This window comes from Streptomyces sp. NPDC005070, from assembly GCF_053600395.1.
In genome coordinates, this window is sequence record NZ_JBSFZS010000058.1 from 1 (window position 1) to 52,386 (window position 52,386).

At 72.1% G+C, this 52,386-nt stretch carries 42 protein-coding genes; 25 read left to right on the forward strand and 17 right to left on the reverse strand.

Annotated features, from left to right (window positions below; genetic code table 11):
* Positions 1 to 158: 158 nt before the first annotated feature.
* Positions 159 to 650 (reverse strand): NUDIX domain-containing protein, encoded by a 492-nt coding sequence (locus ACWEBX_RS20715; RefSeq protein WP_451886295.1) that lies wholly within the window; start codon positions 648 to 650, stop codon positions 159 to 161.
* A 25-nt stretch (positions 651 to 675) separates the two neighbouring features.
* The gene (locus ACWEBX_RS20720) at positions 676 to 1,743 is read right to left on the reverse strand and encodes an ADP-ribosylglycohydrolase family protein (RefSeq protein ID WP_451886296.1); all 1,068 of its coding nucleotides are present in this window, start codon (positions 1,741 to 1,743) and stop codon (positions 676 to 678) included.
* A gap of 134 nt (positions 1,744 to 1,877) precedes the next feature.
* Here ACWEBX_RS20720 and ACWEBX_RS20725 point away from each other — a divergent pair, with 134 nt between their 5' ends.
* Positions 1,878 to 3,029 carry a glycerate kinase gene (locus tag ACWEBX_RS20725; RefSeq protein WP_451886297.1) on the forward strand — a complete coding sequence of 384 codons (1,152 nt, stop codon included), beginning with the start codon at positions 1,878 to 1,880 and terminating at the stop codon, positions 3,027 to 3,029.
* A gap of 185 nt (positions 3,030 to 3,214) precedes the next feature.
* On the opposite strand, the gene ACWEBX_RS20730 is transcribed toward ACWEBX_RS20725, so the two are convergent.
* Positions 3,215 to 4,438 carry a PucR family transcriptional regulator gene (locus tag ACWEBX_RS20730; protein ID WP_451886298.1) on the reverse strand — a complete coding sequence of 408 codons (1,224 nt, stop codon included), beginning with the start codon at positions 4,436 to 4,438 and terminating at the stop codon, positions 3,215 to 3,217.
* 180 nt (positions 4,439 to 4,618) lie between these two features.
* Here ACWEBX_RS20730 and ACWEBX_RS20735 point away from each other — a divergent pair, with 180 nt between their 5' ends.
* The 5 genes from ACWEBX_RS20735 to ACWEBX_RS20755 all read left to right on the forward strand — a co-directional run bounded on the left by ACWEBX_RS20735 (position 4,619) and on the right by ACWEBX_RS20755 (position 9,595).
* On the forward strand, positions 4,619 to 5,425 hold the full coding sequence (locus tag ACWEBX_RS20735; RefSeq protein WP_451886299.1) for an ABC transporter ATP-binding protein: 807 nt from the start codon (positions 4,619 to 4,621) through the stop codon (positions 5,423 to 5,425).
* 112 nt (positions 5,426 to 5,537) lie between these two features.
* A complete protein-coding gene (locus ACWEBX_RS20740; protein WP_451886330.1) occupies positions 5,538 to 6,323 on the forward strand; it encodes an ABC transporter ATP-binding protein in 786 nt (261 codons plus the stop codon).
* Positions 6,320 to 7,210 (forward strand): branched-chain amino acid ABC transporter permease, encoded by an 891-nt coding sequence (locus tag ACWEBX_RS20745; protein ID WP_451886300.1) that lies wholly within the window; start codon positions 6,320 to 6,322, stop codon positions 7,208 to 7,210. The genes ACWEBX_RS20740 and ACWEBX_RS20745 overlap by 4 nt, the downstream gene beginning before the upstream one ends.
* Positions 7,203 to 8,336, forward strand: coding sequence for a branched-chain amino acid ABC transporter permease (locus ACWEBX_RS20750; RefSeq protein WP_451886301.1), 1,134 nt, complete (start codon positions 7,203 to 7,205; stop codon positions 8,334 to 8,336). The genes ACWEBX_RS20745 and ACWEBX_RS20750 overlap by 8 nt, the downstream gene beginning before the upstream one ends.
* Positions 8,333 to 9,595 carry an ABC transporter substrate-binding protein gene (locus ACWEBX_RS20755; RefSeq protein ID WP_451886302.1) on the forward strand — a complete coding sequence of 421 codons (1,263 nt, stop codon included), beginning with the start codon at positions 8,333 to 8,335 and terminating at the stop codon, positions 9,593 to 9,595. Before ACWEBX_RS20750 ends, ACWEBX_RS20755 begins: the two co-directional genes overlap by 4 nt.
* 137 nt (positions 9,596 to 9,732) lie before the next feature.
* Here ACWEBX_RS20755 and pssA read toward each other — a convergent pair whose 3' ends face one another.
* The 9 genes from pssA to ACWEBX_RS20800 form a co-directional block, all read right to left on the reverse strand.
* Positions 9,733 to 10,551, reverse strand: coding sequence for a CDP-diacylglycerol--serine O-phosphatidyltransferase (pssA, locus tag ACWEBX_RS20760; protein WP_328458001.1), 819 nt, complete (start codon positions 10,549 to 10,551; stop codon positions 9,733 to 9,735).
* Positions 10,552 to 10,573: 22 nt separating this feature from the next.
* Positions 10,574 to 11,221: a phosphatidylserine decarboxylase gene (locus ACWEBX_RS20765; RefSeq protein WP_328552592.1), complete on the reverse strand. Its 648-nt coding sequence runs from the start codon at positions 11,219 to 11,221 to the stop codon at positions 10,574 to 10,576.
* 170 nt (positions 11,222 to 11,391) lie between these two features.
* Positions 11,392 to 12,597, reverse strand: coding sequence for an acyl-CoA dehydrogenase family protein (locus ACWEBX_RS20770; protein WP_451886303.1), 1,206 nt, complete (start codon positions 12,595 to 12,597; stop codon positions 11,392 to 11,394).
* A 2-nt stretch (positions 12,598 to 12,599) separates the two neighbouring features.
* The gene (locus ACWEBX_RS20775; RefSeq protein ID WP_339132409.1) at positions 12,600 to 13,127 is read right to left on the reverse strand and encodes a MaoC family dehydratase; all 528 of its coding nucleotides are present in this window, start codon (positions 13,125 to 13,127) and stop codon (positions 12,600 to 12,602) included.
* Between the two features lie 5 nt (positions 13,128 to 13,132).
* Positions 13,133 to 14,098 carry an HpcH/HpaI aldolase/citrate lyase family protein gene (locus tag ACWEBX_RS20780; protein WP_326784643.1) on the reverse strand — a complete coding sequence of 322 codons (966 nt, stop codon included), beginning with the start codon at positions 14,096 to 14,098 and terminating at the stop codon, positions 13,133 to 13,135.
* Positions 14,095 to 16,143, reverse strand: a complete 2,049-nt coding sequence (locus tag ACWEBX_RS20785; protein ID WP_451886304.1) for a protein meaA — start codon at positions 16,141 to 16,143, stop codon at positions 14,095 to 14,097. The genes ACWEBX_RS20780 and ACWEBX_RS20785 overlap by 4 nt, the downstream gene beginning before the upstream one ends.
* Before the next feature lie 8 nt (positions 16,144 to 16,151).
* Entirely contained in the window at positions 16,152 to 17,489 is a 1,338-nt protein-coding gene (ccrA, locus tag ACWEBX_RS20790; RefSeq protein ID WP_451886305.1) for a crotonyl-CoA carboxylase/reductase, read from the reverse strand.
* A 431-nt stretch (positions 17,490 to 17,920) separates the two neighbouring features.
* Positions 17,921 to 18,733 (reverse strand): TetR family transcriptional regulator, encoded by an 813-nt coding sequence (locus ACWEBX_RS20795; protein WP_451886306.1) that lies wholly within the window; start codon positions 18,731 to 18,733, stop codon positions 17,921 to 17,923.
* Positions 18,734 to 18,869: 136 nt separating this feature from the next.
* Positions 18,870 to 20,675, reverse strand: a complete 1,806-nt coding sequence (locus tag ACWEBX_RS20800; RefSeq protein ID WP_451886307.1) for a 3-hydroxyacyl-CoA dehydrogenase family protein — start codon at positions 20,673 to 20,675, stop codon at positions 18,870 to 18,872.
* 371 nt (positions 20,676 to 21,046) lie between these two features.
* On the opposite strand from ACWEBX_RS20800, the gene ACWEBX_RS20805 reads away from it, so the two are divergent.
* Positions 21,047 to 21,631, forward strand: coding sequence for an adenylosuccinate lyase (locus ACWEBX_RS20805; protein WP_451886308.1), 585 nt, complete (start codon positions 21,047 to 21,049; stop codon positions 21,629 to 21,631).
* Between the two features lie 45 nt (positions 21,632 to 21,676).
* Here the strand turns inward: ACWEBX_RS20805 and ACWEBX_RS20810 are convergent, their stop codons facing one another.
* From ACWEBX_RS20810 to ACWEBX_RS20820, 3 genes are all read right to left on the reverse strand, one after another.
* Positions 21,677 to 22,279 carry an N-acetyltransferase family protein gene (locus ACWEBX_RS20810; RefSeq protein WP_451886309.1) on the reverse strand — a complete coding sequence of 201 codons (603 nt, stop codon included), beginning with the start codon at positions 22,277 to 22,279 and terminating at the stop codon, positions 21,677 to 21,679.
* A gap of 60 nt (positions 22,280 to 22,339) precedes the next feature.
* Entirely contained in the window at positions 22,340 to 23,923 is a 1,584-nt protein-coding gene (locus ACWEBX_RS20815; RefSeq protein WP_451886310.1) for an alpha/beta hydrolase, read from the reverse strand.
* Positions 23,924 to 24,141: 218 nt separating this feature from the next.
* Positions 24,142 to 25,191, reverse strand: a complete 1,050-nt coding sequence (locus ACWEBX_RS20820; protein WP_451886311.1) for an Rv2578c family radical SAM protein — start codon at positions 25,189 to 25,191, stop codon at positions 24,142 to 24,144.
* Between the two features lie 192 nt (positions 25,192 to 25,383).
* On the opposite strand from ACWEBX_RS20820, the gene ACWEBX_RS20825 reads away from it, so the two are divergent.
* The 12 genes from ACWEBX_RS20825 to ACWEBX_RS20880 all read left to right on the forward strand — a co-directional run bounded on the left by ACWEBX_RS20825 (position 25,384) and on the right by ACWEBX_RS20880 (position 43,074).
* Positions 25,384 to 25,827 (forward strand): SRPBCC family protein, encoded by a 444-nt coding sequence (locus tag ACWEBX_RS20825; protein ID WP_451886312.1) that lies wholly within the window; start codon positions 25,384 to 25,386, stop codon positions 25,825 to 25,827.
* A gap of 227 nt (positions 25,828 to 26,054) precedes the next feature.
* Positions 26,055 to 28,445, forward strand: a complete 2,391-nt coding sequence (locus ACWEBX_RS20830; RefSeq protein WP_451886313.1) for an MFS transporter — start codon at positions 26,055 to 26,057, stop codon at positions 28,443 to 28,445.
* Positions 28,446 to 28,623: 178 nt separating this feature from the next.
* On the forward strand, positions 28,624 to 31,080 hold the full coding sequence (locus ACWEBX_RS20835; RefSeq protein ID WP_451886314.1) for a SpoIIE family protein phosphatase: 2,457 nt from the start codon (positions 28,624 to 28,626) through the stop codon (positions 31,078 to 31,080).
* Positions 31,081 to 31,251: 171 nt separating this feature from the next.
* The gene (locus ACWEBX_RS20840; protein WP_451886315.1) at positions 31,252 to 31,977 is read left to right on the forward strand and encodes a class I SAM-dependent methyltransferase; all 726 of its coding nucleotides are present in this window, start codon (positions 31,252 to 31,254) and stop codon (positions 31,975 to 31,977) included.
* Between the two features lie 74 nt (positions 31,978 to 32,051).
* Positions 32,052 to 32,885, forward strand: coding sequence for a M55 family metallopeptidase (locus ACWEBX_RS20845; protein WP_451886316.1), 834 nt, complete (start codon positions 32,052 to 32,054; stop codon positions 32,883 to 32,885).
* A complete protein-coding gene (locus tag ACWEBX_RS20850) occupies positions 32,878 to 34,182 on the forward strand; it encodes a M20/M25/M40 family metallo-hydrolase (protein WP_451886317.1) in 1,305 nt (434 codons plus the stop codon). Before ACWEBX_RS20845 ends, ACWEBX_RS20850 begins: the two co-directional genes overlap by 8 nt.
* Before the next feature lie 9 nt (positions 34,183 to 34,191).
* Positions 34,192 to 36,165, forward strand: coding sequence for an LpqB family beta-propeller domain-containing protein (locus tag ACWEBX_RS20855; RefSeq protein ID WP_451886318.1), 1,974 nt, complete (start codon positions 34,192 to 34,194; stop codon positions 36,163 to 36,165).
* A 120-nt stretch (positions 36,166 to 36,285) separates the two neighbouring features.
* Positions 36,286 to 37,212, forward strand: coding sequence for a S66 peptidase family protein (locus ACWEBX_RS20860; protein ID WP_451886331.1), 927 nt, complete (start codon positions 36,286 to 36,288; stop codon positions 37,210 to 37,212).
* A gap of 45 nt (positions 37,213 to 37,257) precedes the next feature.
* The gene (locus ACWEBX_RS20865) at positions 37,258 to 37,806 is read left to right on the forward strand and encodes a GNAT family N-acetyltransferase (RefSeq protein ID WP_451886319.1); all 549 of its coding nucleotides are present in this window, start codon (positions 37,258 to 37,260) and stop codon (positions 37,804 to 37,806) included.
* Between the two features lie 77 nt (positions 37,807 to 37,883).
* The gene (locus tag ACWEBX_RS20870; RefSeq protein WP_451886320.1) at positions 37,884 to 39,860 is read left to right on the forward strand and encodes a DUF5107 domain-containing protein; all 1,977 of its coding nucleotides are present in this window, start codon (positions 37,884 to 37,886) and stop codon (positions 39,858 to 39,860) included.
* 432 nt (positions 39,861 to 40,292) lie between these two features.
* A complete protein-coding gene (locus tag ACWEBX_RS20875) occupies positions 40,293 to 42,278 on the forward strand; it encodes a transketolase (RefSeq protein WP_451886321.1) in 1,986 nt (661 codons plus the stop codon).
* Between the two features lie 67 nt (positions 42,279 to 42,345).
* Positions 42,346 to 43,074, forward strand: coding sequence for a GvpL/GvpF family gas vesicle protein (locus ACWEBX_RS20880; RefSeq protein WP_451886322.1), 729 nt, complete (start codon positions 42,346 to 42,348; stop codon positions 43,072 to 43,074).
* Between the two features lie 111 nt (positions 43,075 to 43,185).
* On the opposite strand, the gene ACWEBX_RS20885 is transcribed toward ACWEBX_RS20880, so the two are convergent.
* Together ACWEBX_RS20885 and ACWEBX_RS20890 are read right to left on the reverse strand one after the other, a co-directional pair.
* Positions 43,186 to 44,019 carry a class I SAM-dependent methyltransferase gene (locus ACWEBX_RS20885; protein WP_451886323.1) on the reverse strand — a complete coding sequence of 278 codons (834 nt, stop codon included), beginning with the start codon at positions 44,017 to 44,019 and terminating at the stop codon, positions 43,186 to 43,188.
* A 134-nt stretch (positions 44,020 to 44,153) separates the two neighbouring features.
* Positions 44,154 to 45,659 (reverse strand): phosphatase PAP2 family protein, encoded by a 1,506-nt coding sequence (locus tag ACWEBX_RS20890; RefSeq protein WP_451886324.1) that lies wholly within the window; start codon positions 45,657 to 45,659, stop codon positions 44,154 to 44,156.
* 105 nt (positions 45,660 to 45,764) lie between these two features.
* Between ACWEBX_RS20890 and ACWEBX_RS20895 the strand changes: the two genes are divergently transcribed.
* The 6 genes from ACWEBX_RS20895 (at position 45,765) to ACWEBX_RS20920 (ending at position 52,232) form a co-directional block, all read left to right on the forward strand.
* Positions 45,765 to 47,384, forward strand: coding sequence for an ABC-F family ATP-binding cassette domain-containing protein (locus ACWEBX_RS20895; RefSeq protein ID WP_451886325.1), 1,620 nt, complete (start codon positions 45,765 to 45,767; stop codon positions 47,382 to 47,384).
* Between the two features lie 258 nt (positions 47,385 to 47,642).
* A complete protein-coding gene (locus ACWEBX_RS20900) occupies positions 47,643 to 47,885 on the forward strand; it encodes a DUF6158 family protein (protein WP_384783740.1) in 243 nt (80 codons plus the stop codon).
* Positions 47,882 to 48,460: a TIGR03086 family metal-binding protein gene (locus ACWEBX_RS20905; protein WP_451886326.1), complete on the forward strand. Its 579-nt coding sequence runs from the start codon at positions 47,882 to 47,884 to the stop codon at positions 48,458 to 48,460. The genes ACWEBX_RS20900 and ACWEBX_RS20905 overlap by 4 nt, the downstream gene beginning before the upstream one ends.
* Positions 48,461 to 48,688: 228 nt before the next feature.
* The gene (locus ACWEBX_RS20910) at positions 48,689 to 49,483 is read left to right on the forward strand and encodes an RNA polymerase sigma factor SigF (RefSeq protein ID WP_451886327.1); all 795 of its coding nucleotides are present in this window, start codon (positions 48,689 to 48,691) and stop codon (positions 49,481 to 49,483) included.
* A gap of 317 nt (positions 49,484 to 49,800) precedes the next feature.
* Complete coding sequence (locus ACWEBX_RS20915; RefSeq protein ID WP_451886328.1) at positions 49,801 to 50,895, forward strand: hypothetical protein; 1,095 nt, start codon at positions 49,801 to 49,803, stop codon at positions 50,893 to 50,895.
* Between the two features lie 89 nt (positions 50,896 to 50,984).
* Positions 50,985 to 52,232, forward strand: a complete 1,248-nt coding sequence (locus ACWEBX_RS20920; protein WP_451886329.1) for an aminotransferase class I/II-fold pyridoxal phosphate-dependent enzyme — start codon at positions 50,985 to 50,987, stop codon at positions 52,230 to 52,232.
* Positions 52,233 to 52,386 lie beyond the last annotated feature (154 nt).

Sequence of the window (52,386 nt, forward strand, 5' to 3'; positions counted from 1 at the left end):
GCGGCCGGGGGCCCGGCCCCCGGCCGCCGGGGTGTGCGAGGCCCTCCCGGCGTCTCCGGGCAACTCCGGGCGGTTCGCCCGGTGACCGTGGTCGGCCCGCTGTCTCGGCGGTCCGTCCGGTCGCCGTCGTCGGAACACGGTGGTTGTCGCGGTGGTGGTCAGCCCACCCGGTGGCCGTTCTCCAGCTCCGCCGTGCCCGAGCCCTCCGCCAGGACGTCGAGTGCGGTGAGGACGCGACGGCCCGTGGCGCCCGACAGATGGCTCATGACGTCCTCGCGCGGCACCAGCCGCCAGGACAGCAGTTCCTCCTCCTGCAGCCGGATCGACTTGAGCTCCCGGTCGTCCAGCACCCCGCCGTCGTACAGATAGGCCACCAGCGGCGGGCGCTCCGGCCCCAGGATCCAGTCGACCGCCAGCAGCCGTCCGAGCTCCACGTCGAGCCCGATCTCCTCGGCCGTCTCGCGGCGCGCCCCCTGCCGCGGGCTCTCGCCGTCGTCCGACTCCACGGTCCCGCCCGGAAGCGTCCAGCCGTCGCGGTAGTTCGGTTCGACGAGCAGCACCCGCCCTTCGGCGTCGCGGAAGAGGGCGGCGGCCCCGACGAGGACACGGGGCAGGCCGGCGATATAGGCGGCGTAGTCCGAAGTGCTCACCCCGGAAGCGTAACGAGAAGCCCGCTCAGGCCTCGACCAGCGCGACCGTGCGTGACGCGAGCTCGCTGATCCGTACCCCGTCGAAGCCGAACACCGCGCTGCGGACGGTGTCCTCCAGCGGGTCCTTCCACTGCGGCGGAATCGCCCGCGCACCGCACAGGACGCCCGCGACGGAACCCGCGGTCGCACCGTTCGAGTCGGTGTCCAGGCCGCCGCGGACGGTCAGCGTGATGGTGCGGGTGAAGTCGCCGTCGCCGTACAGCAGCCCGGCGGTCAGCACGGCCGCGTTCGGGACCGTGTGGATCCAGCCCATCCCCGCGGTCTCCTCGGACACGGCGGTGAGCGTGTCCTCCCAGGACATCCGCGTCTCGTGGAGCGCGAGCACCCGGCGTACGGTGCGGGACAGACGGCTGCTCGCGGGGATCACGGTGAGCGCCGTCTCCAGCGCGTCCCGGACGGAGGGGGCGGTGAAGGCCGCGGAGATCAGCGCGGCCGCCCACATCGCGCCGTACACGCCGTTGCCGGTGTGGGACAGGACGGCGTCACGCCGGGCCAGGGAGGCCGCGCGCGGCGGCATCCCCGGGGACGTCCAGCCGTAGACGTCGGCGCGGATCAGCGCGCCGATCCACTCCTGGTACGGATTCTCGTACGTGGCTGTCACCGGCGGCTTCAGACCCCGGGCGAGGTTGCGGTAGGCCACGCGCTCCGCCGTGAACGTCTGGAGATACGGCAGCCGCATCAGCCACAGGTCACCCACCTGCTCGGTGCTGAACGAGAAGCCGTACGTCTCCAGCAGGTCGAGTCCGAGGATCGCGTAGTCCACGTCGTCGTCGCGGCAACTGCCGTGGATGCGGCCGCGCACGCACGCGCGCCACTCGGGCCGCAGCTCGAACTCGCCCCCGTCGCCGTCGTCGGCGGGTCCGGGGAGATAGTCGGTCAGGGGCAGGGCCGCGGCCTGCCGCAGATAACGGTCGATCCGGTCCCGCGTCCAGTGGTCGCCCTGCTCGACCGGCTTGCCGAGCATGTTGCCCGCGATCCGGCCGAGCCAGCCCCCGAGGACGCGGTCGGCGAGGTCGGTGCCCACAGGGGTCATGGCTCCGGTCTACCCAATTCCGGGCGGTCCCGCAGGCTGGGCAGGGGCATGACGGCGAGGGTCCGCTCCGGTTATGGTCGCAGCGGCGCGACTGCCTTGACGTGTGCAAGGCCCGGAAGCAAGGGGAATGCAAGGTGGCGGACGCTGCTGTGGATCGGACCCCGCGTGTGCTCATCGCGGCGGACAAGTTCAAGGGATCGCTGACGGCCGTACAGGTCGCGGAGCGGGTGACGGCCGGACTGCGCAGGGTCGCGCCGCACGCCCGGGTCGAGTCGCTGCCCGTGGCCGACGGCGGCGACGGCACCGTCGACGCCGCGGTCGCGGCCGGATTCGAGCGCCACGAGGTGCGCGTCGCCGGACCGCTGGGCGACGAGGTGACCGCCGCGTTCGCGCTGCGCGGGACGACCGCGGTCGTGGAGATGGCCGAGGCGAGCGGGCTCCAGCGGCTGCCCAAGGGCGTCTTCGCGCCGCTCTCGTCCTCGACCTACGGCACGGGCGAACTGCTGCGCGCCGCGCTCGACGCGGGTGCCGACACCGTCGTCTTCGGCGTGGGCGGCAGCGCGACGACGGACGGCGGGGCGGGCATGCTCTCCGCGCTCGGCGCGCGGTTCCTCGACGCGGAGGGCGAGCCGGTGGCTCCCGGCGGGGCCGCGCTGGCCGACGTGCTGAGCGCCGATCTGTCCGGCCTCGACGACCGGCTCGCCGGCGTCGACCTCGTCCTCGCCAGCGACGTGGACAACCCGCTGACCGGCCCGAAGGGCGCGCCCGCCGTCTACGGCCCCCAGAAGGGCGCCGGTCCCGACGACGTGGCGGTGCTCGACACCGCCCTCGCCCACTTCGCCGGGGTCCTGGAGAAGGAGATCGGACCGAAGGCCGCCGGGTACGCGACCGCGCCCGGCGCCGGTGCCGCGGGAGGGGTCGGCTACGGGGCCCTGGTCCTCGGCGCCCGTTTCCGGCCCGGCATCGAGGTGATGCTCGACGTGCTCGGCTTCGCGCCCGCGCTGGAGCGCGCCACGCTGGTGATCACCGGTGAGGGCTCGCTGGACGAACAGACCCTGCACGGCAAGGCGCCGGCCGGGGTCGCGGCGGCCGCCCGGGCGGCGGGCAAGGAGGTCGTCGCGGTCTGCGGCCGCCTCGCGCTCCCGCCCGAGGCGCTCGGCAGGGCGGGCATCCGGCGGGCTTACCCCCTGACCGAGGCCGAGCCCGACATCGCGCGGTGCCTCGCCGACGCCGGACCGATCCTGGAGCGGGTGGCGGAGAACATCGGGCGGGACTTCCTGCTCTGAGGGCCACCGGCCGGAGTCACCGGTTCCTCGGTCCCGGCCCCACCGGCTCCTCGGACCCGACCCCGGCCACCGGCCGGTCGGCCCCGAGGCCCGTCGGCCCCGCGGGGCCGGTGGCCGGGGCGAGCGGTCCTGGGACCCGGCCGCTCGCCTGCGGGGCAGCTCGCCCCGCGCAGACCGCTCCCGGCTCACCGTCCCGGCCCCGCCCCCGCAGTCGTGCCCGCGAGCCGGTAGGCGTCCAAGGCCAGCGTCATCTCGATCAGGTCGCGGGGGCGGGCCAGTGAGCGCGAGGTGAGCTGCTCCAGCCGGCGCAGGCGGTTGAAGACGGTGTTGCGGTGGCAGTACAGCCGTCCCGCCGCGCGTCCCGCGGACCCCTCGCAGGCCAGCCACATGTCCAGCGTCTCGATCAGCACGGCCCGGTCCGCGGGTTCGAGCTCCAGCAGCGTGCCGAACACGTCCGACACCAGCCGGCCGGCCAGCTCCGGCTGGCTCACGACGAGCGCCGTCGGCATCCGCTGATCGAGACGTACGACACCGGTCGCGTCCGGCGGACAGGTGCGCAGCGCCAGTTCGGCCCACCGCCGGGCCCGCCCCAGCTCGCCCAGACCCGACACCACGGGAGAGATGCCGCCCGGGCCGGACCGCCGCCCGTCCAGCAGCCGGGCCACCCCGTCGAGGCCCTGTCCGGAGTCCAGCGCCACCACCGCGATCTCGCAGTCGGCCCGCATCCGCCAGATGAACCGCAGTCCCGCGCCCACCACCGGCCGGACGCAGACGTCGCGTCCGTCGTGGCGTTCCGTCCGCAGCACGACGACGGCGTACGGTCCGTGCTCGGGCAGATCGAGACCGGCCGCCGCCCGGGCCGCGAGCCCCGGGGCCTGATGACCCTCCAGCAACGCGTCGAGCAGGGCCTGCAACTGCTCGTCCGTGCGCCGCCGCAGCTCCCGTTCCGTGGCGAGGTAGGACTCCGAGGCGGTGGCGGCCTGCGCGTCCACCGCCGACCACACCATCGTGGCGCACCGCATGAGCACCGCGAGCCGCTCGGGCTCACGGCTCGCCGCGCTCTCCATCAGCGCGTCCCACACCAGATAGCCCGCGGCACGGTAGGCGTGCACGAGGAGTTCGAGCGGCAGCCCCTGCTGGGCCCGTCTGCGGCCCGCCTCCTCGGCGTGCTCCAGATCGCGGCGCGGTGAGTCCCGCGGCGCGGAGATCGCCTTGATACCGATGCGCATCGCGGTCTCCGCCTCCCGCCACTGCTGGTCGTACGGCAGCACCTGTCCGTAGACGGGGGAGTACTCGGTGAGCTGCCTGATGTGCTCGTCGACGAGCTCGGGCAGCCGTTCCAGCAGAGCCGTGCACGACTCCGCGAGCAGTTTCCAGTCATGACCGGTCCGCGGTCTGCGCCCTCCCATGGCCGGAGGATGCCACCGGGACCCGGGGTCGCACAGGCCCCTGACACGCGGTGTTGTGCGCGTGCACAACGGGCGGGCGCCACCGGTGGGCTCCCGCCGCGTTTCGGCCGCAGCCCGTGGACGGGGGTGCCCGCCGGTGCTGAGGTGAGCGCCACACCGAGCGAGGACAAGGGAGATGCCATGGGCGGTTCCGCTCTGCACGTGCGGGATCTGTCGGTCGGATACGGCCCCGTACGCGCACTGCGTCATGTGTCGCTTGAGGTGCCCGAGGCGGCCGTGGTGACGGTCCTCGGCGGCAACGGCGCGGGCAAGTCGACGCTGCTGCGGGCGGTGTGCCGGACCCTCTCCTTCCACGGGGGCGCGGTCACCGGCGGCACGGTCACGCTGGGCGGACGCCCGCTCGACCGGCTGCCGCCGGACCGGGTGGTGGCCGCCGGTGTGTCCCAAGTCCCCGAAGGGCGAAGGGTGTTCAGCCGCATGACGGTCGCGGACAATCTGCGCGCCGGAGCCCTCGGCGGCACCGGCGGCCGCGTCGGCAGAGCGCGCGCCCTGCGACGGGTGCACGAACTGTTCCCCGTCCTCGCCGACCGCGCCGGTCAGCGGGCGGGACTGCTGTCCGGCGGGGAGCAGCAGATGCTCGCGGTCGGCCGTGCGCTCATGGGCGCCCCGAAGGTGCTGCTGCTCGACGAACCCTCCCTCGGGCTCGCCCCGTTGATGGCCGCCCGGATCGCCGACACCGTGCGGGAGATCAACGAGCAGGGCACCTCCGTCCTGCTCGTGGAACAGAACGCCGCCCTCGCCCTGCGGCTCGCCTCGACCGCCCATGTGCTGGAGGTCGGCGAGGTCACCCTGTCCGGTCCCGCGGACGAACTCGCCGCCTCCGACGAGGTGCGCCGCCGCTACCTCGGCGTGGTCGACGAGGAGGCCGCGGCCGATGGCGCGGCCCCGTCCGACGGTCTTCCGTCCCTGTCCCGCTGGAAGGGGTGAACGCACCATGGAGGAAAGCGCCATGGAAGAACGCGACGACGCGTCGGCCCCCACGTCCGGCCCCGCATCCGCGTCCGCCCGCACGGCCGCTCCGGTGCCCGGGCCCGACGGCATCCCGTCGCTCGTCGTCCGGGACGTGACCGTCCGCTTCGCCGGGCTGACCGCGCTCGACGCGGTGGGCTTCACCGTGCGACCGGGCACCGTGCACGCCCTCATCGGACCGAACGGCGCCGGGAAGTCCACCTGCTTCAACGTGCTGTCCGGTGTCTGCCGGCCCGCCGCCGGAAGCGTCCGTCTCGGGGAGCACGAGCTCACCGGCCTGCCGCCCCACGAGATCGCCGCGCTCGGCGTGGCCCGGATCTTCCAGAACCTCGCCCTGCCCCCGCACGCCACCGTCGAGGACTGTCTGCTGCTCGGCCGGCACCGGCTGACCCGCGCCGGATTCCTCGCCGCCGGTCTGCGGCTGCCCTCGGCGGCCCGCGAGGACCGGCGCCACCGCGAACGCGTCCGTGAGATCGCCGCGTTCGTGGGCCTGGAGCGACAGCTCGGCCGGCCCGCCGGTTCGCTCCCGTACGGACAGCAGAAGCTCGCCGAACTCGCCCGGGCCCTGTGCATGGAACCCCGGGTCCTGCTCCTGGACGAACCCGTCGCCGGGATGACCGCCGACGAGCGGCGCCGTACCGCCGCGGTCGTCGCGGGGGTCCGCGACAGCCTCGGCATCTCGATCGTGCTCGTGGAACACGACATGGGGGTGGTGATGCGGCTCGCGGACGCGGTGACCGTACTCGACTTCGGGCGCCGGATCGCCGACGGCGCCCCCGCGGACGTACAGAACGACCCGGCGGTGGTGCGGGCCTACCTGGGCGAGCGCGCCGAGCCAGAGGAGACCGCGTCATGAGCACCTTCGTCGAACTCCTGCTCAACGGCCTGTCCATGGGCTCCGTCTACGCCCTCATCGCCCTCGGCTTCGTCGTCATCTTCCGGGCCACCGAGGTCGTCAACTTCGCGCACGCCTCCCTGCTGCTGGCGGGCGGCTACGTCACCGCGACCCTCCACGACGACATCGGCTTCTGGCCCGCCCTGCTCGCCGGGGTCGCGGGCGCCGCGGTCGTCGGCGCCGCCGTCGAGTTCCTGGTCATGCGCCGCTACCGGGGCTCCGACCAGAGCGTCCTCGCGATCGTCACCATCGGCGTCGACATCCTGCTCACCACCGAACTCGCCCGCCGGATCGGCACGGACGTCCTGGCGCTCGGCGACCCCTGGGGCGACGCCGTCCTCACCGTCGGCCCCGTCTCCGTCGCCCACACCCGGATCGCGGCCTTCGTCACCGCGTCCCTGCTCATCACGGCCTTCCTGCTGGCCTTCCGGTACACGTCCTGGGGCGTGGCCACGCGCGCCGCGGCCGAGAGCCCGGAGACCGCGGCCCTGATGGGCGTCCGGCTCGGCCGGGTGTCGCTGGGAGCCTGGGCGGTCGCCGGCGGCCTCGCGGCCGTCGCCGCGCTGTTCCTGACCGTCTTCCCGACACCCGGGCTGGAACGGGCCACCTCGCTCGCCGCGCTCAAGGCCTTCCCCGCGGCGATCCTCGGCGGCCTCGACTCGACGACCGGCGCGCTGGTCGGCGGACTCCTCGTCGGCGTCACCGAGTCCCTCGCCACCGGCTACCAGAGCGACCTCACCTTCCTCGGGCGCGGCCTCGGCGACCTCGCGCCCTACCTGGTGATGGTCGTGATCCTGCTCATCCGGCCCGCCGGGCTGTTCGGCACGAAGGAGCTCGCCCGTGTCTGAGGTCCTCACCCACGACGAGGCGGGCAGCGCACCCCGCCCCGCCCGCCGGCGCACGGTCCGGCTGCCCGCGGCCCGGACCGCCGGCGGGGCCGCGGGCGCCGTCCTGCTGCTCGCGCTGCCCTTCTACGTCGACCGCTTCTGGCTGCAGGCCGGACTGTTCGCGATGGCCGCCGCGATCGGCGCCATCGGCCTGAACCTCCTGACCGGCGCGACCGGGCAGCTCTCCATGGGCCACGCGTTCTTCCTCGCGGTCGGCGCGTACGGCTACTGCGTGTTCGCCGCCGACGGGGGCGACGGGCTGACGGGGCTCGGCCTGCCCGCCTGGCTCGCCGCCGTCCTCGCGGTGGCCGTCTCCGGGATCGCCGGAGGCCTGTTCAGCCCGATCGCGGGACGGCTGCGCGGCGCCTACCTCGGCATCGCCACACTCGCCCTGATCTTCATCGGGCAGCACGTCCTGTTCAACGCCAGGGATCTGACAGGCGGCTTCAACGGCCGCGACGTACCGCCGCTCAGCCTCTTCGGCCTCACCTTCGACGACCGCGAGCTGGTCGTCGCGCACGTGCCCTTCGGCTCGGCCGAGAAACTCTGGTACGTGGGGCTGCTGCTGCTCCTCGGTTGCGGCCTGTTCGCCCGCGGGGTGCTGCGCGGCAGGCCCGGCCGGGCGATGAACGCGATCCGCGACCACCGGATCGCCGCCGGGGTGCTCGGCGTGCCCGTCGCCCGCTACCGCGCCGGTGTCTTCGTCCTGTCCTCGATGTACGCGGGCCTGGCCGGGGTGCTGCTCGCCCTGGTCTTCCAGCGCACGGTGCCCGACTACTTCGGGATCACCCTCTCGCTCGACTTCCTCGCCATGATCGTCATCGGCGGGCTCGGCTCGGTGGGGGGAGCGGTGGCGGGGGCCGCGTTCGTCTCGCTGCTGCCCCAGGTGCTGACCCGCTACAGCGACACCCTTCCCCTGGTCTCCGACCCGGGCACGGGCGGGATCGCGCCGGGCGAGGCTGCCCGGTACCTGTACGGCGCCGCCGTCGTGGCGGTGGTGCTCTTTCTTCCGGGCGGCCTGGTCAGAGTGGCCGCCCGGCTTCGCGTCACACCCCGTCCCGGGGCCACTGAAGGGGAGGAACGATGAGAACGACACACACCGCGAGGGTGGCCGCCGGGGCGCTGGCCGCCCTGCTCGTGCTGGCGGGATGCAGCTCCAAGGCCAAGAACGGCGACGACGGCGAGGGGGCGGCCGGCGGAGTGAAGACCGGCGAGGGGATCTCCGGGAAGACGATCAGCCTCGGCGTGCTCACCGACATGAGCGGTGTCTATGCGACGCTCGGCAAGAGCGTCACCCAGGCCCAGCAGCTCTATGTGAAGCAGACCAACGCCGCCGGCGGCGTCTGCGGCTACAAGCTGGCGCTGACGGTCCGCGACCACGGCTACGACCCGCAGAAGGCCGTCTCCGGCTACACGGAGCTGGCGCCGAAGGTGCTGGGCTTCACCCAGTTCATCGGCTCGCCGTTCGTCGCGGCCGTCAAGCAGCGCATCGACGGCCAGGACAAGGCACTGGTCCTGCCGCAGGCCTGGTCGGCCACCTTGCTGGGCAGCCCCTACATCCGGCCCATCGGCTCCACGTACGACATCGAGACGATCAACGCGATCGACTTCCTGATGAAGGAGAAGGGGCTGAAGAAGGGCGACAGCATCGGCCATGTCTACTTCGAGGGCGACTACGGCGAGAACGCCCTGACCGGCTCCCGCTACATGGCGAAGCAGGCGGGGCTCAAGGTCGTCGAGCAGAAGATCAAGCCGACGGACAACGACATGACCGGCCAGGTCGTCGCGCTGAAGAAGGCCGGGGTCAAGGCCGTCGTGATCAGCGCGGGCCCGCGGCAGGCGGCCTCGCTCGTCGGGGTCGCGGCGGCCGTCAAGTTCGACGTGCCGGTGATCGGCAACAACTCGGCGTTCGCCCCGCAGCTCCTGGCCACCGCGGCGGCCCCGGCCCTGGAGGCGAACTACTACGTCGCGAGCCCGTCGCTGCCGGTCGGCGCGGACACCCCGAAGGCGAAGAAGCTGGTCGCGGACTACAAGGCCGCCTATCCGAAGGACTCCCTGGACAACGGCGTGGTGGCGGGCTGGACGGCCGCGTCGGCGTTCGGCGAGGCGCTGAAGAAGGCCTGCGCGGCCAAGGACCTGACCCGCGAGGGCGTCGACAAGGCCCTGCTGACGATCAAGGCGTTCGACCCCGGCTTCGGCATCTCCCAGGACTTCACCGACCCGAAGTCGGCCTCGTCGAAGGAGAGCGTCATCCTCCAGCCCGACAAGAACGCCGTGGGCGGGATGAAGGTCGTCCGCGAGGCCGAGGCCTCGTCCGTCGCACAGGGCTACACACCCGGCGCCTGACCCCGGCGCACGCCCGGCGCATGACCCCGTGCGCCCCAGCGCGGGGGTGCACGGGGCGGGAGACCCCTCCCCGGCAGAAGCACAGCAGAAGGGCCCCGAACCGTGTGGTTCGGGGCCCTTCCGTGTCGTACGGGGTGTTACGGGAGCTGTGCGGCTCGCGCCTCACGGCGGTTGCCCCGGAAGTTGTTCACCCGGCGGGCCGTGGCGAACAGCGGGATCACCGCGCCCATGACGAGCTGCAGCGCGCAGCCGGTCTGGAGCAGGAGCTGGCCGCCGGGGGCGTCGAACGCCCAGGCCGCCAGGAGCGCCATCGAGAGCACGATCCACGAGAGCATCGCCACCGCGAGGCGGCCGCGCGGCTTCGGGTACTCGACCCGGCTGACCATCAGCCAGGCGGTGCCCATGATCGCCATGAGCGTGGCGACGAAGGGCAGCTCCAGCAGGATGATCGAGACCACGGTCAGCGCGCCGAACGGGCTCGGCATGCCCTGGAACGTGCCGTCCTTCACCGTGACGCAGGAGAATCTCGCGAGCCTCAGCACCACGGCCAGGAGCACCACGATCGCCCCGACCGCCGCCACCTTCTGGTAGGCGTCGTCCGCGACCATGCCGTAGACCAGCACGAAGTACGCCGGCGCGAGGCCGAAGCTGATCAGGTCGGACAGGTTGTCCAGCTCGGCGCCCATGGGGGAGGAGCGCAGCTTGCGGGCCACCAGGCCGTCGAACAGGTCGAAGACCGCGGCGCAGAGCATGAGGATCACGGCCGTCGCGGCGGAGTGACGGGCCATGCCCGACTCGTCGCTGCCCGTGAGGTGCGGGATCAGAATGCCGGTGGTGGTGTAGTACACCGCCATGAAGCCGCAGGTGGCGTTGCCGAGCGTCAGCGTGTCCGCTATCGACAGGCGGAGCGAGAGAGGCATCTCCTCGTCGTCGTCCACCTCATCGGCCTCCGGCACCCAGCCGGCCTGTGTCTCGGGATCAATCACGGTCAATTCGAGTCACCCCAGCCACGGTCTTCTGACCGACCTCCACGTCGACCTCGACACCCTCGGGGAGGTAGATGTCCACGCGCGAGCCGAAGCGGATCAGGCCGATCCGATCGCCCTGCTCGACCTTCGTCCCCTGCGGGATGTAGGGGACGATGCGGCGGGCGACGGCGCCGGCGATCTGGATCATCTCGATGTCACCGAGCTCGGTGTCGAAGTGCCAGACGACGCGCTCGTTGTTCTCGCTCTCCTTGTTGAACGCCGGAACGAACCCACCGGGGATGTGCTCGACCGACGTCACCGTGCCGGAGAGAGGCGCGCGGTTGACGTGGACGTTGAGCGGGCTCATGAAGATCGCGACGCGGGTGCGTCCGTCCTTCCACGGCATGATGCTCTGCACCACACCGTCGGCGGGCGAGATGACACGGCCCTGCGTGATCTCGCGCTCGGGGTCGCGGAAGAACCACAGCATCCCGGCCGCGAGGGCGGTGACGGGTACGGCCACGGCCTTGGCCGCGCCGGAACGGCGCGAACGGGCCAGGCTGAGTGCTGCGGTGGCAACGGTCGGGAGAAGCCACGGCGATGCTCCGCGCGCGAGGCGGACCCGGCCGCGAGGTGCAGAGGTTTGGCTGTGGGGCATGGATGACCTTCGTAGCGGATGATGCCGCGCTCGATCGGGGGACGGCGGCTTTCACGCGATCGTACCGGTCGCAGACCGCAACTGGGCAAGCCAAGATGCGGAGTCGACGGCTGAAGAGAGCTGACGGGGTGTGATCTTCTTCGCGATGAAAACACCCCGAACCCGGACATCTAGCCCTGGAGTCGATACTCTTCGAGCAGCCGGCGCCCGATGATCATTTTCTGGATTTCGGCGGTACCTTCGCCGATCAGCAGCATCGGCGCCTCACGGTAGAGGCGCTCGATCTCGTACTCCTTGGAGAAGCCGTAGCCGCCGTGGATCCGGAAAGCATCTTCCACGACCTCTTTGCAGTACTCGGAGGCGAGGTACTTCGCCATCCCTGCTTCGAGGTCGTTTCGTTCCCCGGAGTCCTTTTTGCGAGCTGCGTTCACCATCATTGCATGGGCGGCCTCGACCTTGGTAGCCATCTCGGCCAGCTTGAACTGGATCGCCTGGTGCTGAGCGATCGCCTTGCCGAAAGTGTGACGTTGCTGGGCATATGAGACACCGAGCTCAAATGCACGCTGTGCGACGCCGCAGCCACGAGCCGCGACATTGACGCGGCCGACCTCGACGCCGTCCATCATTTGGTAAAACCCTCGGCCGGTGGTGCCGCCGAGGACCCGATTGGCCGGAATGCGCAGTCCGTCCATGATGAGTTCGGTGGTGTCGACCCCCTTGTAACCCATCTTGTCGATCTTCCCGGGGATGGTGAGACCCGGGCGGACCTCTCCGAAGCCGGGCTCCTTCTCCACGAGGAAGGTCGTCATCGACTTGTGGGGCGCCGTGCCCTCGGGGTGTCCTTCGTCACTCCGGACGAGAACGGCCACAAGATTCGAGGATCCGCCGTTCGTCAGCCACATCTTCTGGCCGTTCAGGACGTACTCCTCGCCGTCCTTCACCGCCTTCGATGTGATCGCCGACACATCCGAGCCGAGCGCCGGCTCCGACATCGAGAAGGCGCCGCGCGTCTCGCCGAGCGCCATGCGGGGCAGGAAGTAGTCCTTCTGCTCCTGCGTCCCGTGCTGCTTGAGCATGTACGCCACGATGAAGTGGGTGTTGATGATGCCGGAGACCGACATCCAGCCGCGGGCGATCTCCTCCACGCACAGCGCATAGGTGAGGAGCGACTCGCCCAGGCCCCCGTACTCCTCGGGGATCATCAGACCGAACAGACCCAGCTCCTTGAGTCCGTCGACGATCTGCTGGGGGTACTCGTCGCGGTGCTCCAGCTCGGTGGCGACCGGGATGATCTCCTTGTCCACGAAATCGCGGACCGTGGAGAGGATCTCCTGCTGGACATCGGTCAGACCGGCGGTCTGGGCGAGTCGCGCCATGACTACTTCTCCGTCTTCTTCTCCGCCGGGGCGGAGAGTTCGGGCCGGCCGGGCTGCTCGCCGCCGCGCTCCTTGATGTACGTCTCGGTGGGGACCATCACCTTGCGGCGGAACACGCAGACGAGCGTGCCGTCCTGCTTGTAGCCCTTGGTCTCCACGTAGACGATCCCGCGGTCCGACTTGGACCGGGAGGGCGTCTTGTCGAGGACCGTGGTCTCGCCGTAGATCGTGTCGCCGTGGAAGGTCGGCGCCACGTGCTTGAGCGACTCGACCTCCAGGTTGGCGATCGCCTTGCCCGAGACGTCCGGCACGGACATCCCGAGGAGCAGCGAGTAGATGTAGTTCCCGACGACGACGTTCTTCCCGAAATCGGTCGTCTTCTCCGCATAGTTGCTGTCCATGTGGAGCGGGTGGTGGTTCATGGTCAGCAGACAGAAGAGGTGGTCGTCGTACTCCGTGACCGTCTTTCCGGGCCAGTGCTTGTAGACCGCCCCGACCTCGAACTCTTCGTAGGTGCGTCCGAACTGCATGGTGCTCAGGCCTCCGGGGCTTCGAACGAGGTGGTGCGCTGCATGCCGGCGGCCCGGCCCTTGCCCGAGATGACGAGCGCCATCTTGCGGCTGGCCTCGTCGATCATCTCGTCGCCGAGCATCGCGGAGCCCTTCTTGCCGCCCGCCTCGGACGTGTAGTAGTCGTACGCGTCCAGGATCAGCTCGGCGTGGTCGAAGTCCTCCTGCGAGGGGGAGAAGATCTCGTTCGAGGCCTCCACCTGACCCGGGTGCAGCACCCACTTGCCGTCGAAGCCGAGGGCCGCGGCGCGCTGGGCGACCGCGCGGTAGCCGTCGATGTTGCGGATCTGGAGGTAGGGACCGTCGATCGCCTGGAGGTTGTTGGCGCGCGCGGCCATCAGGATCTTCATCAGGATGTAGTGGTAGGCGTCCGCCGGGTAGCCGGGCGGCTGCTCACCGACGACGAGCGACTTCATGTTGATCGACGCCATGAAGTCGGCCGGGCCGAAGATGATGGTCTCCACGCGCTGCGAGGCGGTGGCGATCTCGTTGACGTTGTTCAGGCCCTGGGCGTTCTCGATCTGCGCCTCGATGCCGATCTTGCCGACCTCGAAGCCCATCGTCTTCTCGATCTGCGTCAGCAGGAGGTCGAGCGCCACGACCTGCTGGGCCGTCTGGACCTTCGGCAGCATGATGCAGTCGAGGTTCTGCCCCGCGCCCTCGACGACCGTGACGACGTCGCGGTACGTCCACTCGGTCGTCCAGTCGTTGACGCGCACGACCCGCGTCTTGCCGGTCCAGTCACCCTCGTTCAGGAACTTGACGATGGTGTGCCGGGCGTCGGGCTTGGCCAGCGGCGCGCACGCGTCCTCCAGGTCCAGGAAGACCTGGTCCGCGGGGAGCCCCTGGGCCTTCTCCAGGAAGCGGGGGTTGCTGCCCGGGACGGCCAGACAGGAGCGTCGCGGACGCAGACGGTTGACGGGCGTGGTCATGCGGGGACCTCCAGGGGGTCGAGCTTGTTCGCTTTCCGGATCTCGTCGACGATACGGCCGATGATTCCGGTGATGTCGAAGTCCTTCGGTGTGAAGACCGCGGCCACTCCCGCGGCCCGCAGCTGTTCGGCGTCGGCGTTCGGGATGATCCCGCCCGCGATCACCGGGATGTCGCCCGCGCCGGCCGTGCGCATCTTCTCCAGGACGTCCGGCACGAGCTGGGCGTGCGAGCCGGAGAGGATGGACAGACCCACGGCGTGCACGTCCTCGGCCACGGCCGCGTCCACGATCTGATCCGGGGTGAGCCGGATGCCCTGGTAGACCACCTCGAAGCCGGCGTCACGCGCCCGCACGGCGATCTGCTCGGCGCCGTTGGAGTGTCCGTCCAGGCCCGGCTTGCCCACCAGGAAGCGGAGGTTGCCGGCGCCGAGGTCCTTGGCGGTCAGCTCCACCTTGCGGCGCACCAGCGCCATCGCGGTGCCCTCCTCCGCGGTCACCGCGACGGGCGCCGAGGAGACACCGGTCGGGGCGCGGAACTCGCCGAACACCTCGCGCAGGGCCCCGGCCCACTCGCCGGTGGTGACACCGGCGCGGGCGCACTCCAGGGTGGCCTCCATGAGGTTGGCGGTGCCCTTCGCGGCCTCCTTCAGCCGTTCCAGCGCCTTGCACGGGCGCGGGTGGTTGAAGGGCGGCTGGTAGCGCGTGTCACGCCAGGTCTGGAGGGCGGAGATCGCCTGGGCCTCGACCGCGGGGTCGACCGTCATGATCGCCGCGTCCAGGTCGGCCGTGAGCGGGTTCGGCTCGGTCGACTGGAAGATGTTGACGCCGACGATCTTGTCGGTGCCGCCCTCGATACGGCCTCGGCGTTCGGCGTGCGAGGAGACGAGCTGCGACTTCAGATAGCCCGACTCGACGGCGGCCATCGCGCCGCCCATCGCCTCGATCCGGTCGATCTCGGCCAGCGACTCCTCGACGAGGGCGGTCACCTTGGCCTCGATGACGTGCGAGCCCTCGAAGATGTCCTCGTACTCCAGCAGGTCGCTCTCGTGTGCCAGCACCTGCTGGATGCGCAGCGACCACTGCTGGTCCCACGGGCGGGGCAGGCCCAGCGCCTCGTTCCAGGCGGGCAGTTGGACCGCACGCGCGCGGGCGTCCTTGGACAGGGTGACGGCCAGCATCTCCAGGACGATCCGCTGGACGTTGTTCTCCGGCTGCGCCTCGGTCAGACCGAGGGAGTTGACCTGGACGCCGTACCGGAACCGCCGCTGCTTGGGGTCCTCGATGCCGTACCGCTCACGCGTGATCTTGTCCCAGATCCGCCCGAAGGCCCGCATCTTGCACATCTCCTCGATGAAGCGGACACCCGCGTTCACGAAGAAGGAGATACGGGCCACGACCTCGCCCTTGCGGTCCTCGGCGATCTGCCCGGACGCGAACACCGCGTCCAGGACGGCGATCGCGGTGGACATCGCGTACGCGATCTCCTGGACCGGCGTGGCGCCCGCCTCCTGCAGGTGGTAGCTGCAGATGTTGATCGGGTTCCACTTGGGGATGTGGTTGACCGTGTACGTGATCATGTCCGTCGTGAGACGGAGCGAGGGCACCGGCGGGAAGACGTGCGTCCCCCGCGAGAGGTACTCCTTCACGATGTCGTTCTGGGTCGTGCCCTGGAGCTGGGTGATGTCCGCACCCTGCTCCTCGGCGACGACCTGATAGAGCGCCAGCAGCCACATGGCGGTGGCGTTGATGGTCATCGAGGTGTTCATCTGCTCCAGGGGGATGTCCTGGAACAGCCGGCGCATGTCACCGAGGTGCGAGACCGGCACGCCGACCCGGCCGACCTCGCCGCGGGCGAGGATGTGGTCGGGGTCGTAGCCGGTCTGCGTCGGCAGGTCGAAGGCCACGGAGAGCCCCGTCTGCCCCTTGGCGAGGTTGCGCCGGTACAACTCGTTGGACGCCTCGGCCGTGGAGTGGCCGGCGTACGTGCGCATGAGCCACGGCCGGTCCTTCTCCCGCCGCCCATCCGCAATCTGACGCTCTGTCATGGATGACCTCAGACGTTCCGGAAGCGGTTGATGGCGTCGATGTGCGTGGCGCGCTTCTCCTGGTCGCGCACGCCCAGACCCTCCTGGGGCGCCAGCGCGAGCACGCCGACCTTGCCCTGGTGGAGGTTGCGGTGCACGTCGTAGGCGGCCTGCCCGGTGTCCTCCAGGGAGTAGACCTTGGAGAGCGTCGGGTGGATCTTGCCCTTGGCGACCAGGCGGTTGGCCTCCCACGCCTCGCGGTAGTTCGCGAAGTGCGAGCCGATGATCCGCTTCAGCGACATCCACAGGTAGCGGTTGTCGTACTCGTGCATGTAGCCCGAGGTCGAGGCGCAGGTGGTGATGGTGCCGCCCTTGCGGGTGACGTAGACCGAGGCGCCGAAGGTCTCGCGGCCCGGGTGCTCGAAGACGATGTCGATGTCCTCGCCCCCGGTGAACTCGCGGATGCGCTTGCCGAAGCGCTTCCACTCCTTCGGGTCCTGGGTGTGCTCGTCCTTCCAGAACTTGTAGCCCTCGGCGTTCCGGTCGATGATCGCCTCGGCGCCCATCGAGCGGCAGATGTCCGCCTTCTGCTCACTGGAGACGACACAGATCGGGTTGGCACCGCCGGCCAGCGCGAACTGCGTGGCGTACGAGCCGAGTCCACCGCTCGCGCCCCAGATGAGCACGTTGTCGCCCTGCTTCATGCCGGCGCCGTTGCGGGAGACGAGCTGCCGGTAGGCGGTGGAGTTCACCAGCCCGGGGGCGGCGGCCTCCTCCCAGCTCAGGTGGTCCGGCTTCGGCATGAGCTGGTTGGACTTGACGAGCGCGATCTCGGCGAGGCCGCCGAAGTTGGTCTCGAAGCCCCAGATGCGCTGCTCGGGGTCGAGCATCGTGTCGTTGTGGCCGTCGGAGGACTCCAGCTCGACGGACAGACAGTGCGCGACGACCTCGTCGCCGGGCTTCCAGGAGTTCACACCCGGGCCGGTGCGCAGGACGACGCCCGCGAGGTCCGAACCGATGATGTGGTACGGCAGGTCGTGGCGCTTGCTGAGATCGCTGAGCCGCCCGTAGCGCTCCAGGAAGTTGAAGGTCGACACCGGCTCGAAGATCGACGTCCAGACCGAGTTGTAGTTCACGGAGGACGCCATCACGGCGACCAGGGCCTCGCCCGGGCCGAGCTCCGGCACCGGCACGTCGTCCAGGTGGATCGACTTGCGGGGGTCCTTGTCGCGGCTGCTGAGCCCGGTGAACATCTCCGCCTCGTCCTTGTGCACGGTGATCGCGCGGTAGGACTCGGGGAGCGGAAGAGCGGCGAAGTCGGCGGACGTGGCCGTCTGCGACTGAATCGCGTCCAGGATTTCCTTCACGGTGTTGCCTCCGGCGATGCGCGTTCCGAGGGAGAAACGCTGAGGGGTACGTCGGTGCTGCTGCTGAGGGGTGTGCCGTCGGTCCGGCGGAGGTGGTGCTGTGGCAGCGCTGTGGTTGGCGCAGGAGGTTGCCTGTGACGCAGGCGTCCGGGCGCGCAGGCCATGGGGCTTGCGGGGACAGCCGGCGTACGTATGGTCTCTGCACGCCGGCCGCCCGGACTCCTTCAACGTATGGCACGCCGTGTCACCTGACAAGGCACGGAGTGCCAGAAGTTGCGCTCAGGTGAAATCTTTACGTAACACGTGAGCGATGATCGATCAGATCGACCCGCAAAGCACTCAAACCAGGGCACAAAAAACGCCGGACGCGCTCGAAGTGAGCGTGTCCGGCGCGTGGTCGGAGAAGTGGACCGTCCTTGGACGGCGGGCCGCTACGACCGTTCCTTGAGGGCCTGCTCGATGGTGCGCATCACCTGGTCCAGCGGGGCGTCGACGCGGGCGACGGTCACCAGGACGTCCCCCTCGGTGAAGGACGAAGCCGCCGCCGGTCGCGGCGCGGTCTCCCGTCCCGCGCCGATCCCGGTGCCGAACGTCTTGCGGACGATGGCGAAGGCGTGGTCGAGCTGGGTCTCCACGTCGCCCTGGCCGCCGGCCCGCAGCCACCGCCGCAGGACGTGGTTGTGGGCCGTGACCACGGCCGACGCGGCGACCTCGGCGAGCAGGGGATCGTCGTTGGCGTCGTCGTCGTGCGCGTGCTCGTCGAAGTGGCCGAGGAGATAGCGGGTGAAGAGCCGTTCGTAGCGGGCCACCGAGGCGATCTCGGCCTCGCGCAGCGTCGGCACCTCGCGCGTCAGCTTGTAGCGGGAGACGGAGATCTCCGGCTGGGCCGCGTACATCTTCATGACTTCCTTGATGCCGCGGCACACGGTGTCGAGCGGATGCTCGTGCGGGGGCGCCGCGTTGAGCACCGCCTCGGCCCGGATCAGGGTGTCGTCGTGATCGGGGAAGATCGCCTCTTCCTTGGAGCGGAAGTGGCGGAAGAACGTCCGGCGGGCCACTCCGGCCTGGGCCGCGATCTCGTCGACGGTGGTCGCCTCGTACCCCTTGGCGGCGAACAGCTCCATGGCCGCGGCCGCCAGTTCCCGGCGCATCTTGAGGCGTTGGGCCGCCGCGCGACTGCCCGCGGCGCTCTCCGGCGCGTCGGGCGTGGCTGGTGTACGTGAGGACCTGGCGGGCTGGGGCATGCCCCGAACGTACTGCATGTGCGCAGGAGAGCGCGCATGTCCGGGGATCCCCCCGCCCTGGAAGGGCGGGGGGTGTCCGGCGGGGCCCAGCAGTCCGCCCCAGTCGGCGTCGTCAGCGAACCAGTCGCCCGGACCCTCAGCGGCGGGCATATTCGCGGAAGCCGCGGCCCGTCTTGCGGCCGAGGCAGCCCGCGGCCACCAGGTGCTCCAGGAGCGGGGCGGGGGCCAGTCCCGGGTCCCGGAACTCGCGGTGCAGGACCTTCTCGATGGCCAGCGAGACATCGAGCCCGACCACGTCGAGCAGCTCGAACGGCCCCATCGGGTAGCCGCCGCCCAGCTTCATCGCCGCGTCGATGTCGTCCAGCGAGGCGTAGTGCTCCTGCACCATCTTGATCGCGTTGTTCAGGTACGGGAACAGCAGCGCGTTCACGATGAAGCCGGCCCGGTCACCGCAGTCCACCGGGTGCTTGCGGATCTTCGCGCAGACCTCGCGCACGGTGGCGTGCACGTCGTCCCCGGTCAGCACGGTCCGCACGACCTCGACGAGCTTCATCGCCGGGGCCGGGTTGAAGAAGTGCATGCCGATGACGTCCTGCGGGCGCGAGGTGGCGCGGGCGCAGGCGACGACGGGCAGCGAGGACGTGGTGGTCGCGAGGATCGCGCCGGGCTTGCAGACCTTGTCGAACGTGCCGAAGAGCTGCTGCTTGACCTCCAGGTCCTCGGCGACGGCCTCCAGCGCCAGGTCCACGTCGGCGAAGTCGTCGTAGCTGCCGGTCGGCGTGATCAGCTCCAGGGTCCGCGCCGCCGCCTCGGCCGTCATGCGGCCCTTGTCGACGGAACGGGAGAGCGACTTGCCGATACGGGCCTTCGCGGTCTGCGCCTTCTCCTCGGTGCGGGCGGCGAGGACGACCTCGTACCCGGCCTTGGCGAAGACCTCGGCGATCCCGGAGGCCATCGTGCCGGAGCCGGCGACACCCACCGAGCGGACCGTGCGGCCCTCCGCCAGGACGGCGCCCTCCAGCGGCGTGAGCGCGTCCCGCACGACGGCGTCGCTGCCCGGGGCCTCGTACGAGTAGAAGCCGCGGCCGGACTTGCGCCCGGTCAGGCCCGCCTCGCTGAGCTGCTTGAGGATGGGCGCGGGGGCGTGCAGCCGGTCGCGCGACTCGGAGTACATCGCCTCCAGGACGGTCCGCGCGGTGTCCACGCCGATCAGGTCGAGCAGCGCGAGCGGGCCCATGGGCAGTCCGCAGCCGAGCTTCATCGCCGCGTCGATGTCCTCGCGGGAGGCGTACTTCGCCTCGTACATCGCGGCCGCCTGGTTGAGGTAGCCGAACAGCAGCCCGTCGGCGACGAAGCCGGGGCGGTCGCCCACCGCGACCGGCTCCTTGCCGAGTTCCAGGGCCAGGTCGGTGACCGCGCCGACGGCCGTCGGCGCGGTGAGCACCGAGGAGACGACCTCGACGAGCTTCATCGCGGGCGCCGGGTTGAAGAAGTGCAGACCGAGCACGCGCTCGGGGTGGGCCGAGTCGGCGGCCAGACGCGTCACGGACAGGGCGTTGGTGCCCGTCGCGAGGATCGCCTCACGGCGCACGACGCCGTCGAGTGCCCGGAAGACCTGCTGCTTGATCTCGTACGACTCCGGGGTCACCTCGATGACGAGGTCGGCGTCGGCGGCGGCCGCGAGGTCGGTGAAGGTGCGGAAGCGGGCGAGGGCGTCGGTGCGCTCCGCGTCGCTCAGGTGCTCGCGGCGCACGGCGCGGGCGGTGGAGGCTTCGAGGGTGGCCACGGCCTGGGTGGCCGCGGCTTCGCTGATGTCGATGCCGATCACGTCACGGCCGGCCCGGACCAGGACCTCGGCGATGCCGGTGCCCATGGTGCCGAGGCCGACGACGGCGACGGTCTTCAGCGGGGACAGAGGGGTGTCGGACAGGGGAGTGGCCATCGCGGGACTCCAGAAATTGGTGACGACTGAGGAGCGCACGCGGGTACGCCGACAGGCGCACACCGTGCGGAGGTTGCGGGTGTTTCCGGGCTGACGAGCGCACACGCCCGGTGCCGTCCCGGGGCGCCGTCGAACGGGCGCCCATGGGCGGTGAAAGCCGACCGGCCCTGTCCCGGAGCCATGTCGTACTGAGAGGTACCTGAAGTACCGAACCGACTGCGCTCACGGTGGCTGCGTCACCAGGCCACCGAGAGGTGAGACACGAGTGGGTAACTCGCTCGTCTGAGCTTAACCCGCCGGTAACGAGCGCGCCAGCCCCCGACTTTGTGATGTACGTCCCCGCACCTCACGGGCTTGCCTAAGCTCGCCCCATGGACGAAGCGTTGCGATCGCTCACGGAGCGTCTGCGGACCGAGGCCGGGTCCGGCGCCTCGGCGGCATACGAGCGTCTGGTGGGGACGAAGGACCCCGAGATACTCGCCGCGGCGCTGACCGAGCCGGGACAGCCGCTCTGGGCGCGGGAGTTGGTCGCCTTCCGGCTCGGCACGGCAGGGGACCGGCGGGCCTTCGAAGCACTCGTCCTGCTGCTCAACCATCGCGATCCGCACCGCTGCGCGTCCGCCGCCCGCGCCCTCGCCCGGCTCGGTGACCCGCGCACCGCCCGCGCCGCCGCGGCGCTCGCCACCAATGAGCTGCGGGTCGCGTACGCGCTCCAGCCGGTGCGGCTCCTGGTCGAACTGCGCGCGCCCGAGGCCGTACCCGCGCTGATCACCACCCTGGAGCGCAGGCTGCGCCCGCACGACCCCTACCGCAAGGTCGCCCTCGCGTGCGCGGAGGGGCTGGGCGTCCTGGGCGACGCGCGCGCCAGACGGGTCCTGAACGAGGCGCTGGCCCACCCGGCACTCGCGGAGACGGCCGTGCGGGCGCTGGCCCGGCTGCCCGAGGGCCGGATCTAGGGCCTGTCCGGCAATTCCCGTCCGGCAGTTTCCGTCCGGCCGGCCTTAGGCCCGTTCCGGGCCCGGCTCCGCCGGTGCGTGTGCCCGGTCGGGGCCGGCGCCGGTCAGCACGCGGGCGTAGCGCACCTCCGGCACCTCGACCCCGGCCGCCTCGAAGGGTTCCTCGGCGCCGTCGGGGCCGAAGCCGGCTCTCTCGTAGAAACGGCGGGCCGGGGCGTTCTCCTTGAGGACCCACAGCAGCATGCGCTCGTGCCCGGCCGCCGCGCAGCGGTCCACCGACTCCCGCAGCAGGGCGTGCCCGATCCCCTGGCCCAGCATGTCCGGGTGTACGTAGATGGCGTACAACTCGACGTCCCTGGAACGGACTTCGTCGTCCCGGTGCGGTCCGTGGCAGGCCCAGCCGACCACGGATCCGGCGCGCTCCGCGACCAGGTTCACGACGGACCCGTCGCCCTGTACGAGGCGGTCGCGCCGGCGCGCCGCGTCCTCGGCCACGCTGAGTCCGTCCAGGTACGACTGCGGCATCAGGCCCTTGTACGCGTTCTGCCAGCCGCGCACCCGGATCTCGGCCACGCGCGCGCAGTCGGCGAGGGTCATCTCACGGACCCGCGGCCCGTCGGGGGCGGAGGCGGTCGTCGGCTCGTTCATGGGTCCATCGTGGACCATGGGTCCGACAGCGCCCCCGACGGGCTTGCGGGCGGGGGAGGTTCAGCCCCGGTAGCCGAGCAGCCCGTGCAGGGTCGAGCCCTGCGACGAGGAGGACGCGGCCTTCGCGGTCAGCGGCTTGGGGTCGGGCAGCGCCTTGCACACCGCGTCGGCCTCGCCGCTGCCGTGCGGCACCGTGCCGTCGGTCAGATAGGCGGCGAGGTACTTGTCGAGGCAGGCGTTGCCGCTCAGCGTGATGCCGTGGTTGCCGCCGCCCTGCTCGACCACCAGGCTGGAGCCGCGCAACAGGTGATGGACGGTCACCCCTCCCTCGTAGGGAGTGGCCGCGTCGTCGGTCGCCTGGAACAGCAGCGTCGGAGGCAGCTTGCGGTTGGAGATGTCCACCGGCCGGAGCGAGTCCGTGGACCAGAACGCGCACGGCGCGTTGTACCAGGCGTTGTTCCAGGCCATGAACGGCGCCTTGTCGTACACCGCCCAGTTGTCCTCGCGCCACTGGCTCCAGTCGCGCGGCCAGGACGCGTCACGGCACTGGACCGCCGTGTAGATGCTGTAGCCGTTGTCGCCCGAGGCGTCGACGGCGCCGAAGTTCTCGTACGCCTCGACCAGCGCGTCCGACTTCTTGTCGTTCACGTAGGACGCGAACGCCTCGGCGAGGTAAGGCCAGTAGCCGTTGTAGTAGCCGCCCGGGATGAAGGTGTCCTCCAGCTCGGAGGCGCCCACCTTGTTCTGGGCGGGGTCCTTGGCGAGCGCCGCGCGCATCGCGTACCACTTGGTCTCGACCGCGGCCGGGTCGGTGCCGAGCTTGTAGGCCGCGTCGTTCTTCGCGACCCACGCCAGGAACGCCAGGTGGCGGTCGTTGAAGGCGTAGTCCTGGCCGATGTTGTCGTCGTACCACACCCCGGTGGGGTCGACGATGGAGTCGAGGGCCAGCCGGCGTACCCGCTGGGGGTAGAGCTTGGCGTACACGGCTCCCAGATAGGTGCCGTACGAGTAGCCGAAGTAGTTGATCTTCTTGGCGCCGAGGGCGGCCCGGATCGCGTCCATGTCGCGGACCGCGCTCACCGTGTCGAGGTACGGCAGCAGGTTCTCGTACTTCTTGGCGCACGCCACGGCGAAGTTCCTCGCGCGGGCGAGGTTGGCCTTCTCGATGGCCCTGGTGCTCGGCACGGTGTCGGGGCGGACGGGCTTGAAGTGCCCCGGCTCGCAGTCCAGGGCCGGTGTGCTCTTGCCGACTCCGCGCGGGTCGAAGCCGATGACGTCGTACTGCGCCGCCACGGCCTCGGGCAGCGCGGAGGCGACGAAACCGGCCAGGGTCAGTCCGCTGCCGCCGGGACCGCCCGGGTTCACCAGCAGCGGTCCCTGGTACGTCTTGGCGGTGTGCGGGACGCGGGACAGGGCGAGGGTGATCCGCTCGCTGTAGGGGTTCGTGTGGTCCAGCGGCACCTTCACGGACGCGCACTGGAGCGTCGGATAGGTGCTGGTGCCGCACTTCTTCCAGACGGGTCCGGCGGTCCGGGTGGTGGGCGGTGCGGCGGCGGGGCCGGTGCTCGCGTCGGCGGGGATCGAGGTGATCATCCCGGCCAGCACGACGGCCGCCCCGCACAGCGCGGCTGCGTGTTTCTTCACAAGGCCTCCCAGGACGGAGGAATCTGAGCCGTGCACGCCACGGCCTTCGCCGTATCGTGCCGGGCGGTGGTCCTGGAAGAACGTGTTCCGGCGAGACTCGACCCGATTGGATCGCCCGATGCGCTCGGATGCCGTCACGCGCCGTACCCGCGGCCTTCGGGGAAGGGGTCGCGCGCGGGGGCGCGCGACAGGCCGCCGTGACGGGTCGTCATCGGCCTTCAGAGCAGCGTCAACTGCGTCGGTTCCGGGGTGACGGGAGCCGGTGCGTCCACGGGCTCGGACGGGGCGGTCCGGCGCGGCATTCCCGCGCGCGTGGGGCCGATGCCGTACTCCTGTGCCAGCTCGTGGACCTGACGGGTGATCCGGCGCTGGTACCACTTCGGGGCGTACGCGCCCTCCGCGTACAGCCGCTCGTAGCGCCGTACGAGATGGGGGTGGTGGTGCTCCAGCCAGGCCATGAACCACTCGCGTGCGCCGGGCCGCAGATGCAGCACCAGAGGGGTCACCGAGGTGGCTCCCGAAGCGGCGACGGCCCGTACGGTGGCGCGAAGCTGGGCGGGGTGGTCGCCCAGGAAGGGGATCACGGGGGCCATGAGGACACCGCAGCCGATGCCGTGGTCCGTCAGGGTCCGGACGACGTCCAGGCGGCGCTCGGGGGCCGGGGTGCCCGGCTCCACGGTGCGCCACAGCTCGCCGTCGGTGAAGCCCACGGAGACCGAGATCCCGACGTCGGTGACCTCGGAGGCCTGCTTCAGCAGATCGAGGTCGCGCAGGATGAGCGTGCCCTTCGTCAGGATCGAGAAGGGGTTCGCGTGGTCGCGGAGGGCCGCGATGATGCCGGGCATGAGCCGGTAGCGGCCCTCGGCGCGCTGGTAGCAGTCGACGTTGGTGCCCATGGCGATGTGCTCGCCGAGCCAGCGGCGCGAGGCGAGCTGGCGGCGCAGCAGTTCCGGAGCGTTGACCTTGACCACGATCTGCGAGTCGAAGCCGAGGCCGGTGTCGAGGTCCAGATAGCTGTGCGTCTTGCGGGCGAAACAGTAGACGCAGGCGTGTGAGCAGCCTCGATAGGGGTTGACCGTCCACTCGAACGGCATCCGGGAGGCCCCCGGCACCCGGTTCACGATCGACCGCGCCCGGATCTCGTGGAACGTGATCCCCCGGAACTCCGGCGTGTCGAACGTCCTCGTCGTGACCGCGTCCGCGCCGAACAGAGCGGCGTCCCGGGCGGGGCCCCCGGCGGGGTCCGCTGTCAGGTTCTCCCAGCGCATGGCGCCTCCTAGGTAGTACTGGACAGAGAATAGAACACATGTTCCCTTGATCGTGCGACTTGATTCCCGAGTCGCTCCGCGCGATTCCCGAGTCGTTCCGCGCGCACCCACGGGCACCCCGATTTGGGCGGCCGGGGCGCCGGGTGGTTGGCTGGCCGTACATCCCGGGAACCAAGTGCTGGAGGAAGTGCCATGGCGCAGGTCGAGGCCACGACGGAGCGGGTCATCGCGGCGGACGCGGAGGCGGTGTTCGACGCCCTGGCCGACTACAGCGGCACACGGCCGAAGCTGCTGTCCGAGCACTTCAGCGAGTACGAGGTGCGCGAGGGCGGCGACGGCGCGGGCACCCTCGTGCACTGGAAGCTCCAGGCCACGAGCAAGCGTGTCCGCGACTGCCTGCTGGAGGTGAGCGAGCCCACCGACGGCGAACTCGTCGAGAAGGACCGCAACTCCTCCATGGTCACCACCTGGCGTGTCACCCCGGCCGGCGAGGGGAAGTCGCGCGTCGTGGTCACCAGCGTGTGGAACGGCGCGGGCGGCGTCGGCGGCTTCTTCGAGCGGACCTTCGCACCCAAGGGCCTCGGCCGCATCTACGACACCCTGCTCGCCAACCTCGCGGCGCACGCCGAGAAGTGAGCCCCGCCCTCCGGGACCCGGCGGTTCCCGGAGGCTCAGGTACGGCCTCCGGGCGGTGACTTGAGGGTCGCGGCCGCCAAGAGGCCGCTCCCGAAAGCGTGTTGTGCCCTCACCGTTTCGGGTGGATCTCCCTCCCGCACGACGCTGTGCCGTAACTCGTCACGCTTGCCGGAAGTTGTCGCGATTGGCGGCAATTGTGCGGCAGGCGCGACGAGGGGAGCGGACACGTGGGCGGGATCACTCCGGTGCGGGACGAGCCGGCCCTCGCAGCCGCGCTCGACCCCGCTCCGCCGGCCGCCGAACCCGTCGGGCCGACCCCGCGACAGGTGCGGCTGATCCTCTGCGGACTGATCCCGGCCCTGCTCCTCGCCGCGCTCGAGCAGATGATCGTGGCCACCGCGCTCCCGAGGATCGTCGGAGAACTGCACGGCCTCGACAGGATGTCCTGGGCGATCACCGCCTACCTGCTCACCTCCACCGTCGCCCTCCCCGTTTACGGCAAGCTCGGCGACCTCCACGGCCGCAAAGGCGTCTTCCAGTTCGCCATCGCCGTCTTCGTCGTCGGCTCCGCGCTCGCCGGACGGGCGCGGACCATGGACCAGTTGATCGCCTTCCGCGCCGTCCAGGGCGTCGGCGCCGGCGGACTCATGATCGGCGTGCAGGCGATCATCGCGGACATCGTGCCGCCGCTCCGCCGCGGCCGGTTCATGGGGCTGATCGGCGCCGCGTTCGGACTCGCCTCGGTCGCGGGCCCCCTGCTCGGCGGCTACTTCACCGAGCATCTGTCCTGGCGGTGGTGCTTCTACGTCAACGTGCCCTTCGGCCTGCTCACCCTGGCCGTCGTCACCGTCGTCCTGAAGCTGCCGAAGCCCGCCGTCCGAGGACGAGTCGACATCCTCGGCATCCTGCTCCTCGCCGCAGTCTCCACCTGCCTGGTCCTGCTGACCAGTTGGGGCGGCACCACGTACGCGTGGAGCTCGCGGACCGTCCTCGCCCTCGCGGCGGGCGCGGTCGTCACGACGGCGCTCTTCCTCGTCGTCGAGCGGTTCGCGGTCGAACCCCTCATCCCGCTCAGGCTGTTCAGGGACCCCGTCTTCAACGTCACCGCGCTCGTCGGCCTGGTCGTCGGAGCCGCGCTCTTCGGAGCCGCCGGCTACCTCCCCACCTTCCTGCAGATGGCGGACGGCGCCGGCGCCACGGAGTCCGGGCTCCTCATGCTCCCCATGATGGGCGGCATCGTCGTCGCCTCCGTCGTCTCCGGGCAGATCGTCAGCCGTACCGGCCGCCACAAGGTCTTCCCGGTGCTCGGCTGCGCCCTCTCGGCCGTCGGCATGTGGCTGCTCTCCCGCCTCGACGCCGACACGCCCCGGCCGCAGTACAGCCTCTGGATGGCCGTCCTCGGCGTCGGCATCGGCATGGTGATGCCCGTGCTCGTGGTCGCCGTGCAGAACTCCGTGCGGCCCGCCGACCTCGGCACCGCCACCAGCGCGAACACCTACTTCCGCCAGTTGGGCGGCAGCGTCGGCGCCGCCGTCTTCGGCACGCTCTTCGCCCACCGGCTGGCCGACGCGCTCGCCGACCGCCTCCCCGCGCGCGCGGGCCGGGCGGCCCCGGACCCCGAGTCCATCACCCCGCAGCTCGTCCACGCGATGCCCGCCGCCCTGCGCGCCCCCTACACCGGCGCCTACGTCGAGGCCATGCCGAGGATCTTCCTCTATCTCGTGCCGGTACTCGTCCTCGGCCTGCTCATCGCCTTCTTCCTCAAGGAGAAACCGCTGGTGTCCCACCACGCATCCACCGCAGACCCGGCAGCCACGCGGACGAACGACCGGATTCCCCAGGCGCGTTCGGGATACGCCGCCGGGCTCCCCGTCTGCGGCACGGTGCAGCACCCCGACGGCACCGCCGTGGCGCGGGCCGCGCTCACCCTCATCGACATCGGCGGACAGCAGATCGGCCGGGGCGCCAGCGCGGAGGACGGCCGGTACGCGCTGTCCACGCCCGGGGCGGGCTCGTACGTGCTGATCGCCGCGGCCGGGGGACACCAGCCGCAGGCCGTCTCGGTCACGGTCGGCGAACGGCCGGTGGAGCTCGACGTCGTGCTCGGCGGCGCCGGACGGCTCACCGGCAGCGTTCTGACCGCGGACGGCACCCCCGTCCGGGAGGCCACCGTCACCCTCACCAACGCCCACGGCGAGGTGGTCGCCACCACCCGCAGCGGACGCGAGGGCGGCTACGTCATCACGGAACTGGTGGCCGGCGAGTACACCCTCGCCGTCGGCGCGCCCGCGTTCCGCCCCGCCGCCCTCCCGGTGACCGTCCACGCGGCCCGTGAGACCCGCCAGGACGTCGAACTCGCCGGCGGCGCCGTGCTGCGCGGCACCGTCCGGGCGGGCGGCGGACGGCCCGTGGAGGACGCGCGCGTGACCCTGCTGGACGCCGCGGGCAACGTGGCCGACACCCTCACCACCGGCCCGGACGGGACGTTCCGGTTCATCGACCTGTCGTCCGGCGAGTACACCGTCATCGCCGCCGGCTACCCGCCCGTGGCCACCGTGCTCCAGGTCGCCGGAGGCGGCCGCACGGAGCACGACCTGCAGGTGGGACACGAGGACTGACGCGCGCGTACCCACGTGCCGACCGGGCCCGACAGGCGCCCGGGCGGGCGCACCGCACGCCGGAGGCGCCCCTGTCGGCGCCAATTCCCCCGTTGCCGCACATCGCGACGGGCCGCCGCCGTACGGTGGTCGAGGCGGCACAGATCTTGCGGAGCCGTGGGGAGAGAGGGCCTGGGCCATGGACCGTGGCACCGAAGCGGGCGCGGCTGCCGGCCCCGGAGCCGGGAACGGCGCGACGGAGCACCCCGACGCCGGCCGCATCCCGCTGGCCGTGGTGGTCGTGGACCGCGACGGACTCGTCTCGCACTGGAGCAGCGGCGCACGGCGTCTCTTCGGCGCCCCCAAGGAAGAAGCGCTGGGCCGCCATGCGGTGGACCTGCTCCCGGTCTCCGGGGCGCTCCCCGAGGACGAGGGCGCGACCCCCCTCGGAAGCCGTGCCACGTACGACGGACTCGGGCCCGGCCTGGAGTCCTCCCTGGACGGACATCTCTCCTATCCCGCCGCCGGACGCGCCCGGCTCACCGCGGCCGGTCCCGAGCGGATCGACGTCCTGTGGTGGGCCTACCCGTTGGTCGGTCCCGGCCCGGAGCGGCTGCTCGTGCTCGCCGCCGACGCCGCCGCGATGCGGCACGAGGACGACGACGTCTCCTTCGAACGCATCGCACCCGGCTTCGCGCTGCACACCGACTTCCCCGGCGCCGAGGAACTGGCCCGTCGGCTCCCCGACATCCTGCCCAGCATGAGCGTCGGCGAAAGCGCCCGCATCGTCTCGCAGGTGCTGGAACTGGGCTATCCCGTCCTGGAGTTCAGCCAGAACGACCGGGTGCCCGTCACCCCCGACTGGGGCGTGCCCCGGCGCGCGGAGCGCAGGGCGCGCCGCGAGCGGGCCGTCCGGGCCGCCGTCTCCGGAGCGCCCCTGCCGCAGGAACTCCCGGACGACGAGGGCGAGGACCTCGAGTACGTGGCGGTGCGGGAGCGCCTGGAGTTCCTGAACGAGGTCAGCGGGCGCATCGGCACCTCCCTCGACCTGTCGCGGACCATCGTGGAGGTCAGCCGGGCTGTCGTACCGCGCTTCACGGACGTGGCGGGCACCTATCTGCGCGAGCAGGTCGTCGCCGGTGAGGGCTTCCCCGAAGGCGTCCCCGACACGACCACCATGTGGCACCGGGTCGCCCTGGAGCACACGGACGAGCCGGGCCGCTGGGACGACGTCGTGCCGGTCGGCGAGGCCATGCCCTTCCCGGCGCACACACCCTTCTTCCAGTGCATGACCACCGGCGAGCCCGTCCTCGTGCCGCGCATCAGCCCGCAGATGGGGCACATGATCGCCGCGCAGTTCGAGAAGCGCGACATCAGGCCGCTCATCACCGACCGATCCATGCTGGTCGTGCCCCTCAAGGCCCGTCAGGTGGTGCTCGGGTTCATGATCCTGCTGCGGCATCCCGAGCGTGTCGAGTTCAACGACATGGACCGGGTCACCGGCGCCGAACTGGCCGCCCGCGCGGGCCTGGTGCTCGACAACGCGCGCATGTACACCTATCAGGAGAGCGTCGCCGAGACCCTCCAGGACAGCATGCTGCCGACCATCGAACCCCGTATGGCCGGCTGCGACATCGCCACCCGCTATCTGCCGGGAACGCTCCTCGGGCGCGTCGGCGGCGACTGGTTCGACTCGGTGAAGCTGCCCGGCTCGCGCACCGCCCTGGTCGTCGGGGACGTCATGGGCCACGGCCTCAACTCCGCCGCGATGATGGGCCAGTTACGCACCGCTGTACAGACCATGGCCGCGCTCGACCTGCCGCCCGCCCAGCTTCTGCGCAACCTCGACGACCTCGCCCAGCGCCTCGGCGACACCTACCTCGCGACCTGCCTGTACGCCGTCTACGACCCGATCGCCGGAATGCTGCACCTCGCCAACGCGGGCCACATCCCGCCGGTCCTGGTCCGCGCCGCGGACGGCCGCAGCGAGCTGCTCGACCTGCCGACCGGAGCGCCCATCGGCGTCGGCGGAGTGCCCTTCGAGGCGGTCCGTGTACGGGTGGAGTCCGGGGACCGGCTCGTGATGTGCACCGACGGACTGGTCGAGGTGCGCGGCGAGGACATCGGTGTCGGCCTGGCCACCCTCTGCGAATCCGCCGCCCACCCGGCCGCCTCCATGGACCAGGCCTGCGACACCATCATCCGTGCCCTCAACACGCGGGGCGGGCGCAAGGACGACGTCGCCCTGCTGATGGCCCGGCTCAACGGCATCGGGCCCGAGGCCGTCGCCGAATGGCGCCTGGCGCTCGACCCGGCGGAGGTCGGCAGGGCGCGCGCCGTCGTCCGCGAACAGCTCCACGAGTGGGGTCTGACGGGTCTCGCCGGCAACGCCGAGCTGATGGTCGGCGAGCTCGTCACCAACGCCGTACGGCACGCGCACAGCCGCAGGATCGAGCTGCGGCTCGTTCGCGGCGACACCCTGCTGTGCGAGGTGGACGACGACGACCACACGCTCCCGATCCTGCTCAGCGCGGGTCCTGGCGACGAGTTCGGACGCGGACTGCGGCTCGTCAGCGCGCTGTCCCGCGAGTGGGGCGCCAGCCGCACCGGCGCGGGCAAGACCGTGTGGTTCGAACTGGCCATCCCGCGCGGCTGATCCGTTCGCGGTGCGTTCCGCACGTCAGCGCGGCTCCTGAGGGTGAAGGGGTACGGGCTTCGAATGAGCGGTGAAGGAATGCGCCGGCGGCTTGTCGGCGCACGCCCGGCGCGGTAGACCGATCAGGCCCGCCGGGTCCCGGCGGGCGCGGTCGCGACCCCGGGAGCGGGCATGAGCGTGAGCAGTCGGTACAGGGGAGCCTGGGAGGGCTTCTGGCGCGAGGCCCCCGGCGAACCGGGCGGGGTCCTCTGGGACGCCGAGCCGGCGCTCACGGCCGCGGTCCACCTCGCCCACTTCGAGCCGCACCTGACGGCTCCGGACCTGCCCCTGGTGGACCTCGGCTGCGGCAACGGCACCCAGACCCGCTTCCTGTCCGACCGGTTCCCGCAGGTCCTCGGCACCGACCTCGTGCCCGCGGCGCTCGATCACGCCCGCGGCGCGGATCCGGCGGGCCGGGCCAGGTACCGCCTGCTCGACGCGGCGGACAAGACCGAGACCGAGGCGCTGCACGCGGAGCTCGGCGACGCCAACGTCTACATGCGGGGCGTGCTCCACCAGTCCGAACCGGACGACCGGCAGCCGCTGGCGGATGGCCTGGCCACCCTCGCGGGCGACCGGGGCAGGGTCTTCCTGGTCGAGCTCGCCGAGGCCGCCGGACCGATCCTGCGCGCCCTCGCGCAGAGCCCGGACGGCCCTCCGGCCAAGCTGGCCCCGGTGTTCCGGCACGGCATCGCCCCGGGCGAGGTCGAGGACGCGGCGGTCCCCGAGCATCTGCGCCAGGCCGGCCTCACGGTCCTCGCGAGCGGTGAGCTCCCGCTCTTCACGACCGAGCACACGCCCGACGGCACCCTCATCGAACTTCCGTCGCGGTGGCTGGTGGCCGGACGCCCCGGGTGACGTAGGGGGCCCGGGCCGGCAAGAGTTGTCCACAGGCTCTGCCGGGTCCGGGCCGAAGCGCGTACGGTTTCGGCATGAAGATCCTCATCAGCGCCGACATGGAAGGCGCCACGGGTGTGACCTGGCCGGCCGACGTGTTGCCGGGGACTCCGCAGTGGGAGCGGTGCCGCGCGCTGTTCACCTCGGACGTGAACGCCGCGGTGCTCGGCTTCTTCGAGGGCGGCGCCGACGAGGTGCTGATCAACGAAGCTCATTGGACCATGCGGAACCTGCTGCTGGAGCGGCTCGACGAGAGAGCGGAGATGCTCACCGGGCGGCACAAGTCGCTGTCCATGGTCGAGGGCGTGCAGCACGGGGACGTGGACGGCATCGCCTTCGTCGGCTACCACGCGGGTGCGGGCATGGAGGGCGTCCTCGCCCACACCTATCTGGCGAACTCCATCACGGGCGTGTGGGTCGACGGCGTACGGGCCAGTGAGGGGCTGCTGAACGCGCGCGTCGTCGCCGAGTACGGCGTGCCGGTCGTGCTGGTCACCGGCGACGACGTGGCCTGCGAGGACGCCCTCGGGTACGCGCCCGAGGCGCTGAAGGTCGCCGTGAAGGACCATGTCTCGCGGTACGCGGCCGTGTGCCGCACCCCGGCGAGGACCTCCGCTGACATCCGGGCCGCGGCCAAGGAGGCGGCCGCCCTGGCGGTGCGGCACGAGCCGGTCGCCGGCGGGCCGTTCACGATCGCCCTGGAGTTCGACGCCGAGCATCTGGCCATGGCCGCCACCGTCGTCCCGGGCGTCGACCGTGTCGGCGAGCGGAAGATCGCGTACACCAGCGACACGATGTACGAGGGGATTCGGACCTTCAAGGCGGTCACCACGATCGTCTCGGCCGCGGTGGAGGAGCAGTATGGCTGACGAACGGGCACTCGACGAGGTCGTCCGGTTCACCTCGGACCTCATCCGGATCGACACCACCAACCGTGGCGGCGGGGACTGCCAGGAGCGCCCGGCCGCCGAGTACGCCGCCGCGCGGCTGGCGGAAGCGGGCCTGGAGCCCACGCTCCTGGAGCGCACCAAGGGGCGTACGAATGTCGTGGCCCGGCTGGAGGGCACCGACCCGTCGGCCGACGCGCTGCTCGTCCACGGTCATCTGGACGTGGTGCCCGCCCAGGCCGATGAATGGAGCGTCCACCCGTTCTCCGGGGAGATCCGCGACGGCGTCGTCTGGGGACGCGGCGCGGTCGACATGAAGAACATGGACGCGATGATCCTCTCCGTCGTCCGGTCCTGGGCGCGCGAAGGAGTACGGCCCCGCCGTGACCTGGTCATCGCCTTCACCGCGGACGAGGAGGCGAGCGCCGAGGACGGCTCGGGCTTCCTGGCCGACGAGCACCCCGGACTCTTCGAGGGCTGTACGGAGGGCGTCAGCGAGTCGGGAGCCTTCACCTTCCACGACGGCAGCGGACGGCAGCTCTATCCGATCGCCGCGGGGGAGCGCGGCACCGGCTGGCTCAAACTCACCGCGCGTGGACGGGCCGGGCACGGCTCCAAGGTGAACCGGAGCAACGCGGTGACCCGCCTCGCCGCGGCGGTCACCCGCATCGGCGCCCACGAGTGGCCGCTGCGCATCACCCCGACCGTGCGGGCCGCCCTGACCGAACTCGCGGCCCTGTACGGCGTGGACGGCGGCCTGGACGACGTGGACGCCCTCCTGGGCAAGCTCGGCCCGGCGGCCGCGCTGGTCGAGGCGACCGTCCGCAACAGCGCCAACCCGACGATGCTGAGCGCCGGTTACAAGATCAACGTGATTCCCGGGGAGGCCGTCGCCTACGTGGACGGCCGCTATCTGCCCGGCGGCGAGGACGAGTTCCGCGCCACTATGGACCGGCTCACCGGACCGGACGTGGAGTGGGAGTTCCACCACCACGAGGTGGCGCTCCAGGCACCGCTGGACTCGCCGACGTACGCGCGGATGCGCGCGGCCGTCGAGGAGTTCGCACCCGAGGGCCATGTCGTCCCCTACTGCATGTCCGGCGGCACGGACGCCAAGCAGTTCTCCCGCCTCGGCATCACCGGCTACGGCTTCTCGCCGCTCAGACTCGCGGAGGGCTTCGACTACCAGGCGATGTTCCACGGAGTCGACGAGCGCGTCCCGGTCGACGCGCTCCACTTCGGCGTCCGCGTCCTCGACCGCTTTCTGCGCACGGCCTAGGGGGACGAGATGCTGACCACGTCATACGGTTCGTGGCCCTCGCCGATCGACGCGAGGCTCGCGGCCGCGCGCGACGGCCAGCCCGAGTTCGTCGGTTTCGTCGGCGACGAGGCCTGGTGGACCGAGCCCCGGCCGACCGAGGGCGGGCGGCGCACGCTGGTGCGGCGGAAGGCGGACGGCGCCGAGGAGCCGGTCCTCCCGGCCCCGTGGAACGTACGCAGCCGCGTCATCGAGTACGGCGGCAGCCCCTGGGCGGGGGTCATGCGTCCCGAAGGCCCGCTGATCGTCTTCGTCGACTTCGCCGACCAGCGTCTCTACCGCTGCGAACCCGGGAGCGAACCGCGCCCGCTGACTCCCCTCTCGCCCGTGGGAGGCGGACTGCGTTGGGTCGACCCGCAGTTGCGGCCCGAACGCGGCGAAGTCTGGTGTGTCATGGAGGAGTTCACCGGCGAAGGATCCACCGATGTGCGCCGGGCCGTCGTCGCGGTGCCGCTGGACGGATCGGCGGCGCGGGACCGGGCCGCCGTGCGCGAACTGTCCGACGGGCGGCACCGGTTCGTCACCGGCCCCCGGCTCTCTCCGGACGGCCGACAGGCGGTCTGGCTGGCGTGGGACCACCCGCGGATGCCGTGGGACGGCACCGAGGTGATCCTCGCGGACGTCACCGAGGACGGCACGCTGTCCGCTCCGCGGCCCGTCGCGGGCGGCCCGGAGGAGTCCGTCGTCCAGGCCGACTGGACGGCCGACGGGACGCTCCTCTACGCGAGCGACCGCGGCGGCTGGTGGAACCTCCACCGCCTCGGCGCGGACGGCGAGGCGATCGCCGTCTGTCCGCGCGAGGAGGAGTTCGGCGGCCCCCTCTGGAAGATCGGCCTCCGGTGGTTCGCGCCGCTGGACAGCGGACTGGTCGCCGTCGTGCACGGACGGGGCACTGCCGCGCTCGGGATCCTGGACCCCGACACCGGTGAAGTCGTCGACGCGGCCGGTCCCTGGACCGAGTTCGCACCCACGCTCGCCGTGCACGGCAGCAGGGTCGTCGGCGTGGGGGCCAGTCCCCGCAGCGCCCACGAGGTCGTCGAACTGGACGCCCGCACCGGGCGGGCCCGGGTGATCGGTGCCGCCCACGACGACCCGGTCGACCCCGCGTACTACCCGGAACCCCAGATCCGCACCTTCGCCGGCCCCGCCGGTCGCGAGGTCCACGCGCACATCTACCCGCCGCACCACCCCGGTCACGTCGGCCGCGCCGAGGAACTCCCGCCGTACGTCGTATGGGTCCACGGTGGCCCCACCAGCAGGTCGGCGCTCGTGCTCGACCTGGAGATCGCCTACTTCACCTCCCGGGGCATCGGGGTGGCCGAGGTCAACTACGGCGGATCGACCGGCCACGGACGCGAGTACCGCAACCTGCTGCGGGAGCAGTGGGGTGTCGTCGACGTCGAGGACTGCGCGGCCGTCGCGCTCGCGCTCGCCGAGGAGGGCACCGCCGACGGGCGGCGGCTCGCCATCCGCGGCGGCAGCGCGGGCGGCTGGACCACGGCCGCCTCGCTGGCCACCACCGATGTCTACGCCTGCGGCACGATCCTCTATCCCGTCGTCGACCTCACCGAATGGGCCTCGGGGGAGACCCACGACTTCGAGTCGCGGTACCTGGACTCGCTCGTCGGTCCGATCGCCGAGGTGCCGGCCCGGTACACCGAGCGGTCGCCGTCCACGCACGCCGACCGGATCACCGCGCCCTTCCTGCTGCTCCAGGGGCTCGAGGACGCCGTCTGCCCGCCCGTGCAGTGCGAGCGCTTCCTGGCCAGGGTCGAGGAGCAGGGCCGCCGAGTGCCGCACGCCTACATCGCCTTCGAGGGGGAAGGGCACGGATTCCGTCGCGCGGAGACGATGGTGCGCGCCCTGGAGTCCGAACTCTCCCTGTACGCCCAGGTCCTCGGACTGAACCCGCCCGGCATCCCCACCCTGGAGCTGTCCAAGTGAGCCGGCGGCCCGGCCGCCGGAGACCTAGGAACCGAGGACACCTGAACACCAGCACATGAACCACCAGCACATGAACCATCAGCACCTGGAGCCCCACGAGTGACCCGAACGACCGCACCGATCACCGCACTGACCAGGCCCGCGCGGCTCGCCGCCGGGGCCAGGGTGGCGGTCGTCGCACCCAGCGGGCCCGTCCCCGAGGAACGGCTCGAAGCCGGCCTCGACATCCTGCGCGGCTGGGACCTCGACCCGGTCGTGGCACCCCATGTCCTGGACCGGCACACCGAGTTCGCCTACCTGGCGGGGACGGACGCGGACCGGGCCGCCGACTTCCAGGCGGCCTGGTGCGACCCGGACGTGGCCGCGGTGCTGTGCGCCCGCGGCGGCTACGGCGCCCAGCGCATGATCGACCTCCTCGACTGGGACGCCATCCGCGCCGCGGGTCCCAAGGTCTTCGTCGGCTTCAGCGACATCACCGCCCTGCACGAGGCGTTCGCCACGCGGGTGGGGCTCGCGACCCTGCACGGCCCGATGGTGTCGTCCCTCGGCTTCCTGAAGAACGAGCGGTCGCGCGAGCATCTGCGGGCGACGCTCTTCGAACCCGAGTCGGTACGGACCATCGCCTCCGCCGGGGCCGTGCCGCTCGTGCCCGGGAGAGCCCGCGGTGTCACGCTCGGCGGGTGCGCCAGCCTGCTGGCCGCCGAGCTCGGCACTCCGCACGCCCGTGCCGGGGCCCGGGGCGGGCTGCTCCTGATCGAGGACGTCGGCGAGGAGGCCTACCGGCTGGACCGGATCCTGACACAACTGCTGCGCGGCCGGTGGCTCGACGGGGTGGCCGGGGTCGCACTCGGCTCCTGGGAGGACTGCGGCCCGTACGACAGACTCCGCGCGGTGTTCGCCGACCGGCTCGGCCCGCTCGGCGTTCCGGTCGTCGAGCACGCCGGGTTCGGGCACGCGGAGGGGACGCTGACGATGCCGTTCGGACTCCGCGCGGAGCTCGACGCGGACGCGGGGACACTGACCCTGGACGAGCCCGCGTTGCGCTGACCCGATGAAGCTGCCGCCGCGCCGGTGATCGCGTAGGGTGACCGGATGCCTGAGAACGTCGGCTTTCTCGCCGAGGGCCCCCGTGTGGGCATCCGCCCCTTCACCCTCGAGGACGGCGCGGAGTTCACCGCACGGGCCAGGGAGAGCAGGAGTCTGCACCACCCCTGGCTCTTCCCGCCCGGTGACGTTGCCGCCTATGCCGCCTACGCCGGCCGGCTCATCGACGATCCGGCCAAGGCCGGGTTCCTCGTCTGCGAGCGGGACGGCGGGGGCATCGCCGGTTTCATCAACATCAACAACATCGTCCGGGGCGGCTTCCTGTGCGGTGCCCTCGGCTACGGCGCCTTCGCGCACGCGGCCGGGCGCGGGCTGATGACCGAGGCACTGGGCCTCGTCGTGCGGTACGCCTTCGGGGAGTTGGGCCTGCACCGGCTGGAGATCAACGCGCAGCCCGGCAACGCGGGGTCGATCGCGCTGGCCCGCACCTGCGGCTTCCGGCTCGAGGGCTTCTCGCCGGCCTTTATCCACATCGACGGTGCCTGGCGGGACCACGAGCGGTGGGCGATCACCGCGGAGATGGTCAAACCCGGCTGACCGGCCGGGCCTTTGCGCAATCCTGACCGGATTCTGATGAGCGGACACCCTGGTCAGCGGGCCGATCACCATGTTCCATGGTCGTCGTGACGACGATCCGACGTGACGTACTGGCCCTCCCGGCGGCTGAACTGGGCCCGAGCAACCCGCTGCCGCCCCTGCGGCCCCTCGACGAGATGCACCAGATCGACGACCGCGACCGCGTCGGCCTGCCGGGCGACATGGCCCGGCAGATCGGGTACGAGCCGCTGCGCAGCGTGCTGCCCGAACGCATACGCGACGGGTACGAGCGAGAGAGGACACCGCGCGAACTCGACACGATAGTGATCGAGAACGACCGGCTGCGTGCCACCGTGCTGCCCGGGTACGGCGGCCGCATCGTCTCGCTCTTCCACAAGCCCACCGAGACGGAACTGCTCTACACCAACCCGGTGCTCCAGCCGGCCTGCTTCGCCCTCAACGGCGCCTGGTTCTCCGGCGGCATCGAGTGGAACATCGGAGCGACCGGGCACACCACCCTGTCGTGCTCACCCGTCCACGCGGCCCGCGTCCCCGCCCCGGACGGCGGCGAGATGCTGCGCCTGTGGGAGTGGGAACGCCTGCGCGACCTCCCCTTCCAGGTCGATCTGTGGCTGCCGGACGGCTCCGACTTCCTGTACGTCGGCGTCCGCGTCCGCAACCCGCACGAGAGGCCCGCCCCGCTCTACTGGTGGTCCAACATCGCGGTCCCCGAGGAGCGCAGAGTGCTCGCCCCCGCCGAGGAGGCCTGGCACTTCGGCTACGAGCGACGGCTGCGCCGGGTGCCCGTGCCGGCGTACGACGGGACCGACCGGACGTACCCCCTCAACAGCACCTTCCCCGCCGACTACTTCTACGAGGTGCCCGACGGGCGGCGCCGCTGGATCGCCGCGGTCGACGGCTCGGGCGAGGGCCTGGTCCAGACGTCCACCGACGTCCTGCGCGGACGCAAGCTCTTCGTCTGGGGCTCGGGACCCGGTGGCCGGCGCTGGCAGGAGTGGCTCACCGAGCCGGGGACCGGCGGGTACTGCGAGATCCAGGCCGGACTCGCCCGTACCCAGCTCGAACACGTACGGCTCGAGGCCGAGAGCGACGTCTCCTGGCTGGAGGCGTACGGGCCGCTGTCCGTGAGCGCGGAGACGGCGCACGGGGCGGACTGGGAGGCTGCCCGGGCGGAGGCCGAGGGCCGGCTGGAGAGCGCCCTCTCCCGCGCCGCGGTCGACGCCGCGTACGCCGCCTGGCTGCCGCACGCCGACACCGCGCCCGGCGAGGTCCTCGCCGTCGGTTCCGGCTGGGGCGCGCTCGAAGTCCTGCGCGCCGCCCACAAATTGCCCGGAACGCCCTTCGAGGAGAGCACGCTCGGCCAGGACCAGGAGCCGTGGCGGGAACTGCTGAGCTCCGGCGCCTTCCCCGAGCTCCGGCGGGTCGGGCCGCCCGGCGAGACACTGGTGGCGTCGCACTGGCGCGACATGCTGGAGACGGCCCCCGCCACCCCGGCCGCCGAGTACCACCTCGGCGTCGCGCAGTGGCATGCCGGAGACGTGGCCCAGGCCGTACGGAGCTGGGAGCGGGCCCTCGAACTCGCCCCGTCGCTCTGGCCGTTGCTGCGCTGCCTCGCCGTCGCCGACCAGGAGGCGGGCAACGACGAGCGGGCCGCCGACCGTTACGCCGAGGCCTTCGACGATCTGTGCCGGGAGCGGCGCGACGACGGGGAACGGTGGACCGCCGTGACCGCCGCGCTCGGCAGCGAGGCCATCGAGGCGCTGCTGAAGGCCCGCCGTCCGGCGCAGGCGCGTGCCGTGTGGGAGCGGCTGCACCCCAGGACCCGGGACCGCGGCAGGTTCCGCCTCATCGAGGCCCGACTGCTGCTCGCCGAGGATCGCCGTGAGGACGCGCGGGCGATCTTCGACGCGGGCTTCGAGGTCGCCGACCTGCGCGAAGGGGCGGAGACCATCGACCGGCTGTGGTCCCGGATCGCCGACGACCCGCTGCCGGCGCGCTACGACTTCCGCATGCGGCCGCCGACCACGCCCTGAGGCGTCCGTCCCCGGGTTCCTCGTGACGACGGCCTCGGGTGCGCCACCGCCGGGTGGTGCACCCGAGGCCGTCGCGCGGCACGGGAGATCGGCCCGGACGATCGCCCACGGCACCCGGGCGGTTCCGTGCTGTGTCCGGTACCTGTCCGGCCGCGCGGGTACCCGCGGGCGGTGAAGCGCATCGAGCACCCGGATCACCCGGATCACCCGGATCATCTGAAGCATCTGGACGCTCACCCCGCCCGCGCGGGTCGTAGATGCCACGCGCCCGAGTCCCCGCCCTGCGGCATGGGCCCGATGTACCCGCCGATCCCGTCCGGGCCGCCCGACGTCCCCGGCGCGGACACGGACCCCTCCGGCGACCCCGAGGTCCGGCTGCAACGGGCGCGATGAGAGAGCACCCCGGGTTCCGGGGGCCGTGAAACTCCGGGCATGCCCGTGTTTGGGTCCCCGGGTCGGGGGGACGCGGAAAGCCCGTACGGCGGGCGGAGACCGGCCTCGCCCGCGCCGGCGAGGGGAGGCCGGAGCGCCGAGCTGTCCGGAAACCGCCGCAGGCAGGGAAGGAACACCATGAACACACGCGAGCTCAACGACCTGGCCCGGCAACTGCGCGTCGACAGCGTCCGGGCCGCCGACGCCGCGGGCTCGGGACACCCGACGTCGTCCATGTCCGCCGCCGACCTGATGGCGGTCCTGCTGGCCAACCACACGCGCTACGACTTCGAGCGCCCCCGGCATCCCGGCAACGACCGTTTCGTGCTTTCCAAGGGACACGCCTCACCGCTCCTGTACGCCGCGTACAAGGCGGCCGGCGCGCTGAACGAGGCCGAGCTGCTCACCTTCCGCAAGGCCGGCAGCCGGCTCGAAGGGCATCCCACGCCCCGGCGGCTCCCGTGGGTCGAGACCGCCACCGGATCACTCGGCCAGGGACTGCCCGTCGGGGTCGGCATCGCGCTCGCCGGAAAGCGGCTCGACCGCACCGGATACCGCGTCCGGGTGCTGTGCGGCGACAGCGAACTCGCCGAGGGCTCCGTGTGGGAGGCCGCCGAACACGCGGGGTACGAGCACCTCGACAACCTGACCGCCATCGTCGACGTCAACCGCCTGGGCCAGCGCGGGCCGACCCGGCACGGACACGACCTCGACGCGTACGCGCGCCGGTTCGCGGCCTTCGGCTGGCAGACCGTCGAGATCGACGGACACGACGTGGACGCGATCGACCGGGCCTTCGCCGAGGCGGACTCCACGAGCGGACGGCCCACCGTGATCCTCGCCCGCACCCTCAAGGGCAAGGGCGTGGCATCGGTCCAGGACCGCGAGGGCATGCACGGCAAACCGCTGCCGGACGCCGACGCGGCGATCGCCGAACTCGGCGGGGTGCACGACCACCGGGTCGCGGTCCAGCCGCCGCCCGCCGCCAGGATGCTGCACGCCGTACGGTCCGGACACCTCGACCTGCCGCGGTACGAGACCGGTGACCAGGTCGCCACCCGTGACGCCTTCGGAAAGGCGCTCGCCGCGCTCGGCGACGCCCGCGGCGACGTCGTCGCGCTGGACGGCGAGGTCGGCGACTCGACCCGTGCCGAGTTCTTCGCCAAGGAACACCCCGAGCGCTACTTCGAGTGCTACATCGCCGAGCAGCAGCTCGTCGCCACCGCCGTCGGCATGGCCGCGCGCGGCTGGGTGCCGTACGCCTCGACGTTCGCGGCCTTCCTCACCCGGGCCCACGACTTCGTCCGCATGGCCGCCGTCAGCGGTGCCGGAATCAACCTCGTCGGCTCCCACGCGGGCGTCGCCATCGGCCAGGACGGGCCTTCGCAGATGGGCCTGGAGGACCTGGCGATGTTCCGGTCCGTGTACGGCTCGACCGTGCTGTACCCGTGCGACGCCAACCAGACGGGGAAGCTCGTCGCCACGATGGCGGGCCTGGAGGGCATCCGCTATCTGCGCACCTCTCGGGGTGACAGCCCCGTCATCTACAGCGCCACCGAGGAGTTCCCCGTCGGCGGCAGCAAGGTGCTCCGCGCCTCCGCCGACGACCGGCTCACGCTCGTCGCCGCGGGTGTCACCGTCCACGAGGCGCTGGCCGCCGCGGAGGCGCTCGACCGCGAGGGCATCCAGGCCCGGGTGATCGACCTCTACTCGGTGAAGCCGGTGGACCGCGCGACCCTGCGCGAGGCCGCGGAGGAGACCGGCTGCCTGGTCACGGTGGAGGACCACCGGGAGGAGGGCGGCCTCGGGGACGCGGTGCTCGACGCCTTCACCGACGGCCGCCCCGTGCCCCGGCTGGTACGCCTCGCCGTCCGTACGATGCCGGGCTCCGCGCGCCCGGACGAGCAGCTCCACGCCGCGGGCATCGACGCCGAGTCGATCGCGGCGGCGGGCCGTCTGCTGGTCGAGACGGCCATGGTGCGCTGACCCGTGTCCGGAGGGCACCATGGTCAGTACGCCGCGGGGGTGCGAGTGGAAGCGCGGGAGGAGATTCATGAGCGCTCTGCGCTACGTCTACGCGATCTGCCGCCCCTTCCCGGCGGCGCTGTCCGTCGAGCTGACCGGGGTCGGCGGCGTCCCGCCCAGACTGCTGCGCCACGGCGACCTGATCGCCGTGGTCGGCTCGGTCCCGGAGCGTGATTTCGACGCCGAGCCGCTGCGCCGCAGGCTGGAGGACGTCCACTGGCTGGAGGCGACGGCCCGTGCCCACCAGGGCGTCCTCGACGCGCTCACCGCCGTCACCAGCCCGCTGCCGCTCCGGCTCGCGACCGTCCTGCGGGACGACAGCGGCGTACGCGTGATGATCGACGAACGCAGGGAGGACTTCCTGCGGACGCTCGACCGGCTCGACGGACGCGTGGAATGGGATGTGCGGGTGTACGCCGATACCGCCCCCGAACACGCTGACGCGTTCACGCGCCGGCTGCACCACACCCTCTCCGAGTGCGCCGAGGACAACCGGCTGCTGACCCCGACGACCCCGGCCTCGTCCCGAGAGGCGTCTCCCGGCGAAGCGGGGCACAGAGTCCTCGACGCGGCCTATCTGGTGCCGCGCGCGGACTCGGGGGCCTTCGTGGAACGGGTGAACAGCGAGGGTGAGGAGCCGGGGATGCGGGTGGAGCTGACGGGACCGTGGGCGGCGTACTCCTTCACGGGATCCACGGGCCTCACCGGGTTCGCGGGCCTCACGGGGTTCACCGGTCTCACGAGCTGTACGGGCTGAGCGGCGCGGAGCGAGCGGCCCGGGCAGCGGGAGGCCCTGGACCTGGACCGCGCGCAGCCGTTCGCCTCCCGGACCGCGCGCGGTCGTTCCCCCCGATTTCCCCCAGCGGTGTCACGCCGTCTTTCGGCAGAGGATCTCTCCGTGCAGCACGGAGAACCAGCCGTCCTGCTGCCGTCCCCACTCCCGCCAGGCGTCCGACACCGCCCGCAGTTCCTCCGTGGTGGCATGGCCCCCTTGCGTCGCCCGCTCCGCGTACGCCGAGGCCACCGTTCGGTCGGCCCACAGTCCGCTCCACCACGCCCGCTCGTCCTCGGTGGCGAAGGTCCAGGTGCTCGACGTGGCCGTGATGTCCCGGATGCCGGCCGCGCGTGCCCATGCCTTGAGACGGCGGCCGGCGTCGGGCTCGCCCCCGTTGGCGCGGGCCACCCTCAGATACAGGTCCTGCCAGTCGTCCATGCCCGGCACCGCCGGATACCAGGTCATGGCCGAGTAGTCCGAATCGCGGACCGCGATGATCCCGCCGGGCTTGGTGACCCGGTGCATCTCGCGCAGCGCCTGGACCGGATCACCTACGTGCTGGAGCACCTGGTGGGCGTGGACCACGCAGAACGTGTCGTCCGGGTACTCCAGCGCGTGGACGTCGGCGACGGCGAACTCGACGTTGCCCAGGCCGCGTTCGGCCGCCGTCCGGCGTGCCTGGTCCAGGATGCCGGGGGCGTGGTCGACGCCGGTGACCTGGCCGTCCGGCACCCGTTCGGCCAGGTCCGCCGTGATGGTGCCCGGTCCGCAGCCGATGTCCAGGATCTTCATGTGCGGCTTCAGCGATTCGAGCAGGTAGGCCGCCGAGTTGGCCGCTGTGCGCCAGGTGTGCGACCGGAGCACCGACTCGTGATGGCCGTGCGTGTAGACGGCGGTCTCCTGCGGTTTCGACTGTGACTGAGACATGACCGATCCCCTTCTCGTCGTACGGGCTCCCGGGCGTGCGCGCACTCCCTGAGGCGATGTCATCACCGTACGCGGTCATGTCGAATGATGAGACCAGTATCTTGCCATGTGGACAACAGGAGAGGGGTGCCTGGTCAGTGCGCGGGAAGCGGGCTGTAGACGGTCAGCGCCTCACGGCTCTTGTACAGCGTCACCTCGCCGCTCACCTCGGTGACTTCACCGTCGTAGGCCAGCAGCGTGCCGGGCGCGACGCCCTCGATGCGCAGCCGGCCCACCCGTACGGCCGCGTGGGCCGGCGAGCGGGTGAGCGGACCCGCGAAGGCCGCGGCCAGCAGCCGCATCGCGGGATGGCGGCCCCCGTGCACGACCCGTACGTCGAGGCGCCCGTCCGCGAGGTCGAAGCGGCGGGCGGGAGCCAGGCCCATCCGGTGATAGGTGCCGTTGCCCGCGAACAGGAGCCACAACGGGTGGCTGCGGCCGCCGAGTTCGGCCCGCAGCGGGTGGTGGTCCGCGCGCAGCACGCGCAGCGCGCCCAGCACTCCGGCGGGCCAACTGCCGATCACCTTGGACCAGTTCTCCCGTTCACGCACCAACTCCGGGTAGATGCCCAGGCTGCAGGTGTTGAGGAAGATGCCGTTCCTGCCGCCGGACGCGAACCGGCCCACGTCCACCTGGACCGCCTCGCCCTCCTGGAGCGCGCGGACCAGATCGCGTTCGCCCTCCACGCCGAGGTCGTGGGCGAAGTGGTTGAGCGTGCCGCCCGGCAGAACGGCCAGGGGGATCCCGTGGCGCAGGGCGACCTCGGCCGCGGTGTTCACCGTGCCGTCGCCGCCGCACACGCCCAGCACCCGGGCACGGGCCGCCGCCTTCTCCAGCTCCTCCCGTATGCCGTGGGGCTCGCATTCCACGATCTCCGCCCGCGGCAACGCGCCGGCCAGCGCCCCGACCCGCTCGACGGTGCCCGAAGCCGTGTTGGCCACCATGATCAGCCCCTCGCCCTCGCCGCCGGCCAGCGCGGGCGCGTCCGTGCGCGGACGGCCGGGCGGGGCGGGCCGGCCCCGGGTGGGCACCAGCGCGCGCACCGCGTACGCGGCCCCGACACCCAGGACCGCACCGGCCACGACATCGCTCGGGAAGTGGACGCCGGTGTAGACGCGGGACAGTGCCACGGCCGCGGCCAGCGGTGCGACGGCCGCGCCCCAGCCACGGGACTCCAGTGCCACCCCCGTCGCGAAGGCGGCGGCGGACGCGGCGTGCCCCGACGGGAACGACGTGGTGATCGGCTGCCGCTTGAGCTGCCGGACGGCGGGGACCGGACCGAGCCCGGGGCGGGTGCGGCGCACCGAGCGCTTGCCGACGGTGTTGATCGCGGCGGAGGCCAGGGCGAGCGAGGCGACACCCCGCGCGGCGGCCCGGCGGGCCCGCGGGGTGCGGCTCGCCGCCACGGCGGCGGCCGTCGCGAACCACAGCACACCGTGGTTCGCGCCCCGGCTCAGCCGCGGCAGCACGGGGTCGCCGCCCGGCCAGTGCCGCGCCGCGACCGCCTCGAAGAGCCGGCAGTCCAGGGCGAGGAGGCGGTCCCGAAGGGCGTGGCGGCCCGGTACGAGGGCGGTCAGGTCGACAACCGGGGTCGTGGTCATGCGGCTCCGTCTACCCCGGATCAGGCGGTTCCCGCCCCCGCTCTCCGGGCCCGTCGTCGCAAACGCGTTTGCCCCGCACCCCCGCTCCCCGGAGAATGCCTGCCCATGGGACATCTCGAAGCCGCACACCTTGAGTACTACCTTCCCGACGGGAGGGCGCTGCTCGGCGATGTGTCGTTTCGGGTGGGGGAGGGCGCCGTCGTGGCCCTGGTGGGTCCGAACGGCGCCGGGAAGACGACGCTGCTGCGGCTGATCTCGGGGGAGATCAAACCCCACGGCGGGACCGTGAACGTCGGCGGCGGCCTCGGGGTGATGCGGCAGTTCGTGGGGTCCGTACGCGACGAGACGACCGTGCGCGAGCTGCTCGTCTCCGTGGCCCCGCCCCGCATCCGCCAGGCGGCCGAGGCCGTGGACGCCGCCGAGCACGCGATGATGACCGTCGAGGACGAGGCGTCACAGCTCCGCTACGCGCAGGCACTGTCCGACTGGGCCGAGGTCCGCGGGTACGAGGCCGAGACCCTCTGGGACATGTGCACGATGGCCGCCCTCGGCGTCCCCTACGAGAAGGCCCAGTGGCGCCTGGTCAGGACCCTCTCCGGAGGCGAGCAGAAGCGCCTGGTGCTGGAGGCGCTGCTGCGCGGCACCGACGAGGTGCTGCTTCTCGACGAGCCGGACAACTACCTCGACGTGCCCGGCAAGCGCTGGCTGGAGGAGCGGCTCAAGGAGACCCGCAAGACCGTTCTGTTCGTCTCCCACGACCGCGAACTCCTCGCCCGCGCCGCCCAGAAGATCGTCAGCGTCGAGCCCGGCCCGGCCGGAGCGGACGCCTGGGTGCACGGCGCCGGTTTCGCGACCTACCACGAGGCCAGGCGCGAGCGGTTCGCGCGCTTCGAGGAGCTGCGCAGGCGCTGGGACGAGAAGCACGCGCAGCTCAAGAAGCTGGTGCTGAACCTCCGTCAGGCGGCCGCCGTCAGCCATGAGATGGCGTCCCGCTACGCGGCGGCGCAGACCCGGCTGCGCAAGTTCGAGGAGGCCGGACCGCCTCCGGAGCCGCCGCGCGAGCAGGACATCAAGATGCGGCTGCACGGCGGGCGTACCGGTGTGCGGGCGGTGACCTGCAAGGGGCTTGAGCTCACCGGCCTGATGAAGCCCTTCGACCTGGAGATCTATTACGGCGAGCGCGTCGCCGTCCTCGGCTCCAACGGTTCGGGAAAGTCGCACTTCCTGCGGCTCCTCGCGGGCGGCGACGTCGCGCACACCGGTGAGTGGAAGCTCGGCGCCCGCGTGGTCGCCGGCCACTTCGCGCAGACCCACGCCCATCCGGAACTGGAGGGCCGCGCGCTCCTGGACATCCTGTGGACCGAGCACGCGCAGGACCGCGGAGCGGCGATGTCCCGGCTGCGCCGCTACGAGCTGACCGCCCAGGCCGAGCAGCGCTTCGAGAAGCTGTCGGGCGGCCAGCAGGCGCGTTTCCAGATCTTGCTGCTGGAGCTGGAGGGCTCGACGGCCCTGCTGCTGGACGAGCCGACCGACAACCTCGACCTGGAGTCCGCGGAGGCGCTCCAGGAGGGCCTCGAGGCGTACGAGGGGACGGTGCTGTCGGTCACCCACGACCGCTGGTTCGCCCGCTCCTTCGACCGTTACCTGGTCTTCGGCTCGGACGGCCGCGTACGGGAGACACGGGAGCCGGTGTGGGACGAGCGCCGCGTGGAGCGTGCGCGGTAGGCGGCGGGACGCGTGAGCGGTGGGCGGACGGGGACCGCGAGCGGTAGGCGGGCGGGAGCGGAGGCCCCGCCCGGGCGGGGCCCCGGTGGGGGCGCGGGGTGCCGGGCACGTTCCGGGGAGGCCCGGCACCCCGGATGTTCGTAGAGTGGAGGGAGTGGGTCTCGATCCACGGCTCCCTCCCGGACGCCGCTCGGGGCAGTGTCTGCCCGGGGCGGATGCCCGGACCGCACCGACGGCCACGACGAGCGGGGTAGCACCATGACCGGAGTCGACCCGGGCCGGCTGGACGATCAGCAGCTCATGAAAGAGCTGGAGGCCATCCACCGCACCCGCCACGACACGCTGTTGCACGGCTCGAACGACGCGCTGCACACCCACAACGTGCGCATGGCCCAGTTGGAGGGCGAGTATCTGCGCCGCCACCCGCGGCGACGCGTCGCGGCGGCCCGTACCCGTGACGGTGCCCGGGAACGCGGACCCGCGGGGGTGCCGCCGGCATGACCGACCCGCATCCGGTCCTGACCCGGCAGACGGAGGCCCTGGAGCTCTTCGGCCGCAGGGTCCACGCGGTCCGCGACGACCAGTGGGAGGCCCCCACGCCCTGCACCGGCTGGAGCGTGCGCGACCTCGTGGGCCATCTCGTCTCCGAGCAGGCGTGGGTGCCCGCGCTGGTCCGCGACGGCGCTACCGTCGACTCGGTCGGCGACGGCTTGGACGGCGATCTGCTCGGTCCCGACCCCGTCGCCGCCTGGGAGGCCGTGGCCGACGCCTCCCGCGCGGTGTTCGCCGAGCCCGGCGCGCTCGACCGTACGGTCCATCTCTCCTTCGCGGACCTGCCGGCGGAGGACTACTGTGCGCAGCTCGTCACCGACCTGACGGTCCACACCTGGGACCTGTCCCGCGCCATCGGCGCCGACGAACAACTCCCCGACGATCTGCTGTCCTTCGCGGTCCGCGAGGTCACCCCGCACGCGGCGGAACTGGAGAGGAGCGGACTCTTCGCGGCCCCGGAGGAGCCCCCGCCCGGCGCCGACGTCCAGACGAAACTCCTCTGCCTGGTCGGACGCCGCCCCTGACCCGAGCGCCGGTCAGGGGGCCCCGGGAGGACGCGTGGTCCGAAGCCGGGGAGAATGGAAGGGTGTTTGCCCCGCATGGCGCGGGGCAGACGCCACTGCAGTGCTTCGGACAGGAGGCACGTCCGTGGGAGCGGCCAGCCGCGCCATGGGTGTACTCGTCCGGTGCACGGGTGCGTTCCCACGATGACTGTCCATCACATGGCACCATCGAGGGAGTTGCGACGCACCATGCGAACCCAAGCGAGCGCGACGCACCATCCGCACGACGACGCCCCCGACACCGGAGAGGCGTTCCGCAGGCTCGCCACGCTCCCGCCGGGACAGCAGCGCGACGCGCTCCGTGCCGAGATCGTCGAGTCCTGGCTGCCGATGGCCGAGCGACTCGCGGGCCGCTTCCGCAGCCGCGGCGAGAGCTACGAGGACCTGCGCCAGGTCGCCTCGCTCGGGCTGGTCAAGGCCGTCGACCGCTACGACCCCGAGCTCGGCAACGCCTTCGAGAGCTACGCGGTGCCGACGATCACCGGCGAGATCAAGCGTCACTTCCGTGACCACATGTGGACCCTGCACGTGCCGCGCCGGGTCCAGGACCTGCGCAACCGGGTCCGCTTCGCCGCACAGGACCTGTCCCAGACCATTCCGGGCCGCAGGCCCACGGTCGCCGAGATGGCCGAGCACGCCGGCATGAGCGAGGAGGACGTCCGCACGGGTCTGGAGGCCCTGGAGAGCTTCACCGCGCTCTCTCTGGACGCCGAACTGCCGGGCAGCGAGGACGGCTACTCCCTCAGCGACGCCCTCGGCGCGCCCGATCCGGCCCTCGACACCGTCATCGACCGCGAGGCCGTCAAACCCAGGCTCCAGGCCCTGTCCGAGCGGGAACGCGCCATCCTCTACATGCGGTTCTTCAGCGACATGACGCAGAGCCGTATCGCCGACGAACTGGGCATCTCCCAGATGCACGTCTCCCGCCTCATCAGCCGCTGCTGCAACCGGCTGCGCGACCAGATCATGCGCGACGCGGCCTGAGGCCCGGCTGATTCCGGCTCCGGGGTCGTTCGGGCTCCGGCCTCGGGGGTCCCCGGGGCTCGGGCCGCGGGGGTCGTACGGCTCGGACTTCGGGGTCTACGGGGCTCTCGACGGAGGCGGGTTTCGGGCGCGGGCGCCGTCGCACGGCGTGTACGGGGGACCGGTCGCGCCCCGCCCGTGATGTCACCCGCTCGGGCCCCGCTTTCCCGCGAATGGTGCCCGGCCGTTCGCGCCCGGCGGTACGGCGGGCTCTGATGGCTCCGAGGGACACGACGGCCGTGGCTCTCGGACCGCAGCCCGCCGAAGGAGCCCCGCTCATGCGCCGTACCGCCCGTGTCCTGTACGCCACCGCCCTGGCCGGCGCCGCTCTCGGCGCCGCCGCGTCGGGCGCGGCCGCGGATCCGGCCGCGGAGGTCAGTCCGGGCTCCGTCGAACCCGGCGGCACCGTCACCGTCACGGTGAGCTGCGACGCGATCGGGGGGACCCTGCCCGACTCCATCGACGCCAGTTCCCAGGGTTTCCAGGACGGCAAGGTCCAGCTTCACCGCGTCGAGGGCGCCGGCCCGGCCGCCGCGGGTGCCGCCTCCTACAGCGGCACCGCCCACATCGCGTCCGGCGAGTCCGATCCGGCCGCCGACCCGGCCACCCGAGGGTCCGACGACACGGGGCGGGGCTTCGACGAGGTGAGCCCCGGCACGCTCGGCTCCGGCGCGTCGGGCGGCTCCGACGCGAAGAATTCCGGCGGGGCGCGCGCGGACGTTCGTGCGGAGGCGGTGAACCCCGCCGCCGGGGCCTCGGACACCGTCGGGCCCGATGCCCAGGCCCCCGCTTCCGGCGCGGACGACCCCGCGGCCCACGACGCGCTGATCCCCGGCACCGACAGTCCGGACACGGTCGCTCCGGACACCCTCGGCCCGGACTCGGCGGGCCCGGACTCGGCCGGCCCGGATTCGGCCGGCCCCGACACGGTGGGCCCCGACGACCTGGGCCCGGACGTCGTGGGGCCCGACACGGTCCCCGAGCCGGTGAGCCCGGACGCCGTGGGTCCCGCCGTCACCGTCCCCGGCACGGTGGGCCCGGACGAGGCGGCCCCCGACACCGGGGGCGCCGACGGACGGTGGAACGTCGGCGGGATCTGTCCCGCGCCCCCGGGCGGTCAAGGGAAGCAGTGGACCGCGTCGTACGCCGTGGCCCGCGGCGCCACGGCGACCCATGTGCCCGACAGGGGGACCGGCACCGGAGCGGCCGAGCGCCCGCCCGGCGGCCGGCGGGGCGTGCACGCCGGTGAGGGCGGTGTCTTCACGGACTCCGTGCCGGCCCTGGTCACCGGCGGGTTGCTGATCGCCGGTGCCCTGGGCGCGGCCGCGCACCGGCTGCACCGGCTGCGCCGACGGCGGAGCTGGCAGAGGTAGTCGTACGAGGGGCGCGAAGGCACCCGGAACCGCACGGGCAGGCAGGCTCCGGAACAGGGAACGGCGGCATCCACGGTGCGGAGGCAGGTATGCGGCGGACGGACCCCGAAGGCCACGGACCGGTCCGGTACGGTCCGCCCCTGCCCGACCAGGGCCTGCCCGTGCTGCCGGAACTCCGTTCCGTGCTGGCCGCGGCCGCCGACCGCTCCGCCGCCGAGCCCTGCGGTGGCGGCCCCGTGCTCCTCGACGCGGCCAGCGGTTACTGGACCCGGCGCGGACTGCGTGCCGCGCCCGACCGGGTGGCGGCCGCCCCCGGAGCCGCCGCGCTGCTGCTGGCCCTGACCGGCGCGCTCGGCGGCGACATCCTCGTGACCCGCCCGTGTGCCGCGTGGTGGGCGCCGCAGGCACGCCTGCTGGGCAAGTCCGTGTTCCATGTGGCGACGCCCGCGGAGTGCGGCGGCGTCCCCGATCCGTACGCCCTCCTGGAAACCGTCCGCAGGGTCCGCGCGGAAGGCGGCGACCCGCGGCTGCTCCTGCTGTCCGTCGCCGACGACCCGACCGCCACCGTCGCCCCGCCCGAGGTGGTGCACGAGGCCGTGGAGGCCGCGGCGGGAGCGGGGCTGCACATCGTCAGCGACGAGACCTGGCGCGACACCCTGCACGAGCCGCGGGACACCGTGCTGCTCAGCCCCGCCGAGATGCTTCCCGACGACGTCTGTGTGATCACCGACCTCGCGGGTGCCTTCCTGCCACAGGGCTGGCCCGCCGCCGTCGCCCGCTTCCCCGACAACGAGGCGGGCGCGTCCCTGCGTTCCCGCGTCCTCGACGTGCTCACCGTGCTGGGCGCGCGCGTTGCCGAACCGGTCGCGGCGGCGGCCGCGTACGCCCTCGGCGAGCCCGCCGCGATCACCGAACGGCTCACCGCCGCCGTACGCCTGCACGCGCGCGTGGCCGACGCCGCCCACCGCCTGGTCACCGCCGCGGGGGCCGTCGCGCGCCCTCCGCAGGCCGGCCGGCACCTGTACGTCGACCTCGGCCCGCTCCGCTCGGCCCTCGGCGCGCACGGTGTCGGCGACGCGCAGGACCTGGAGGACTGGCTCTCCGCCCGGCTCGGCATGCCCGCGCCGGGCGGACACCGCTTCGGCGACGACCTCGCCTCCCTCCGCTTCCGCCTCGGCACCGGACCGCTGCTCGGCTCCACCGACGAGGAACGGGAGGAATCCCTCGGCTCCCCGTCGCCGCTGGAACTGCCGCACGTGCACCGCGCGTTGGCCCTCCTGGGGTCGGTCTTCGGCGATCTCCGCGAGGAGGCCGAGCGACGGGAGCCTCCGCGATGACGCAGCAGTCCGAGTCGACCACGAGCACGAGGCCCGAGGGCACCGGCGATCCCGTACCGGCGACCGCCCGGTGCCGGGGAACCCCGCCGCCCTTCCTCCTTCTCCCCTTCCCTCTCTTCCTCCGTCGCCGCCGCTCGCCGAGCCCCGTCCGCTC

What these genes read in the sequence shown, in the direction of transcription:
- ACWEBX_RS20720 (WP_451886296.1), bottom strand. Translation starts at nt 1,743, where the DNA reads ATGACCCCTGTGGGCACCGACCTCGCCGACCGCGTCCTCGGGGGCTGG.
- ACWEBX_RS20730 (WP_451886298.1), bottom strand. Translation starts at nt 4,438, where the DNA reads ATGGGAGGGCGCAGACCGCGGACCGGTCATGACTGGAAACTGCTCGCG.
- ACWEBX_RS20735 (WP_451886299.1), top strand. Translation starts at nt 4,619, where the DNA reads ATGGGCGGTTCCGCTCTGCACGTGCGGGATCTGTCGGTCGGATACGGC.
- ACWEBX_RS20745 (WP_451886300.1), top strand. Translation starts at nt 6,320, where the DNA reads ATGAGCACCTTCGTCGAACTCCTGCTCAACGGCCTGTCCATGGGCTCC.
- ACWEBX_RS20755 (WP_451886302.1), top strand. Translation starts at nt 8,333, where the DNA reads ATGAGAACGACACACACCGCGAGGGTGGCCGCCGGGGCGCTGGCCGCC.
- ACWEBX_RS20765 (WP_328552592.1), bottom strand. Translation starts at nt 11,221, where the DNA reads ATGCCCCACAGCCAAACCTCTGCACCTCGCGGCCGGGTCCGCCTCGCG.
- ACWEBX_RS20770 (WP_451886303.1), bottom strand. Translation starts at nt 12,597, where the DNA reads ATGGCGCGACTCGCCCAGACCGCCGGTCTGACCGATGTCCAGCAGGAG.
- ACWEBX_RS20775 (WP_339132409.1), bottom strand. Translation starts at nt 13,127, where the DNA reads ATGCAGTTCGGACGCACCTACGAAGAGTTCGAGGTCGGGGCGGTCTAC.
- ACWEBX_RS20780 (WP_326784643.1), bottom strand. Translation starts at nt 14,098, where the DNA reads ATGACCACGCCCGTCAACCGTCTGCGTCCGCGACGCTCCTGTCTGGCC.
- ACWEBX_RS20785 (WP_451886304.1), bottom strand. Translation starts at nt 16,143, where the DNA reads ATGACAGAGCGTCAGATTGCGGATGGGCGGCGGGAGAAGGACCGGCCG.
- ACWEBX_RS20795 (WP_451886306.1), bottom strand. Translation starts at nt 18,733, where the DNA reads ATGCCCCAGCCCGCCAGGTCCTCACGTACACCAGCCACGCCCGACGCG.
- ACWEBX_RS20800 (WP_451886307.1), bottom strand. Translation starts at nt 20,675, where the DNA reads ATGGCCACTCCCCTGTCCGACACCCCTCTGTCCCCGCTGAAGACCGTC.
- ACWEBX_RS20805 (WP_451886308.1), top strand. Translation starts at nt 21,047, where the DNA reads ATGGACGAAGCGTTGCGATCGCTCACGGAGCGTCTGCGGACCGAGGCC.
- ACWEBX_RS20810 (WP_451886309.1), bottom strand. Translation starts at nt 22,279, where the DNA reads ATGAACGAGCCGACGACCGCCTCCGCCCCCGACGGGCCGCGGGTCCGT.
- ACWEBX_RS20820 (WP_451886311.1), bottom strand. Translation starts at nt 25,191, where the DNA reads ATGCGCTGGGAGAACCTGACAGCGGACCCCGCCGGGGGCCCCGCCCGG.
- ACWEBX_RS20825 (WP_451886312.1), top strand. Translation starts at nt 25,384, where the DNA reads ATGGCGCAGGTCGAGGCCACGACGGAGCGGGTCATCGCGGCGGACGCG.
- ACWEBX_RS20835 (WP_451886314.1), top strand. Translation starts at nt 28,624, where the DNA reads ATGGACCGTGGCACCGAAGCGGGCGCGGCTGCCGGCCCCGGAGCCGGG.
- ACWEBX_RS20840 (WP_451886315.1), top strand. Translation starts at nt 31,252, where the DNA reads ATGAGCGTGAGCAGTCGGTACAGGGGAGCCTGGGAGGGCTTCTGGCGC.
- ACWEBX_RS20845 (WP_451886316.1), top strand. Translation starts at nt 32,052, where the DNA reads ATGAAGATCCTCATCAGCGCCGACATGGAAGGCGCCACGGGTGTGACC.
- ACWEBX_RS20850 (WP_451886317.1), top strand. Translation starts at nt 32,878, where the DNA reads ATGGCTGACGAACGGGCACTCGACGAGGTCGTCCGGTTCACCTCGGAC.
- ACWEBX_RS20855 (WP_451886318.1), top strand. Translation starts at nt 34,192, where the DNA reads ATGCTGACCACGTCATACGGTTCGTGGCCCTCGCCGATCGACGCGAGG.
- ACWEBX_RS20865 (WP_451886319.1), top strand. Translation starts at nt 37,258, where the DNA reads ATGCCTGAGAACGTCGGCTTTCTCGCCGAGGGCCCCCGTGTGGGCATC.
- ACWEBX_RS20870 (WP_451886320.1), top strand. Translation starts at nt 37,884, where the DNA reads ATGGTCGTCGTGACGACGATCCGACGTGACGTACTGGCCCTCCCGGCG.
- ACWEBX_RS20875 (WP_451886321.1), top strand. Translation starts at nt 40,293, where the DNA reads ATGCCCGTGTTTGGGTCCCCGGGTCGGGGGGACGCGGAAAGCCCGTAC.
- ACWEBX_RS20880 (WP_451886322.1), top strand. Translation starts at nt 42,346, where the DNA reads ATGAGCGCTCTGCGCTACGTCTACGCGATCTGCCGCCCCTTCCCGGCG.
- ACWEBX_RS20885 (WP_451886323.1), bottom strand. Translation starts at nt 44,019, where the DNA reads ATGTCTCAGTCACAGTCGAAACCGCAGGAGACCGCCGTCTACACGCAC.
- ACWEBX_RS20890 (WP_451886324.1), bottom strand. Translation starts at nt 45,659, where the DNA reads ATGACCACGACCCCGGTTGTCGACCTGACCGCCCTCGTACCGGGCCGC.
- ACWEBX_RS20895 (WP_451886325.1), top strand. Translation starts at nt 45,765, where the DNA reads ATGGGACATCTCGAAGCCGCACACCTTGAGTACTACCTTCCCGACGGG.
- ACWEBX_RS20900 (WP_384783740.1), top strand. Translation starts at nt 47,643, where the DNA reads ATGACCGGAGTCGACCCGGGCCGGCTGGACGATCAGCAGCTCATGAAA.
- ACWEBX_RS20905 (WP_451886326.1), top strand. Translation starts at nt 47,882, where the DNA reads ATGACCGACCCGCATCCGGTCCTGACCCGGCAGACGGAGGCCCTGGAG.
- ACWEBX_RS20910 (WP_451886327.1), top strand. Translation starts at nt 48,689, where the DNA reads ATGCGAACCCAAGCGAGCGCGACGCACCATCCGCACGACGACGCCCCC.
- ACWEBX_RS20915 (WP_451886328.1), top strand. Translation starts at nt 49,801, where the DNA reads ATGCGCCGTACCGCCCGTGTCCTGTACGCCACCGCCCTGGCCGGCGCC.
- ACWEBX_RS20920 (WP_451886329.1), top strand. Translation starts at nt 50,985, where the DNA reads ATGCGGCGGACGGACCCCGAAGGCCACGGACCGGTCCGGTACGGTCCG.